General features: G+C 73.2%; 49 protein-coding genes. 20 read left to right on the top strand and 29 right to left on the bottom strand.

The window, feature by feature from the left end:
- The 4 genes from PV350_RS11780 to PV350_RS11765 all read right to left on the bottom strand — a co-directional run.
- A partial coding sequence (locus tag PV350_RS11780) for a TetR/AcrR family transcriptional regulator (RefSeq protein WP_500333616.1) occupies positions 1 to 612 on the bottom strand: 612 nt, incomplete at its 3' end.
- 149 nt (positions 613 to 761) lie between these two features.
- Positions 762 to 1,928 carry a spore photoproduct lyase family protein gene (locus PV350_RS11775; protein ID WP_500333614.1) on the bottom strand — a complete coding sequence of 389 codons (1,167 nt, stop codon included), beginning with the start codon at positions 1,926 to 1,928 and terminating at the stop codon, positions 762 to 764.
- A gap of 112 nt (positions 1,929 to 2,040) precedes the next feature.
- A complete protein-coding gene (locus tag PV350_RS11770) occupies positions 2,041 to 2,835 on the bottom strand; it encodes a DUF3152 domain-containing protein (protein WP_500333612.1) in 795 nt (264 codons plus the stop codon).
- Between the two features lie 202 nt (positions 2,836 to 3,037).
- Complete coding sequence (locus PV350_RS11765; protein ID WP_500333610.1) at positions 3,038 to 3,748, bottom strand: TetR/AcrR family transcriptional regulator; 711 nt, start codon at positions 3,746 to 3,748, stop codon at positions 3,038 to 3,040.
- A 118-nt stretch (positions 3,749 to 3,866) separates the two neighbouring features.
- Between PV350_RS11765 and PV350_RS11760 the strand changes: the two genes are divergently transcribed.
- Positions 3,867 to 5,087 (top strand): saccharopine dehydrogenase family protein, encoded by a 1,221-nt coding sequence (locus tag PV350_RS11760; protein WP_500333609.1) that lies wholly within the window; start codon positions 3,867 to 3,869, stop codon positions 5,085 to 5,087.
- On the opposite strand, the gene tgmB is transcribed toward PV350_RS11760, so the two are convergent.
- The 5 genes from tgmB to PV350_RS11735 all read right to left on the bottom strand — a co-directional run bounded on the left by tgmB (position 5,054) and on the right by PV350_RS11735 (position 9,721).
- Positions 5,054 to 6,010: an ATP-grasp ribosomal peptide maturase gene (tgmB, locus tag PV350_RS11755; RefSeq protein WP_500333607.1), complete on the bottom strand. Its 957-nt coding sequence runs from the start codon at positions 6,008 to 6,010 to the stop codon at positions 5,054 to 5,056. The two genes, PV350_RS11760 and tgmB, sit on opposite strands and share 34 nt — an antisense overlap.
- A 14-nt stretch (positions 6,011 to 6,024) precedes the next feature.
- Positions 6,025 to 6,216, bottom strand: coding sequence for a putative ATP-grasp-modified RiPP (gene tgmA, locus PV350_RS11750; RefSeq protein WP_018562451.1), 192 nt, complete (start codon positions 6,214 to 6,216; stop codon positions 6,025 to 6,027).
- A 243-nt stretch (positions 6,217 to 6,459) separates the two neighbouring features.
- On the bottom strand, positions 6,460 to 7,947 hold the full coding sequence (locus tag PV350_RS11745) for a cryptochrome/photolyase family protein (protein ID WP_500333605.1): 1,488 nt from the start codon (positions 7,945 to 7,947) through the stop codon (positions 6,460 to 6,462).
- A 317-nt stretch (positions 7,948 to 8,264) separates the two neighbouring features.
- The gene (locus PV350_RS11740; RefSeq protein ID WP_499515599.1) at positions 8,265 to 8,819 is read right to left on the bottom strand and encodes a GNAT family N-acetyltransferase; all 555 of its coding nucleotides are present in this window, start codon (positions 8,817 to 8,819) and stop codon (positions 8,265 to 8,267) included.
- Entirely contained in the window at positions 8,816 to 9,721 is a 906-nt protein-coding gene (locus tag PV350_RS11735) for an amidohydrolase family protein (protein ID WP_500333602.1), read from the bottom strand. Before PV350_RS11735 ends, PV350_RS11740 begins: the two co-directional genes overlap by 4 nt.
- A gap of 140 nt (positions 9,722 to 9,861) precedes the next feature.
- Here PV350_RS11735 and PV350_RS11730 point away from each other — a divergent pair, with 140 nt between their 5' ends.
- From PV350_RS11730 to PV350_RS11715, 4 genes are all read left to right on the top strand, one after another.
- Positions 9,862 to 11,061, top strand: coding sequence for a CaiB/BaiF CoA transferase family protein (locus tag PV350_RS11730; RefSeq protein WP_499515601.1), 1,200 nt, complete (start codon positions 9,862 to 9,864; stop codon positions 11,059 to 11,061).
- Between the two features lie 30 nt (positions 11,062 to 11,091).
- Entirely contained in the window at positions 11,092 to 12,234 is a 1,143-nt protein-coding gene (locus tag PV350_RS11725; RefSeq protein WP_500333600.1) for an acyl-CoA dehydrogenase family protein, read from the top strand.
- A gap of 83 nt (positions 12,235 to 12,317) precedes the next feature.
- Positions 12,318 to 13,532, top strand: a complete 1,215-nt coding sequence (locus PV350_RS11720; RefSeq protein WP_499515603.1) for an acetyl-CoA C-acetyltransferase — start codon at positions 12,318 to 12,320, stop codon at positions 13,530 to 13,532.
- A gap of 37 nt (positions 13,533 to 13,569) precedes the next feature.
- The gene (locus tag PV350_RS11715; protein ID WP_500333598.1) at positions 13,570 to 15,753 is read left to right on the top strand and encodes a 3-hydroxyacyl-CoA dehydrogenase NAD-binding domain-containing protein; all 2,184 of its coding nucleotides are present in this window, start codon (positions 13,570 to 13,572) and stop codon (positions 15,751 to 15,753) included.
- An 80-nt stretch (positions 15,754 to 15,833) separates the two neighbouring features.
- On the opposite strand, the gene PV350_RS11710 is transcribed toward PV350_RS11715, so the two are convergent.
- The 3 genes from PV350_RS11710 to PV350_RS11700 form a co-directional block, all read right to left on the bottom strand.
- Entirely contained in the window at positions 15,834 to 16,610 is a 777-nt protein-coding gene (locus PV350_RS11710; RefSeq protein WP_499515605.1) for a MerR family transcriptional regulator, read from the bottom strand.
- A 311-nt stretch (positions 16,611 to 16,921) separates the two neighbouring features.
- The gene (locus tag PV350_RS11705; RefSeq protein ID WP_499515606.1) at positions 16,922 to 18,511 is read right to left on the bottom strand and encodes a PP2C family protein-serine/threonine phosphatase; all 1,590 of its coding nucleotides are present in this window, start codon (positions 18,509 to 18,511) and stop codon (positions 16,922 to 16,924) included.
- Positions 18,512 to 18,741: 230 nt separating this feature from the next.
- On the bottom strand, positions 18,742 to 19,899 hold the full coding sequence (locus tag PV350_RS11700) for a PP2C family protein-serine/threonine phosphatase (RefSeq protein WP_499515607.1): 1,158 nt from the start codon (positions 19,897 to 19,899) through the stop codon (positions 18,742 to 18,744).
- 136 nt (positions 19,900 to 20,035) lie between these two features.
- On the opposite strand from PV350_RS11700, the gene PV350_RS11695 reads away from it, so the two are divergent.
- The 3 genes from PV350_RS11695 (at position 20,036) to PV350_RS11685 (ending at position 22,524) form a co-directional block, all read left to right on the top strand.
- A complete protein-coding gene (locus tag PV350_RS11695; RefSeq protein ID WP_499515608.1) occupies positions 20,036 to 20,530 on the top strand; it encodes a MarR family winged helix-turn-helix transcriptional regulator in 495 nt (164 codons plus the stop codon).
- A gap of 208 nt (positions 20,531 to 20,738) precedes the next feature.
- The gene (locus PV350_RS11690; protein ID WP_499515609.1) at positions 20,739 to 21,956 is read left to right on the top strand and encodes a PP2C family protein-serine/threonine phosphatase; all 1,218 of its coding nucleotides are present in this window, start codon (positions 20,739 to 20,741) and stop codon (positions 21,954 to 21,956) included.
- A 130-nt stretch (positions 21,957 to 22,086) separates the two neighbouring features.
- A complete protein-coding gene (locus PV350_RS11685) occupies positions 22,087 to 22,524 on the top strand; it encodes a response regulator (protein ID WP_499517013.1) in 438 nt (145 codons plus the stop codon).
- Between the two features lie 31 nt (positions 22,525 to 22,555).
- Here PV350_RS11685 and PV350_RS11680 read toward each other — a convergent pair whose 3' ends face one another.
- Entirely contained in the window at positions 22,556 to 23,383 is an 828-nt protein-coding gene (locus tag PV350_RS11680; RefSeq protein ID WP_499515610.1) for a DUF1206 domain-containing protein, read from the bottom strand.
- 169 nt (positions 23,384 to 23,552) lie between these two features.
- Between PV350_RS11680 and PV350_RS11675 the strand changes: the two genes are divergently transcribed.
- Together PV350_RS11675 and PV350_RS11670 are read left to right on the top strand one after the other, a co-directional pair.
- The gene (locus tag PV350_RS11675; protein WP_499517014.1) at positions 23,553 to 23,816 is read left to right on the top strand and encodes a GlsB/YeaQ/YmgE family stress response membrane protein; all 264 of its coding nucleotides are present in this window, start codon (positions 23,553 to 23,555) and stop codon (positions 23,814 to 23,816) included.
- Positions 23,817 to 23,979: 163 nt separating this feature from the next.
- Positions 23,980 to 24,483 carry a DUF6328 family protein gene (locus PV350_RS11670; protein WP_499515611.1) on the top strand — a complete coding sequence of 168 codons (504 nt, stop codon included), beginning with the start codon at positions 23,980 to 23,982 and terminating at the stop codon, positions 24,481 to 24,483.
- 94 nt (positions 24,484 to 24,577) lie between these two features.
- On the opposite strand, the gene PV350_RS11665 is transcribed toward PV350_RS11670, so the two are convergent.
- From PV350_RS11665 to PV350_RS11655, 3 genes are all read right to left on the bottom strand, one after another.
- Positions 24,578 to 25,237 carry a hypothetical protein gene (locus tag PV350_RS11665; protein ID WP_500333594.1) on the bottom strand — a complete coding sequence of 220 codons (660 nt, stop codon included), beginning with the start codon at positions 25,235 to 25,237 and terminating at the stop codon, positions 24,578 to 24,580.
- Positions 25,234 to 25,878 (bottom strand): hypothetical protein, encoded by a 645-nt coding sequence (locus tag PV350_RS11660; protein ID WP_500333592.1) that lies wholly within the window; start codon positions 25,876 to 25,878, stop codon positions 25,234 to 25,236. The genes PV350_RS11665 and PV350_RS11660 overlap by 4 nt, the downstream gene beginning before the upstream one ends.
- 132 nt (positions 25,879 to 26,010) lie before the next feature.
- Positions 26,011 to 26,379, bottom strand: coding sequence for an ATP-binding protein (locus PV350_RS11655; RefSeq protein ID WP_499515614.1), 369 nt, complete (start codon positions 26,377 to 26,379; stop codon positions 26,011 to 26,013).
- Positions 26,380 to 26,601: 222 nt separating this feature from the next.
- Between PV350_RS11655 and PV350_RS11650 the strand changes: the two genes are divergently transcribed.
- A complete protein-coding gene (locus PV350_RS11650) occupies positions 26,602 to 27,468 on the top strand; it encodes a SigB/SigF/SigG family RNA polymerase sigma factor (protein ID WP_499515615.1) in 867 nt (288 codons plus the stop codon).
- Between the two features lie 78 nt (positions 27,469 to 27,546).
- Positions 27,547 to 28,743, top strand: a complete 1,197-nt coding sequence (locus tag PV350_RS11645; RefSeq protein WP_499515616.1) for a low temperature requirement protein A — start codon at positions 27,547 to 27,549, stop codon at positions 28,741 to 28,743.
- A 57-nt stretch (positions 28,744 to 28,800) separates the two neighbouring features.
- Here PV350_RS11645 and PV350_RS11640 read toward each other — a convergent pair whose 3' ends face one another.
- Complete coding sequence (locus PV350_RS11640; protein WP_500333589.1) at positions 28,801 to 30,978, bottom strand: pectate lyase-like domain-containing protein; 2,178 nt, start codon at positions 30,976 to 30,978, stop codon at positions 28,801 to 28,803.
- Positions 30,979 to 31,403: 425 nt separating this feature from the next.
- Here PV350_RS11640 and PV350_RS11635 point away from each other — a divergent pair, with 425 nt between their 5' ends.
- Positions 31,404 to 31,856 (top strand): hypothetical protein, encoded by a 453-nt coding sequence (locus tag PV350_RS11635; protein ID WP_499515618.1) that lies wholly within the window; start codon positions 31,404 to 31,406, stop codon positions 31,854 to 31,856.
- Here PV350_RS11635 and PV350_RS11630 read toward each other — a convergent pair.
- Positions 31,804 to 33,303, bottom strand: a complete 1,500-nt coding sequence (locus PV350_RS11630; RefSeq protein ID WP_500333587.1) for a hypothetical protein — start codon at positions 33,301 to 33,303, stop codon at positions 31,804 to 31,806. The genes PV350_RS11635 and PV350_RS11630 overlap by 53 nt on opposite strands.
- Positions 33,304 to 33,385: 82 nt before the next feature.
- Between PV350_RS11630 and PV350_RS11625 the strand changes: the two genes are divergently transcribed.
- Positions 33,386 to 33,715: a YkvA family protein gene (locus tag PV350_RS11625; RefSeq protein WP_499515620.1), complete on the top strand. Its 330-nt coding sequence runs from the start codon at positions 33,386 to 33,388 to the stop codon at positions 33,713 to 33,715.
- Between the two features lie 25 nt (positions 33,716 to 33,740).
- Here PV350_RS11625 and PV350_RS11620 read toward each other — a convergent pair whose 3' ends face one another.
- The 3 genes from PV350_RS11620 to PV350_RS11610 all read right to left on the bottom strand — a co-directional run bounded on the left by PV350_RS11620 (position 33,741) and on the right by PV350_RS11610 (position 37,355).
- Positions 33,741 to 35,198, bottom strand: a complete 1,458-nt coding sequence (locus PV350_RS11620) for an ATP-binding protein (protein ID WP_499515621.1) — start codon at positions 35,196 to 35,198, stop codon at positions 33,741 to 33,743.
- Positions 35,195 to 36,853: an NAD(P)/FAD-dependent oxidoreductase gene (locus PV350_RS11615; RefSeq protein WP_499515622.1), complete on the bottom strand. Its 1,659-nt coding sequence runs from the start codon at positions 36,851 to 36,853 to the stop codon at positions 35,195 to 35,197. Before PV350_RS11615 ends, PV350_RS11620 begins: the two co-directional genes overlap by 4 nt.
- 145 nt (positions 36,854 to 36,998) lie before the next feature.
- Entirely contained in the window at positions 36,999 to 37,355 is a 357-nt protein-coding gene (locus PV350_RS11610) for a DUF427 domain-containing protein (RefSeq protein ID WP_499515623.1), read from the bottom strand.
- A 123-nt stretch (positions 37,356 to 37,478) separates the two neighbouring features.
- Here PV350_RS11610 and PV350_RS11605 point away from each other — a divergent pair, with 123 nt between their 5' ends.
- A complete protein-coding gene (locus tag PV350_RS11605; protein WP_500333584.1) occupies positions 37,479 to 37,808 on the top strand; it encodes a hypothetical protein in 330 nt (109 codons plus the stop codon).
- Positions 37,809 to 37,969: 161 nt separating this feature from the next.
- Here the strand turns inward: PV350_RS11605 and PV350_RS11600 are convergent, their stop codons facing one another.
- The 4 genes from PV350_RS11600 to PV350_RS11585 all read right to left on the bottom strand — a co-directional run bounded on the left by PV350_RS11600 (position 37,970) and on the right by PV350_RS11585 (position 40,886).
- The gene (locus tag PV350_RS11600; RefSeq protein WP_500333582.1) at positions 37,970 to 38,815 is read right to left on the bottom strand and encodes an endo alpha-1,4 polygalactosaminidase; all 846 of its coding nucleotides are present in this window, start codon (positions 38,813 to 38,815) and stop codon (positions 37,970 to 37,972) included.
- Positions 38,816 to 38,903: 88 nt separating this feature from the next.
- Positions 38,904 to 39,170, bottom strand: a complete 267-nt coding sequence (locus PV350_RS11595) for a hypothetical protein (protein ID WP_499515626.1) — start codon at positions 39,168 to 39,170, stop codon at positions 38,904 to 38,906.
- Positions 39,171 to 39,345: 175 nt separating this feature from the next.
- On the bottom strand, positions 39,346 to 39,498 hold the full coding sequence (locus tag PV350_RS11590; protein ID WP_499515627.1) for an MFS transporter small subunit: 153 nt from the start codon (positions 39,496 to 39,498) through the stop codon (positions 39,346 to 39,348).
- Positions 39,495 to 40,886, bottom strand: coding sequence for an L-lactate MFS transporter (locus PV350_RS11585; RefSeq protein WP_500333580.1), 1,392 nt, complete (start codon positions 40,884 to 40,886; stop codon positions 39,495 to 39,497). The genes PV350_RS11590 and PV350_RS11585 overlap by 4 nt, the downstream gene beginning before the upstream one ends.
- A gap of 331 nt (positions 40,887 to 41,217) precedes the next feature.
- Here PV350_RS11585 and PV350_RS11580 point away from each other — a divergent pair, with 331 nt between their 5' ends.
- From PV350_RS11580 to PV350_RS11570, 3 genes are all read left to right on the top strand, one after another.
- Positions 41,218 to 42,744: a GMC family oxidoreductase gene (locus PV350_RS11580; RefSeq protein ID WP_499515629.1), complete on the top strand. Its 1,527-nt coding sequence runs from the start codon at positions 41,218 to 41,220 to the stop codon at positions 42,742 to 42,744.
- 89 nt (positions 42,745 to 42,833) lie between these two features.
- Complete coding sequence (locus PV350_RS11575) at positions 42,834 to 44,624, top strand: SpoIIE family protein phosphatase (protein WP_499515630.1); 1,791 nt, start codon at positions 42,834 to 42,836, stop codon at positions 44,622 to 44,624.
- 6 nt (positions 44,625 to 44,630) lie between these two features.
- A complete protein-coding gene (locus PV350_RS11570; protein WP_500333577.1) occupies positions 44,631 to 45,476 on the top strand; it encodes a GNAT family N-acetyltransferase in 846 nt (281 codons plus the stop codon).
- Between the two features lie 101 nt (positions 45,477 to 45,577).
- On the opposite strand, the gene PV350_RS11565 is transcribed toward PV350_RS11570, so the two are convergent.
- Positions 45,578 to 46,447 (bottom strand): chitosanase, encoded by an 870-nt coding sequence (locus PV350_RS11565; RefSeq protein ID WP_499515631.1) that lies wholly within the window; start codon positions 46,445 to 46,447, stop codon positions 45,578 to 45,580.
- Positions 46,448 to 46,689: 242 nt separating this feature from the next.
- On the opposite strand from PV350_RS11565, the gene PV350_RS11560 reads away from it, so the two are divergent.
- The gene (locus tag PV350_RS11560; protein WP_499515632.1) at positions 46,690 to 48,840 is read left to right on the top strand and encodes a SpoIIE family protein phosphatase; all 2,151 of its coding nucleotides are present in this window, start codon (positions 46,690 to 46,692) and stop codon (positions 48,838 to 48,840) included.
- A 115-nt stretch (positions 48,841 to 48,955) separates the two neighbouring features.
- On the opposite strand, the gene ykgO is transcribed toward PV350_RS11560, so the two are convergent.
- On the bottom strand, positions 48,956 to 49,078 hold the full coding sequence (gene ykgO, locus PV350_RS11555; protein ID WP_499515633.1) for a type B 50S ribosomal protein L36: 123 nt from the start codon (positions 49,076 to 49,078) through the stop codon (positions 48,956 to 48,958).
- Between the two features lie 118 nt (positions 49,079 to 49,196).
- Here ykgO and PV350_RS11550 point away from each other — a divergent pair, with 118 nt between their 5' ends.
- Complete coding sequence (locus PV350_RS11550) at positions 49,197 to 49,715, top strand: DUF1003 domain-containing protein (RefSeq protein ID WP_500326429.1); 519 nt, start codon at positions 49,197 to 49,199, stop codon at positions 49,713 to 49,715.
- Here PV350_RS11550 and PV350_RS11545 read toward each other — a convergent pair.
- Positions 49,710 to 50,006 (bottom strand): hypothetical protein, encoded by a 297-nt coding sequence (locus PV350_RS11545; RefSeq protein WP_500333575.1) that lies wholly within the window; start codon positions 50,004 to 50,006, stop codon positions 49,710 to 49,712. The genes PV350_RS11550 and PV350_RS11545 overlap by 6 nt on opposite strands.
- 23 nt (positions 50,007 to 50,029) lie before the next feature.
- Positions 50,030 to 50,290: hypothetical protein (locus PV350_RS11540; protein ID WP_500333573.1), on the bottom strand; the 261-nt coding region annotated here is incomplete at its 5' end.

Raw genomic sequence — 50,290 nt, 5'->3', positions numbered from 1 at the left:
CGCGGGGACAGGTCGGGGGCGGACGCCGAGCGCGGGCAGGATCACCGCGTCGAGGAAGGCCAGCAGGTACTTCTGGGTGGGCGGGAGGCCCTCGAGCACGTGCCGGGTGGCGAAGGCGCCCAGCAGCATCGGCACGAGGTAGGGGATCGCCGGGTTGTCCGCGCTGATCTCCCCGCGGTCGACGGCGCGCCGCAGCAGGGTGTCCAGGCCCGAGCGCTCCGGCTGGACCATGACCTCGCGCAGGGCGTGCAGCAGGTCGGGGTGGGCGTGCAGGGCCATGGCCAGACCGCGCATGAGCGCGCAGTCGCGCTCCAGCCGCCGGTCGTCCTCGAGGGTCAGCAGGGCGCGCAGGTCGCCGCGGAGGCTCCCGGTGTCGACGTCACCGGCGCTGACGGGCTTCTCGTGCCGCAGTGCCATGGCGACCAGCTCGGCCTTGCCGCCCCACTGGCGGTACAGGGTGGCCTTGCTGCAGTGGCAGCGGGCGGCGACGGCGTCCATGGTCAGGGCCTCGTAGCCGACCTCGCGGAGCAGGTCGAGGGTGCTCGCGTAGACCGCGGCCTCGCGTTCCGGGGTGAGGCGGCTGCCGCGTCGGGCGGTGACCGGTGCGGGCATGGGCCCTCTCCCTCCTAAACGAAACGGTTTCGTACTCGTCTGAGCATAGGCTCGGAGTTCATCGAAACGAAACTGTTTCGTACGTGGCCTGTGTCACGCCGCGGACGGGAACTCCCGCAGTAACTCCCGCGGAACTCCCGGAGGAAGCCTCAGAAGGCGTAGCGGATGCGGAGCCACGGCGCGTGCTCCGCGGCGAGCGCCAGCAGCCGGCGTACGGACGCGGCCTTCTCCGCGGCGCGGTAGCGCACGTTCAGGTCCCCGTTCTGCGAGCGCTTCGGCTCCTGCAGCGCGGGGCGCCACAGCAGCTCCTCGGCACGGGGGTGCCAGCCCAGGTTGACCTCGTGCAGCCCGGCGTTGTGGGTGAGCATGATCACCTCGGCCGCGGCCTGGGCCTTCACCGCCGCCGGAAGGACGTCGTCCAGGTGCCGGAACAGCTCCGCCCACGCGCTCTGCCAGCCGGGGCGTACGACGACCGGCGACAGGTTGAGGTGCACTTCGTACCCGGCCTCCAGGAAGTCGCCCGCGGCGGCGATCCGTTCGGCCACCGGGCTGGTGCGGACGTCCAGCAGCCGGGAGTCCTCGGGCGGCATCAGCGAGAAGCGGATCCTCGTGCGCCCCCGGGGGTCGAGCCGCAGCAGGTCGGGGTTGACGAACTTGGTCGCGAAGGAGGCCTTCGCCGTGGGCCACCGCCGGAAGGCCGATACGAGGTCGGCGGTGTTGTCGCTGATCAGGGCGTCCACCGAGCAGTCGCCGTTCTCGCCGATGTCGTACACCCACGCCCGTGGGTCGCACTGGTTCGGCGCGGGCTTGCGGCCCTGCTCGGCGACGTGCCGCGCGATGCGGCCGATGACGCGGTCGATGTTGGTGAAGGTGGTGACCGGGTTGGCGTAGCCCTTGCGGCGCGGGACGTAGCAGTAGGCGCAGGCCATGGCGCAGCCGTTGGAGGCGCCGGGCGCGATCCAGTCGGCCGAGCGGCCGTTGGGGCGGACGGTGAGCGTCTTCTTCACCCCGAGGACCAGGGTCCGCGTCTTCACCCGCACCCAGCGCGCGGCGTTGCCCTCGTTGCCGTGCAGGCCCGGGATCCGCCAGTGCGACGGCACCTCGACGACGACGGCGTCCGGGAAGCGGGCGAGGATCTCCCGCCCCCGCGGGGACGCGGCCGCCTCCGGCTCCGCGTAGACGGTGTGGACGTCCAGCAGACGGGCGGCGGCGGGGGAGTCGCGGAAGGACGTGCCGCCCGCCGTCGTGTGCCGCGGGGGCAGGACGTCCTCGAGGACGTCGTCGAGCGGGAAGAGCCCCTCCGGTTCCGGTGCCACCGTGCCGACCCTACCTGGACGGGCGGGGCCGCCCGGGTAGCCGGCGTGCGGCGTCGCGGTCACCTCCGGGCCGGTGCCGCGTGGCCCGGCCCGGGCGCGGCGCGGTCGCCCGTCACGGGACGGCGGGGCCGGTGATCATCCGGCCGTGCCGGTCGTACGGCCAGGCGTTGGCGACGCAGCCGTGCAGGCCTTTGATCTGCTGCATCATCGCCGGGGCGGGCCGCCCGGGACCGGGGCAGCCGCGGTGGCCGCGGCCGAGACGGTGGCCGACCTCGTGGTTGACGATCAGGGCGCGGTACTCGGCCGGACGGCCCTTGTAGTACGGGCTCAGCAGCACCCAGCGCTTGAGGTTGACCACGACGTCCTTGCCGCCGCTGCAGTTGACCTCGCCGCCGGTGTCCAGGCCGTACTTCGCGCACAGGGCGTCCGTGGTGTCCGGGGTGGCCAGCCGCACGAGGAAGTCGTACGGCGGCGCGGCGACGCGCCGGAAGGCGGCGCCGGCCGTCGTCCAGCCGCGCTTGTCGGCGAGTATGCGGTCGACCTGCGCGGCCACCGAGGCGGCGGAGAACCCGGTGCCGTCCTCGACCTCCACGCCGTACCGCAGTGGGGTGCCGTGCCCGATGGTTCGCCGGCTGCCGGGGGCCTTGGTGAACCTGCCGTCGCCGTGCTCCGGCACCCGGGTCCGGGTCGGCGTTGCCGTCGGCGTCCGTGGGGGCGCCGAGGGCGGCAGGGCGGAGGCGGCCGGGCCGTGCCGGCCGGCCGCGGGGACCGCCCGCTCGCGGGCGTTCTGCACGGCCGGCACCGCGCACAGCGCGCCGGCGCAGACCCCGAGGACCGCGAGGCGCGGCACCGTCACACGCCACCGGGGCTTCGTCGCGGGGGCTCGGTCCGTCCGGCGGTGCTTCATACGTCGTACTCCATACGGCCGCGTGCGAACCGGCGGTGAACGCCGGAGCTCACGCTCCTGTCACGGTTGTGCGGTCATGCCGGGTCGGCGGCGCGACGCCGGGGGAAGGGCTCGACGGGTGCTCCGGCGAACCCGGACCCGCAGGTCACGGGCGGGTCCGGTCTTCAAGTATGCGCAGGGGAGGTGAACGGGAGGTGAGCCCTCAGGCTTCCCGCGACGCCGCCAGCCGGGCCGCGGCGCTGTCCAGGAGCATGTCGAGGGCGGTGGGGTAGGCGCTGCGGTTCATGCGGTCGACCAGCAGGCCGGCGGTGGCCGCGATGTGCGGGTGGGTCCGCGCCGGGAGGCGGGCGTACGTCTCCTGCCACACGTCCCGGTCGGCGGACCGGGCGGCCTCGGGGAGGGCCAGGGTCGCCGCGTCCAGCGCGGCGAAGGCCAGGGCCTGGTCGATGAAGGCCTGGTAGATCGCGACCGCGGCGGGGTCGGGGAACCCGGCGGTGCGCAGGATGCCCAGGACGGTCTCGTCGGCCGCGGTCTCGTGGGCGCGGCCGGAGACCCGGCTGGCGGTGAGCACCGCCGCCTGCGGATGGGCGAGGTACGCCGTGTGGATGCGCAGCCCCAGGTCGTGCAGGTCGGCGCGCCAGGTGCCGGTGGACCGCCAGCCCTCCACCGCCCGGCCCATCAGGTCGTCCGCGATGGCCAGGGTGAGGTCGTCCATGCCGCGGAAGTAGCGGTACAGCGTGCTCGGGTCGGCGCCGAGCGCGGTGCCCAGCCGGCGCACGGTCAGCCCGGCGGAGCCGTGCTCGCGCAGCATCCGCAGCGCGGTGTCGACGATCAGCCGGTGCGAGAGGACGGCCCCGCTCCTGGTGGGGCGGCGGCGCCGGCGTGCCGCCTCCTGGACGACCTTCTTGGGCACGCGCCCCTCCTTCCCGCTCGGGGAGACCTTATGCCAACACCATTGACCATACATCGCGCGACGGCGTTTCATCCCTGGGCAGAGGCGCCTCCGCCTCGGAAACGGAGACTGGTCAGCCATGCGTGTACTGCTTGTGGGAGCCGGCGGGGTGGGCACCGCCATCACCCGGATCGCCGCCCGCCGCTCGTTCTTCGAGGCCATGGTCGTCGCCGACCGGGACCTGTCCCGCGCCGAGGCCGCCGTCGCGGCCGTGGACGACGGGACGGGCCGGTTCTCCGCCGCCCGCGTCGACGCCTCCGACGAGGCCGCGGTCACCGCGCTGCTCGCCGAGCGGCGCTGCGACGTCCTGCTCAACGCCACCGACCCGCGCTTCGTGATGCCCCTGTTCGGTGCCGCCCTCGCCGCCGGCGCCGACTACCTCGACATGGCGATGTCGCTGTCCCGCCCGCACCCGGAGCGCCCCCATCAGGAGTGCGGGGTCAAGCTCGGCGACGAGCAGTTCGAGCGGGCCGCCGAGTGGGAGAAGGCCGGACGGCTGGCCCTGGTCGGGATGGGCGTGGAGCCGGGCCTGTCGGACGTCTTCGCCCGCTACGCCGCCGACGAGCTGTTCGACGCGATCGAGGAGATCGGGGTGCGCGACGGCGCGAACCTCACCGTCGACGGCTACGACTTCGCTCCGTCGTTCAGCATCTGGACCACCATCGAGGAGTGCCTCAACCCGCCGGTGGTCTACGAGGCCGGACGCGGCTGGTTCACGACCCCGCCCTTCAGCGAGCCCGAGGTCTTCGACTTCCCCGCGGGCATCGGCCCCGTCAGCTGCGTGAACGTCGAGCACGAGGAGGTGCTGCTGATGCCGCGCTGGGTCGACGCGGGGCGTGTCACCTTCAAGTACGGCCTGGGGGAGGAGTTCATCGGCACCCTCAGGACCCTCCACCAACTCGGCCTGGACCGCACCGAACCCGTCGCGGTGGGCAGCGACCTGGGAGCGGCCCGGGTCAGCCCGCGGGACGTGGTCGCCGCCTGCCTGCCGGACCCGGCGACGCTGGGCGAGCGCATGCACGGCAAGACCTGCGCCGGGACGTGGGTCAAGGGGACGAAGGACGGCCGGGCGCGCGAGGTGTACCTGTACCACGTCGTCGACAACCAGTGGTCGATGCGCGAGTACGGCTCGCAGGCCGTCGTCTGGCAGACGGCCGTCAACCCCGTCGTGGCCCTGGAACTGATGGCCGCGGGCACCTGGGCGGGCAGCGGGGTCCTCGGCCCGGAGGCCTTCGCACCCCGTCCCTTCCTCGACCTGCTGACCTCCTACGGCGCCCCGTGGGGCGTGCGGGAGTCCTGACAGCCGGCCAGCCAGTCGGCGATGGCCGCGGTGATGGGCTGCCCCGTCGCCAGCTCGACGAAGCCGAACTGCCCGCCCTGGTTGCACTCCAGGAACCACCAGGTCCCGTCGGTGTCCTCGGCGAAGTCGAAGGCGCCGTAGGCGAGTCCGGCCGCGGCCATGTACTCCCGCACCGAGCGCACGATGCGCGCCGGCGGCTCGACGGGCTCCCAGTCGGCGTCCTCGGGGCTGCCGAACCGGCCGTCGACCTGGTCGGGGCCGGACTTCTTGCGGGCCGCGAACAGCCCCGTCCCCACGCAGGTCAGCCGGATGTCGGCGGCCTTGGGTATGTACTGCTGCAGCAGCGTCGGCCCGGCGGTCACCGCGGAGAAGTCGGCGTCCGGGGCGACCAGCGTGGTCGGCAGCGCCATCGGCGGATCGCCCGGGTGCGTGCCGGAGACCGACTTGACGACCAGCTGCGGATGCTGCTCGGCGAACTCCCGTGCCGCCTGCGGGAAGGTGGTGATGAGCGTGGCGGGGACCGCGAACCCGCAGTGGTGCGCGGTGAACAACTGCCACGGCTTGTAACGGGCCTGCGCCGCGGCGCCCGGGTGGTTCATCCACCGGGCCCGCACGCAGCGCAGCGCCCCGTACAGTGCTGCGCCGGCCTCGGCGGTCAGCCACGCGGACTGCTCCGCCGCGCCCGCGCCGGGTGTGCCGGGTCTTCGGATCCAGATCGAGCGCACGCTGTCCATGCTCACCATGCGCTCCTGGACCGACAGGTACCCGCGTACGTCACCGCGTACGTACTCGGCGGACATGGACACCTCGCCGGGCAGGTCCGCAGGGTCCAGGCGGACCACCGGCGTCCCGCGGTCGTGCAGCGCGGCCACCACCAGGTCGGCTGTCACGTCCTCGGGGGAGGTGAGGATCAGGACGGTCATCGGGTTCGGGGTGCTCAGTCGTCGAAGTGCGTCTTGGAGCCTGCGGTGGAGACGGTGGCGGCCGTGGCGAGCAGCAGCGCGCGGTCGGTGATGACGGGGCGTCCGTCGGGGAGCACGTTCAGCTGCAGGGCGGAATCGTAGGTGTACGGCGCTACGAATGTTTCGGGTGTGGCCGGCCGGGCATGAATCAGCGCGAACGGTCGCATGGCTTCTCCTCACTACTCCTGCGCGTCGGGCAGCAACCAGCTCCAGTGCCCAACTGCGGCCCTACGTATGAGACTCACGTGGGCCCCCGAACCGTTCCCTGTTACTGGTGTGACGCAGGTAACTATACGTGCCTGAAGTGCATTGAGTTCGCTACGCAGAGTGACGAAGCGACTCTCTTTCGTAGGTATCGCCGAGGGGCACCGGTGTTCGCGTACCCGCTGCACGGCCGAGGTTGCGCACCGTCACGGAGCTCGTCGTCCGCGCTGCTCCTCCAGGGCCAGCACCTCGGGCAGGTTCCCCAGCCGTTCCAGCCCCCGAACCGCCCTCGCCGTACGGTGGTTGGCGGCGAGCAGGTCCCGGTGCCGGTGCACGAAGGACCAGTAGCCGGTCGTGTACGGGCAGGCGCGCTCGCCCGTCCGTTCGGCGGGCCGGTAGGCACAGCCGTCGCACAGGTCGCTCATGCGGTGGATGTAGGCGCCGGCCGAGGTGTACGGCTTGGTGGTCATCAGCCCGCCGTCCGCGTACTGGGACATCCCGACCACGTTCGGCGCCATCACCCAGTCGTGGCCGTCGACGAAGCAGCGGTGGAACCAGTCGGTCAACTCCGCCGGGTTCCAGCCGTGTTGGAGGGCGTGACTGCCCAGCACCATCAGCCGGGGAATGTGGTGGGTCCACCCGGTGTCGCGGACCTGGGCCAGCACCGTCGACAGGCAGCGCGCCCGCACCGCTTCCGCGTCCAGTTCCAGGAACCAGCGCGGCAGCCGCGTGTGGTGACGCAGTTCGTTGCGGTGCCGGTAGCCGGCGCCGAAGTGCCAGTACAACTGCTGTACGTACTCGCGCCATCCGGCGACCTGCCGGATGAAGCCCTCCACGCTGTTCAGCGGCGCCTCACCGGACCGCAGGGCGCGCTCCGCCCGCTCGACGCACTCGGCGGGGTGCAACAGCCCCAGGTTCAGGGGGGCGGAGAGCAGGCTGTGGCTCATCACCGGGTCCCCGGCGAGCATGGCGTCCTCGTACCGCCCGAACTCCGGCAGCCGGTGCGCGACGAAGGCGCGCAGCGCCGACAGGGCCTCGCGCCGGGTCGCGGGGAACATGCGGGGTCCGTCGCGTCCCACGAAGCGGACCCGGCCCTCGCGCTCCCAGCGGTCCAGGTCGCGCCGGACCTCCTCGTCGATCTCGTCCTCGTACGGCCGCCAGGGCGGCGGCACCCCGAGGTCGTCCCGGTCGCGCGGCGGCGGCTCGCGGTTGTCGTGGTCCAGGTTCCAGCGGCCGCCGGCCGGTTCGCCGCCGTCCATCAGCAGGTCGTGGGAGCGGCGCACCCAGCGGTAGAAGTCCTCCAGCAGCAGGCGTCCGCCGGAGCGGCCCTCCAGCCACCCGGTGAAGTCCTCACGCGGCACGAGGAACGCGCGGTCCGGCAGCACCTCGACCCGGTCCAGCGACTCCACCAGCCGCAGCGCGGCCCGGGAACTCGGCCGGCACACGGACACGCCTGCGTCGCCGACCGCCTCGCGCAGCCCCTCGCGGTAGGTTTCGGCCCGCACGTAGCGCACGCGGTCGCCGAGTTCCGCCGCCCGGTGGCGCATCGCGGACAGCAGCAGATGGGCCTTGGCCCGGTGCGAGCGGCGCCGGGCGAACGCCGAGCGCGCCTCGATCATCACCACGGGGACGCCGGGGTCGAGGAAGTGCGGCCCCAGCTGGTCGCCGAAGAGCCAGTGCGGACGTGGCGCCATGCGGGGTACCTCCGGTGGCGTGCGGCGGGACGTAGCGGGATGTTCCGGGCGGGGACATCCTTCATCACGCCGGCGGCCGACGGCTGCAATGGCGTCCGTGGCCGCCCGCCGGTGTCGTCGTTTCGGACTGCGGTGGGCGGGGAGCCCCTTCGCCCGCTCCCGATGGGCCTGCCCGAGGCACCTGGGGCGCCCTCGCGTGCGGTACGGCCGTGACCGCCACCCTGCTGCCTCGGCCGTCCCGGCGCCGCGCCCCCTTCCGTCGGAGCGCCGCACGGGCCGCCGCACGGGCCCGGCGGCCGCAGCGCCCGCCGAGCGGGTCAGCCCCGTGTCGCGTCGGATCGCGGGGTGACGTCGCGCTGCCAGCGGATCTCGTCGTCCACGACCAGGGACGTGGCGGCCAGGCCCGCCGCGGCGGCGACCGCTCCGGACGCCCGGTGCCCGGGGTGGACGTGGGCGACGACGCGGTCCACGGGGAGCGCGGCGAGCCAGGCGACGAGGGCGACGGTCGCCTCGGTGGCGATGCCGCGGCCCTGCCAGGGGGTGCCGACCACCCAGGCGACCTCCGCGACCGTGCCGTCCGGCGTGTCCCACGCCACCGTCGCCTGCACGGTGCCCGCGAGGCGGTCGTCCGCGCGGAGCCGGACCACCCAGTTCCACCAGGACACGCCCGGGTCCCCGGAGCCGGCGACCAGGCGGGCGTAGCGGGCGCGCAGGCCCGGTGCGTCGTACGGAGTACCACCGGTGAACTCGTGGAGCCGGGGGTCGCCGAGCACGGCGGCCATCTCCTCGGCGTGCTCGACCAGCAGCGGTTCGAGGACCAGCCGCGCCGTGGTGAGCGCCTCGGGGCCGCCGGGCCGCAGGGGCGGCGTCACCTGGCGAGCCCGAACAGCCGGACGGCGTTGCCGTGCAGGACGCCCCGCGTCCACGCGTCGCCCAGCTCCAGCCGCGTCAGCGCCTCCAGGGCGTGCGGGTACGCGTACGGGATGTTGGGGAAGTCGCTGCCGAACAGGACGCGCTCCCCGAGGTCGGCGAGCCGCTTGCGCTCCGGGAGCGGGAAGGGCGCCGTGGCCTCGCTGAAGTCCGTGAAGGCCATCGTCGTGTCCAGGTGCACGCCCTCGTATCGCCCGGCGAGGTCCAGGAACGCCCCGTACTCGGGCATCCCCATGTGGGCGACGACCAGCCGCAGCCGGGGGTGCCGGGCCAGCAGCCGCGCGATCGGGCCGGGACCGGTGTGGCGGCCGGGGACGGGCCCCGACCCGCAGTGGGTGACGACGGGGACGCCGCTGTTTGCGAGCAGCCCCCAGACGGGGTCGAGCAGCGGGTCGTTGGGGTCGAAGGCCCCGACCTGGACGTGGCACTTGAAGACCCGGGCGCCCGCCTCCAGCGCCTGCCGGACGTAGCCCGGCGCCTGCGGCTCCGGGAAGAAGGTCGCCGTGTGCAGGCAGTCGGGCGTCCGGGCGGCGAAGCCGGCGGCCCAGGAGTTCAGCCAGGCGGCCATCGCGGGCTTGTGCGGGTAGAGCATCGAGGTGAAGGCGCGCACCCCGAACGCCCGGAGCGTGGCCACCCGTGCGTCCTCGTCGGTGCGGTACGCGATGGGCCACGGCCGGCCCGTGAGCGGGGCGGCGGAGTCGAAGTACGCCCAGACCTTGGCCAGCACGCGGTCCGGCATGAAGTGCGTGTGCACGTCCACGATCCCCGGCAGGCCAAGGCCCTGCCAGAGCTCCCTCACCCGTACGGCGTCGTCCGGCGGCGCCACGTCCGTCACCTTCGCCACTGTGCCTCCTCCATGGCGGTGATCCTCACACGAACCGCGGCCTGCCGGGGCTGCGGCCCTTGTCAACGGCATCGCGCATCCATAGCATCGCCAGTGTTACAGCAATACTGTCATGCTCGTTGCGAAGCCGGAGGCCCCCGATGACCGAGGCGGGAACGCGACCCGGGGAAGCGGCCTCCGCCGGCGGGCCGCTCGCCGGTGTGCGCGTGGTGGAGCTGGCCGGCATCGGGCCGGCCCCGTTCGCCGCCATGCTGCTCGGCGACCTCGGCGCCGACGTCGTCCGCGTCGACCGGCCCGGCGGCCCACGGCTCGGCATCGACCCGGCGCACGACGTCACCAACCGCAACAAACGCTCCGTGGTCGCCGACCTCAAGACCGAGGAGGGCGCCAGGCTGGTCCTGGACCTCGTCGCGCGCGCCGACATCCTGCTGGAGGGCAACCGCCCCGGCGTCGCCGAACGTCTCGGCGTCGGTCCCGCCGACTGTCACGCCCGCAACCCCCGCCTCGTCTACGGCCGGATGACCGGCTGGGGCCAGGACGGGCCGCTCGCCCCGCGCGCCGGGCACGACATCGGCTACATCGCCGTCGCCGGGGCCCTCGGGATGATCGGCTCCGGCGACGGACCGCCCGCCATCCCGGCCAACCTGCTCGGCGACTACGCGGGCGGCTCCCTCTACCTCGTCACCGGCGTCCTCGCGGCCCTGCACCACGCCCGCGCCACCGGCACCGGACAGGTCGTCGACGCGGCCATCGTCGACGGCGTCGCCCACCTCGGCGCGATGATCCGCGGCATGGTCGCCGCCGGCGGCTGGCAGGACCGGCGCGGCGCCAACCTGCTGGACGGCGGCTGCCCCTACTACGCCGTCTACGAGACCGCCGACGGCGGCTGGATGGCCGTCGGCGCCCTGGAACCCGCCTTCTACGCGGAGTTCGCCCGGCTGCTCGACCTCCCCCAGGACGCGCCGGACCGGGGCGACCTCGGACGCTGGGACGAGCTTCGCGCCGTGATCGCGGCCCGCTTCAAGTCCCGTACCCGTCAGGAGTGGACGGAGGTCTTCGAGGGCAGCGACGCCTGCACGGCGCCGGTGCTGTCGCTGGCGGAGGCCGCGGCCCACCCCCACCTGGCCGCCCGCGGCACCTTCGCCGGCACCGGCGGCATCACCCAGCCCGCTCCCGCCCCGCGCTTCTCCGCCACCCCCGGCGCGCTGCGCCGTCCGCCCGCGATGCCCGGCGCGCACACCGCCGAGGTCGCCCGCGACTGGGACCTGCCGGCGCCCGCCCCCGGGGCCTCGCCGCCCACCACCACCCTCGTCGAGCAGGCCGGGGACCGGCTCCCGTAGCCGGGCCACCGGCGGAAGGCAGGCACAAGCATGCAGCGCGACCTCTTCACGGCCGAGCACGAGGCGTTCCGGGAGACCGTGCGGACCTTCCTCGCCAAGGAGGTGCTGCCGCACCACGAGCGCTGGGAGAAGGCCGGCATCGTCGACCGCGGGGCCTGGCTCGCCGCCGGCCGCCAGGGCCTGCTCGGCCCGGCCGTCCCCGAGGAGTACGGCGGCGGGGGCAGCGACGACTTCCGCTACGCGGTCGTGCTGGCCGAGGAGTTCGCCCGCGCCGGCGCGCACGGGCTAGCCCTCGGCCTGCACAACGACATCATCGGCCCGTACCTGACCGGACTGGCCACCGAGGAGCAGAAGCGGCGCTGGCTGCCCGGCTTCTGCAGCGGCGAGACCATCACGGCCATCGCCATGACCGAGCCCGGTGCGGGTTCCGACCTGCAGGGCATCCGCACCACGGCCACAGACGCGGGCGACGCCTACGTCCTCAACGGCTCCAAGACCTTCATCTCCAACGGGATCCTCGCCGACCTCGTCGTGGTCGTCGCGCGCACCACCCCCGAGGGCGGTGCGCGCGGGCTGAGCCTCCTCGTCGTGGAGCGGGGCATGCCCGGCTTCGAACGCGGCCGCAACCTCGACAAGATCGGCCAGAAGGCCCAGGACACCGCCGAGCTCTTCTTCCACGACGTACGGGTGCCCAAGGAGAACCTGCTCGGCACCGAGAACCAGGCCTTCTTCCACCTGATGGCCAACCTCGCCCAGGAGCGGCTCACCATCGCCGTCGCCGCGGCGGCCGCCGCCGAGCACCTGCTCGACCTCACCACCACCTACGTCAAGGAGCGCGAGGCCTTCGGCCGGCCGCTCGCCCGGCTCCAGCACATACGGTTCGAGATCGCCGAGATGGCCACCGAGTGCGCGGTCACGCGCACCTTCGTCGACCGCTGCGTCGGCGAGCACGCGGCGGGCCGCCTCGACGCGGTGCACGCGTCGATGGCCAAATGGTGGGCGACGGAACTGCAGAAGCGGGTCACCGACCGCTGTCTGCAACTGCACGGCGGCTACGGCTACATGAGCGAGTTCCCGATCGCCAAGGCCTTCACCGACGGACGCATCCAGACCATCTACGGCGGCACCACGGAGATCATGAAGGAGATCATCGGCCGTTCGCTGCTCGGCTGATCCGGCCCCATCCCCGCCCGTCACCCCCCACCGGCATCGCCATCGACATCCCCACCGGCACCCTCATCGAAAGGCATCCGACGTTGAGCACCGACGCCTACGTCTACGAGGCCATCCGCACCCCGCGCGGGCGCGGAAAGGCCAACGGCTCCCTGCACGGCACCAAGCCCATCGACCTGGTCACCGGGCTCATCGACGAACTGCGCCGCCGCCTGCCGGGCCTCGACCCGGCCGCGATCGACGACATCGTGCTCGGCGTCGTGACACCGATCGGCGACCAGGGCTCCGACATCGCCAAGACCGCCGCCATCGCCGCCGGGCTGCCCGAGACCGTGGCGGGCGTCCAGGAGAACCGCTTCTGCGCCTCCGGTCTGGAGGCCGTCAACATGGCCGCCGCCAAGGTGCGTTCCGGCTGGGAGGACCTGGTGCTCGCGGGCGGCGTCGAGTCGATGTCCCGCGTCCCCATGGGCTCCGACGGCGGGGCCTGGGCCATGGACCCGATGACCAGCTACACCACGGGCTTCGTGCCCCAGGGCGTCGGCGCCGACCTCATCGCCACCATCGAGGGCTTCACCCGTCACGACGTCGACTCCTACGCCGCCGAGTCGCAGGCGCGCGCCGTCGAGGCGTGGAAGGAAGGGCGCTTCGACCGCTCCGTCGTCCCCGTCGTCGACCGCAACGGCCTGGTCGTCCTCGACCGCGACGAGCACATCCGGCCCGGCACCACCGCGGAGAGCCTGGCCGGGCTGAAGCCCTCCTTCGCCACGATCGGCGAGGCGGGCGGCTTCGACGCCGTCGCGCTGCAGAAGTACCACTGGATCGAGAAGATCGACCACGTCCACCACGCGGGCAACTCCTCCGGCATCGTGGACGGGGCCGCTCTGGTCGCCGTCGGCAACCGCGAGACGGGCGAGCGCTTCGGCCTGACCCCGCGCGCCCGCATCGTCTCCGCCGCGGTCTCGGGCTCCGACCCGACCATCATGCTCACCGGCCCCGCCCCCGCCTGCCGCAAGGCGCTCGCCAAGGCCGGGCTGACCGTCGACGACATCGACCTCGTCGAGATCAACGAGGCCTTCGCCGCCGTCGTCCTGCGCTTCATGCGCGAGATGGGCCTGAGCCACGACAAGGTCAACGTCAACGGCGGCGCCATCGCGCTCGGCCACCCGCTCGGCGCCACCGGCGCCATGATCCTGGGCACCCTGATCGACGAACTGGAGCGCCGCGACCAGCGGTACGGACTCGCCACGCTGTGCGTCGGCGGCGGGATGGGCATCGCCACCGTCGTCGAGCGTCTCTGACCTCCTGTCCCGCATCCCGCAACGGAGCCGACCGAACATGACCGCTCTTCCGACGAACACCACCATCCGCTGGGAACAGGACGGGACCGGGGTCGTCACCCTCGTCCTCGACGACCCGAACCAGTCCGCCAACACCATGAACCAGGCCTTCAGGGAGTCCCTGCGGGCCGTCGCCGACCGCCTGGAGGCGGAACGCGACTCGGTCCGCGGCGTCATCGTCACCTCCGCCAAGAAGACCTTCTTCGCGGGCGGCGACCTCAAGGACATGATCAAGGCGGGTCCCGAGGACGCCCCGCAGATCTTCGAGGCCGGCATGGGCATCAAGCGCGACCTGCGCCGCATCGAGACCCTCGGCAAGCCCGTGGTCGCCGCCGTCAACGGCGCTGCCCTCGGCGGCGGTTACGAGATCGCGCTGGCCTGCCACCACCGCGTCGCGCTCGACGCCCGCGGATCGAAGATCGGCCTGCCCGAGGCGACCCTCGGCCTGCTCCCGGGCGGCGGCGGGGTGGTCCGCACGGTGCGGCTGCTGGGCATCACCGACGCGCTGCTGAAGGTGCTGCTGCAGGGCAACCAGTACGACCCGCGGCGCGCGCTGGAGAACGGGCTGGTCCACGAGGTCGCCACGGACCACGACGACATGCTCGCCAAGGCGCACGCCTTCATCGACGCCCACCCCGAGTCCGCGCAGCCGTGGGACGTCAAGGGCTACCGCATCCCCGGCGGCACCCCCAGCACCCCCGCGTTCGCGGCCAACCTGCCCGCCTTCCCGGCCAACCTGAGGAAGCAGCTCGCCGGCGCCCCCTATCCGGCGCAGCGCAACATCCTCGCCGCCGCCGTCGAGGGCGCCCAGGTCGACATCGACACCGCCTTCACGATCGAGGCCCGCCACTTCACCGAGCTGGTGACCGGCCAGGTCGCGAAGAACATGATCCAGGCGTTCTTCTTCGACATGCAGGCCGTCAACTCCGGTGCCAGCCGCCCCAAGGACGTCCCGGCCCGGCAGGTCACCAAGGTGGCCGTGCTCGGCGCCGGCATGATGGGCGCGGGCATCGCCTACTCCTGCGCCAAGGCGGGCATCGAGGTCGTCCTGAAGGACGTCACCGCCGAGGCCGCCGAGCGCGGCAAGGCGTACTCCGCGGGGCTCCTGGACAAGGCCCTGGCCAGGGGCCGCACCACCCAGGAGAAGCGGGACGAGCTGCTCGCCCGCATCCACCCCACCGCCGACCCGCAGGACCTGGCGGGCTGCGACGCCGTCATCGAGGCGGTCTTCGAGGACCCGGCCCTGAAGCACAAGGTCTTCCAGGAGATCGAGGGCGTGGTCGCCCCCGACGCCCTGCTGTGCTCCAACACCTCCACCCTGCCCATCACGCTGCTCGCCGAGGGCGTGCAGCGCCGTGAGGACTTCATCGGCCTGCACTTCTTCTCGCCGGTCGACAAGATGCCGCTGGTCGAGATCATCAAGGGCGCCCGCTCCGGAGACGAGGCCGTCGCCCGCGCCTTCGACCTGGTGCGGCAGATCCGCAAGACCCCGATCGTCGTCAACGACTCGCGCGGCTTCTTCACCTCGCGCGTCATCGGGCACTTCATCAACGAGGGCGTCGCCATGGTCGGCGAGGGCGTCGACCCCGCGACCGTGGAGCAGGCCGCCGCCCAGGCGGGCTACCCGGCCAAGGTGCTCTCCCTGATGGACGAGCTGACGCTCACCCTGCCCCGCAAGATCCGCGAGGAGTCGCGGCGCGCGGTGGAGGAGGCCGGCGGCACCTGGCAGCAGCACCCGGCCGACGCCGTCATCGACCGCATGGTCGAGGAGTTCGGCCGCCCCGGGCGCAGCGGGGGCGCCGGCTTCTACGACTACGCGGACGGCAGGCGGGCGGGCCTGTGGCCCGGACTGCGCGAGCACTTCACCAAGCCGGAGGCGGCGGCCGTCCCCTTCGAGGACCTCAAGGAGCGCATGCTCTTCGCCGAGGCGCTGGACACCGTCCGCTGCCTGGAGGAGGGCGTCCTCACCTCCGTCGCCGACGCCAACATCGGCTCCATCCTGGGCATCGGCTTCCCCGCCTGGACCGGTGGCGTCCTGCAGTACGTCAACGGCTACCCCGGCGGCCCGGCCGGCTTCCTCGCCCGCGCCGAGGAGTTGAGGGCCGCCTACGGCGAGCGTTTCGCGGCGCCGGAGCTGCTGGTGCGCAAGGTCGCGCGGGGCGAGACCTTCACCGACGGCTGACCCGTACCGCGGGCCGGGACGCACCGGCCGGTACGACGGTGCCGCGGCCCCCCGTTCCCGGGGACCGCGGCACCGTCGTCTCAGTCCTCGCCGCGCCCCCGGTCGCCGAGCCCGGCGGCCGTGGCCCGCAGTTCCTCGGCGAGCGACCGCTGGAAGGCGGTGACCAGGGCCTGGACGACCATCGGCTGCAGGTCGTCGGTGAGCCTGCGCATCCGGGCCCGCTCCTCCGGCGCCGGGCGTCCGGCCACGTACGGCTGCCACACCTCCTGCTGGAAGAGCCGGTGCAGCTCGTGGGCGACCGCGCGGGCGTGCTTCAGCACGATCTCCCGGGTGGCGAGCAGCGTCTCCAGCGGGATCGGCACGTCCAGCAGGCGCACGCCCAGGTGCAGCAGGGCCGGGTTCACCAGCAGCACACCGGGGTCCCCGGTGGGGTGCAGGACGCCCATGGCCGCGAGCCGGTCCAGGTCATGACCGCTCAGCGGCCGCCCCGCCCGCTGCTCCAGCCTGTCGCGGGCCAGCTCCTCCGCGGCGTCCGGCATCCACGTCGCCACCAGCGCCCGGTGCAGCGCGAGGTCCTCGGGGGTGATGTCGGCGGGCAGCTGGTCCAGGTAGCGGCCGATCGCGGCCAGCGTCAGCCCCTGCCGCTGCAGCTCCTCGATCAGCGCCAGACGGGCGAGGTGGTCCGGCCCGTACAGACCGACGCGGCGGGTGCCCAGTTCCGGCGGCGGCAGCAGGCCCTTGGCGCTGTAGAAGCGGATCGTGCGGACCGTCGTACCGGACCGTGCCGCGAGCTCGTCCACCGTCAGACGCGGCTCCTCGGCCGCCGGCGCGGTCTGCCGGGCGGGGGACTGCGTCATGCGCCGGATCTCGCTCTCTGCCTCGCCGCGCTGGTCATGACACCAGTATGACCGGTCACGGTGCGCGGCCGGGGCCGCGCCGGAGTCCGCGGCGGGCCCGGACCGGTCCCCGTCGTCGCGTGGGGCCCGCGGCGGATCACGCGGGCCGGACCGCGCCCTCGCGGCACGCGTGCCCGGGAGGGCCGCCGAACTCACGGCGCGCGCCGCGCCCGTCGAGGAATCCGGCCGACGCCGAACGCCCGGGACGACGGCCACCGTCAGCAGCGACCGGCGGGTGCAGCATCCGGCCGGCGGTGCTGGTCCCGTGGGACTCAGGACCCCGCGGGGCGGCGGGAGCCGGGGTCCGCGTCGCCATGGGTGTCGCGCGGGGCGGCCATGCCGACCAGCGCGATGTCGTCGTGGGGGCGGTCGGCGAGCCATTCGGTGGTGCGCATCTCCACGTGCTCGACCAGGGCCTCCACGGGCATGCCGACACACCCGGCCATGGTCGTCTTCAGGCGTTCCGAGCCGAAGAACTCACGGCCCGTCACCCCGCCGCGGGCCTCGGTGACGCCGTCCGAGTAGAGCAGGCAGCTCTCCCCGGGCTGCAGCACCGTGGTGAAGGTCGTGGCCCGTACGTCGGGCACCGCGCCGATCAGCGTGCCCGTCGTGTCGGCCTCCTCCACCTCGCCGGAGGCCCGCAGGATGAGCGGGGCCGGGTGGCCGCCCGCGGTGAGCCGCAGCCGCACCTGGCCGTGTCCGAGCGGGGTGACACCCGCCAGCACCATGGTCGCGAACCGCGCGTGCGCGGTGTTGAGGAGCGCGTGGTTGAGCAGCGTCAGCAGCCGCACGTGGTCGGTCTCGACCAGGCGCAGGGCACTGAGGGTGTTGCGGATCTTGCCGGTGAGGACGGCGGCCTCCAGGCCCTTGCCGCACACGTCCCCCAGGACCACCGTGCTCTCGCCGTCGGAGTCCAGCGCCGGGTAGGCGTCGTAGAAGTCCCCGCCGATGCGCAGCGCCTCGCGGGCCGGCCGGTAGGAGCCCGCGACCTCGGTGCCCCTGATGGGCTTCAGCCGCGGCGGCAGCAGGTCCTCCTGGAGCAGGGCGGCGCTGCGCGCCTGTTCGGTGTAGAGGACGGACGCGCAGATCGCGGCGCCGGCCCGGGCGGCGAAGACCCGGGCGAAGGTCTCCTCCTCGACCGTGAACGGCCCGCCGAGGCGCCGCATCAGGATGAGCGCACCCGCCGGCACCCCGTTGCCCGGCAGCGGGGTCACCAGCAGTGACACCGGGGCGCCGAAGTCCTCGGGGACCACCCAGTCCGGGGTCTGCGCGGGGTCGATCCAGCGGGACGGCACCGGGGGGAACCCGGCCAGCGCCTCCGCCAGCCCCGGCACCTCGGCGGGATCGGCGGACGGCGCGCACTCCTCCACACCGGGGCGGCCCGTGACGGCCCGGGTCAGCCGCAGCCGCCGCCGGTCGGGCGGGGTGACGACCACCGCGGCGTCGGCCAGCCGTGAGGCGGCCAGTTCGGCCGTGGCGGCCACGCACTCGCGCGGGTTGAGCGAGGAGAGCAGCCGGGCGGACGCCTCGGCCAGGAACGCCGCCCTCTCCTGGGCCAGCCGCAGTTCGCGGTCGGCGCTGCGGGCGTCCGTCACGTCGGTGAGGTACCAGGCGTGGTGCCCGCCCGGGAGGTCGGCGCGGCGTGCCGTGACCTGCCGGCTCCCCACGCCGCCGTGGGCGGTGGACGCCCCGGAGGCGTCCGCCGTCGTCAGCCACGCGGGCGCGGTACCGGCGAGCGGGCGGCCGGGCACGGCGCGCGGGGCCCAGGAGGTGACCACGGCGTTCACGGCACGGATCACCCCGGCGCGGTCGCACACCACGACGGCGGTCTCGGTCAGGGACTCGATCAGCGCGCGCAGCACCCGTTGCCCGATCCGAGCGGAGGTGCCTGACCCCTGCTCTCGAGCCACTGGTGAGCGCGGAGGCGGGAGAGACGTCACGATGCGGTAGGAGCTTGGCCGGGGCCGTCTGGGACCGTCGGGCTCGCTCCGGTCACCCTCTCGTACCTGGACGAAGGTTGGCTGGGCAAACAGTTGCCCTTCGGCAAGAGTCTTCCCCATCGTCCGTCACCGGGCAAGCTCCGCCCAGCGGTTCACCGCCAGTCCAGGCACACGATCAGCGCGTCGTCCTCGGCCTCCGGCAGGACGCGGTGACCCGGCAGTTCGCCCAGGATCGCCCGTGGGACGTCCGCGGCCGGAAGCAGCCGGGTGGCCAGGGCCGCGCGGGCCAGGGCCCGTTCGCCGTACGTCTCGCCGCCCGGGGAGGCGGTCGCGTACACGCCGTCGCTCACCACCAGGAGCCGGTCGCCGGAGCGCACCTCGAACGGCTGCGGCACGTACGGGGTGTCCTCGAACATGCCCAGGGGGAACTGCGCCTCGAAGCCGATCGTCTCCACCGCCGAGCCGCGCAGCCGGTACACGCGTGGCGATCCGGCCTCGACGACCTCGGCCGCGCCGGTCGCGAGGTCGAAGCGCATCAGCAGGACCGACACGTACCGTTCCCCCCGGTGCCGGGCGTAGACGGCCTGGTCCGCGAGCGCCGCCTGGTCGGCGAGGGGGACGCCGGCGCGCCGGGCGTTGCGCAGCGCGTTCACGGTGAGGCTGGTCAGCAGGGCGGCCTCGATGCCCTCTCCCATGCCGTTGGTGACGGTCAGCGTGAGGTCCCGCGCGGAGGCCGACCAGTCGAAGTTGTCGCCGTGGATGTCGTACGCGGGCTCCAGCTGGGCGCCCAGGGCGTACTCGGGTCGGGCGCACGCCCGTCCGGGCAGCAGCTCCCACTGCACCTCCGCGGCGAGGGTCAGCCGCTCCCGGCGGCGGGCGCGCAGGTAGCGGTCGGTGTCCCGGTCGGCGACGAGGAGGTGGTGGCCGAGGACCTCCGCGATCTCCGCGAGGTCCCGGACCTCCTCCGGCGCGGGTTCGCCGGGGAGGCCGACGCTCAGCACGCCGATCCGGTCACCGCGCACGCTCACCGGCAGGTGGAGGCGCACCCCGTCGTCGCCCGCCGGCTCGGCGAACGGTTCCTGGGCGCCGAAGCACCGGCCTTCGGGCGTTCCCGCGACGGGTACGGCGGCCTCCGCGGGTTCGGGCGCGGAGACCGGCTGGAGCACCGCCAGGCCGTAGTCGGCGAGCAGGATCTCCACGGAGCGGGCGGCGCAGTGCGTGCGGAGGACCTCCGCCAGGGCGGCGGGCAGGGCGTGCGGCGGCGCCGCGCGCAGGGCGCGTTCGGCGGCGAGCGGGGCGTGTCGGTTCACCGGGGTGCGACGGTCCTTCTGGGTCCGGGGGCGGGTCGGTTAGCGTGGTGGCGCGCCGTTCGGTGCGCCCTGTCCTGTCTTCGTCTACCCGCTCGCCCGCGGTACCCCGTGGGCGGCGCGCCGTGAGGAGGTGCCCTTGCCCGCAACCGCCGGAACGCAGCGGGACGCCGCCGTGGCCGCGGCGTCGTCCGTGGTCGAGGCACTGGAGGTGCTGTGGGGCCGCGGCCGGGAGGCGGGCGACCCACCCGTACCGCCCTCGCAACTGCGCGTGTTGTTCGCGCTGGAGGGCAACGAGGGGATCAACCTGAGGACGCTGTGCGACGTCCTTGGCGCCGCGCCGCCCGCGGTGAGCCGGCTCTGCGACCGGCTGCAGGCGGTGGGGTACCTCACCCGGGACACCAGCCCCACCTCGCGCCGGGAGGTGTGCCTGTGGCTGACGCCGCGCGGGGCCGCCTTCCTCGCCCAGCTGCGGGAACGCCGGGAGCAGGAACTGGCGACGGTCGTGGCGGCGATGCCCGAACGTGCCCGGCGCGCGCTGCTGGAGGGGCTGACCGCGTTCCGCTCCGCCGCCGAGGCGACGGGCCTCGGTGCCGTACGGCCGCTCCCCGGCGACCGCAGCCACACGGCGTAGCCGTCCGGCCCGCGCTCCCCGCCGTGCGTCGGGCGCCGGGGACGTTGGCCGGCGGGGTGCTCTCCGTGCAATTGTTGCGTTCGACTACTGTTGCCAAACGGCAATGATCGAAGATGATCGGCACTGTCCCAAAGGGCATCCGGCCAGGGTGCCGGTCGCGTACGATCCCATCGCCCCACCTGGGGCACCACAGGGGTGGGGAGACGATGTGGAAGGCAACACGCTGACGCCCCCCGAGGGCGTCATCCCCAGACAGGGCGACGGCCGGCGCAGCCGGCTGTCCGTCCTCCTCGTCGAGGACGACGCGGGGGACGCGCTGCTCGTCGAGGAACTGGTCGCCGACAGCGGGGTGCCCGTCGAACTGCGCTGGGTGCGTACGCTGGCCGAGGCCGGCACCGAACTCGCCGCCCGCCCCGCCGACTGCGTCCTGCTCGACCTGCACCTGCCCGACGGCCAGGGTCTCGACGCCCTCGGCCGGGCACTGTCGCTCACCGACCGCGCCGCCGTCGTCGTGCTGACCGGTCTCGCCGAGGAACGGACCGGCCTCGCCGCGCTCTCCGCCGGGGCGCAGGACTACCTGGTCAAGGGCCGCGTCGAGGGCGAACTCCTCGGCCGCGCGCTGCGCTACGCCGTCGAACGCAAGCAGGCCGAACGCGCGGCGCTCGCCCTGCGGGCCAGCCAGATGCGGGCCCAGGAGAACGCCCGCCTGGAACGCGGGCTGCTCCCGCTGCCCATGCTGCGCACCAAGGACGTCACCGTCACGCCCCGTTACCGCCCCGGCCGGGCCGACTCCCTACTCGGCGGGGACTTCTACGACGTCGTGGAGACCACCGAGGGCGTCGTCCACACCCTCATCGGGGACGTCTCCGGGCACGGGCCCGACGAGGCCGCGCTCGGCGTCGGACTGCGCATCGCCTGGCGCACCCTGGTCCTGACCGGGGTCGAGGGCGCCCGGCAACTCGCCCTGCTGGAACAGGTGCTGGTGGCCGAACGCGCCGCCCCCGAGATCTTCGCCACCGCCACCATCCTCACCCTCGCCCCCGACCGCCGTACCGCCCGGGTGTGGCGGGCCGGCCACCACGGACTGCTCAACCTGACCCCGGAGGGCACCGTCGAGTACACCGAGCCGCCCCGCGGGCCCGCGCTGGGCGTGGTGCCCGGCGTGGGGGAGTGGCCCGAGGGCCGCCTGGAACTGCGCCCCGGCCAGTCGCTGATGCTCTTCACGGACGGGCTCTTCGAGGGCCGTACCGACCAGGGCCGGCTCGGTGAGGAGGGCCTGCTCGCACTGGCCAGACAGCACGCCACCCTGCCCGCCTCGGAGTTCGTCGACACCCTGATCGCGCGCGCCGAGGCCCTGGCCGCCGACCACGGCGGCCTGGACGACGACCTGGCCGTGGTCCACCTCACCTGGGACCCCTCGCCGTGACCGCCGCCCGCGCGCGGCCGACCGGGCCGGATCCGGCCCGACCCCGGCACCCGGAGGGCACCCGCATCCGCTTCACCCTGCCGGCAGCAGCCGAGCGGGAACCCGCACCGCAGGAAGGATCCGAGTGAACCTGCAGGAACCGGAACCGATCATCGTGCTGCTCGTCGAGGACGACCCCGGCGACGAACTGATGACCCGCGAGGCGTTCCAGGAGAACAAGGTCCGCAACGTCCTGCACGTCGTACGGGACGGCGAGGAGGCCCTGGACTTCCTGAACCGGCGCGGCGCCCACGCCGGCGCGCCGCGTCCCGGCCTGATCCTCCTCGACCTCAACCTGCCCCGCTTCGACGGCCGTCAGGTGCTCGCCGAGATCAAGGCCGACGCCGACCTGTGCACCATCCCGGTCGTCGTCCTCACCACCTCCGAGGCCGAGGAGGACATCCTGCGCAGCTACGCGCTGCACGCCAACGCGTACGTGACCAAGCCGGTGGACTTCGACCGGTTCATCGAGGTGGTCCGCCAGATCGACGACTTCTTCGTGACGGTGGTCAAGCTCCCGGGCCGCTGAACCACGCCCGGCGCCTGCGGCCCGCCGCCGCTCAGACCCTCCGCCAGCGGGCCATCGCCCAGGAGAACACCCCGAACAGCCCCAGGCCCACCGCGACCACGGCCAGCAGCCACGGGCCGGCGGGGGTGTCCCGGAACGTGCGCAGCGTGTCGTCCAGCCCCTTCGCCCGGTCCGGGTCGAAGCGCACCGCCGCGACGACGACGAAGCAGCCCGCAGCGGCGAACACCACGCCCCGGCTGGCCCCTCCGGCCACCCCGAGGAAGTCGACCACCCTGCGGACCTGCGGCGACATCGCCCCCGTCCGCAGGTGCTTGCGGAACTTCCGCAGCAGGGCGCGCACCGCGATCCACCCGCCTGCCCCGGCCAGGACCAGACCCGCCGCCCCCACCAGCCAGCGGCCCATGGGCCAGTCCAGGGCGTGCGCGGTGACGTCCTTGGAGGTCTCGTCGCTCGACCCGCCCGCGGCGGAGCCGTCCACCGCGAAGGTCACCACGGAGTACGTCACGAAGGCGTAGAAGACCGCGCGGGCCGCGGACATCAGCCGCTTGCCGGTCTTGTCCCCGTCCGGTCCCGCCGCGCCGAACGCGGCCTCCGACAAGCGCCACAGCGTCATCCCGGCGAACCCCACCGCCAGGGCCCAGACCAGGAACCCGCCAAAGGGCTGCGCCGCCAGCCGGGCGACCGCGCCGCCCCGGTCGGCCTGTTCCGAGGACCCGTCGAAGGCGACCTGCAGGGCCAGCACGCCCAGCAGCGCGTAGACGACCCCGCGCGCCACGAGGCCCGCCCGCGCCCCGGCGCGGATCGCCTTCCTCCCCTGTGTCCCGGGCCGTGCCGCGCCCGTACCCACCGTCGTGCCCACACCGGCCTCCCTGCCCCAAGTGCTCCGGTCCACCGGGTGCCCCGTCGCGGGCGGAACACACCCGGCGACACCGGGGTGCGCCGCTGCGTGGAGCGCCCGGCCCGGGGTATCCGCGTGGTGCGAACACACTTCCGGCCAGGGGCCGGACGAGGTTGGGGTTGAGGTGGAGATGGAGATCTCGAGCATCATCAGTGCCATCGTGATCGGTCTGGTCGTCGGTGTGCTGGGGCGTCTGGTGGCGCCGGGGCGGCAGCCGATCGGAGTGCTGTGGACGATCGTCGTCGGCATCGTGGCGGCCTTCATCGGCAGTGCGATCGCCCAGGGGTTCGGCGTCGCCGACACCGACGGCGTCGACTGGATCGAGTGGCTGATACAGATCGGCCTCGCGGCTGTCGGAGTGAGCCTGCTGTCGCGGAGCAAGGCGCGGCGGTGAGCACCGTGGTCCGGCCGCCCCCGTCCGGGGGCGGCCGGACCACGTGCGGGACGGCGACCGGCCCGGTCGCCGTCCTCGTCGTGCCCCGGGCACGGCGCGCGCGGCGGGGGTTCCTGATGGTAAGTCACCTATGACGTGCACGACCGAGGAGTGGGAGGGTGCCATGTCCAGGGACGACGCGGACGGCCGGACCGGCCCGGGAGACGGGCGCGACGAGACCGAGGACGAGCGCGCGGACCGGAAGTGGGGCGAGCTCATCCAGGAGGTGCGGGTCGCCCAGACGGGCGTGCAGATCCTCTTCGGCTTCCTGCTGACGGTCGTCTTCACGCCGCACTACCAGCGGCTCGGCTCCACCGACCACACGATCTACATCGTCACGGTCGTGCTCGGTGCCTGCGCGACCGGGGCGCTGATCGGCCCGGTCTCCTTCCACCGGATCGTCTCCGGCCGCCGCATCAAGCCGCAGGCCGTGCGCTGGGCCTCGCGGCTCACCTTCGTCGGACTCGTGCTGCTGCTGGCGACGATGACCTCGGCGCTGCTCCTGGTGCTGCGGGCCGCCACGCACGACGCCTATGTGCCGTGGCTCGTCGCCGGCGTCCTGGTCTGGTACCTGGTCTGCTGGTACGGACTGCCGTTCTGGGCCCGGTACCGGCACACGGACGACTGAGCCGCGACGCGGGACATGCGAACGCCGTGGCCAGGAAACCCGGGGGTCTCCTGGCCACGGCGTTCGCGTCGTGCGGTCCTGCGTCGTGCGGTCCTCAGACGTGCAGGACGCGGTCGACGAGGTCGCGGTAACCCCGCAGGGCCACGCGCAGCCGCTCGGTGTCGCCGTCGTCCTGCGCGCCGGCCCGCCAGCCCGAGCGCAGTTCGTCGCGCCGGCTGCGCAGTTCCTCGACCAGTCGTTCGGTCGCCTCGCCGAGGACCTCGTCGGCCTCCTCGACGGCGTGGCGCGGCTCGTCGACGAAGCCGCCGACCGCGTGGTGCAGGCGCTGCTGCAGCTTGTCCACCGCGCCGTCCACCCGCGGCGGCGCGCCGGGGGCGGGCACCCGCCCGTCCTGCGCCGGCCGCCGGGCCGCCGCGGGCCGCTCCGCCTCGCCGGACTTCTCCGCTGACGCGGGCTTGCCGACCGTCGCGGGGTTCTCGGCCGCCGAGGGCTTGCCTGCTTCCTCGGGCCGCGACCATCCGGCGGGCCGGTGCGCGCCAGGCGCCTCGCCCTTCTTCCCCGTGGTCTGCGGTGCCTGCGGTGACTGGGGGGACCGCTGTTCGCGGGTGCCACCGGCCGTGGGGGACGTCCGCTCGTCGGGGGTCCGCTCGGCGGAGGCCCCGGCCGGGCCGTTGCGTACCTCGCGGCCGGTGCCGTCGGTCTCGCCGGTTCCGTTGGTTCCGTCGGTGTCGCGGTGCTCGTGCGTGGGATTCATCGGCTGCTCCAGGTCGGCATGTGGAAGCGGTGGGAGCCGCGTCGGCCGGAGCCCGTGTCACCTGCGCCGTCCTCGCGCGAGGTGGTGCGGGGCTCCTTGTCCACCGCGATGAGGTCGTCGAACAGCGCCCGGGCGTGGAGCAACCGAGCGCGCAGTTCCTCGGTGTCCGCCGAGGTGCGGTCACCGCCGTTCCGGGGTTGCGAGACCCCGCGCAGGTCGCGGTAGGCCTGGAGGTGCCGCGGGCGGTGGACCGACAGGGCGTCGATCTGCTCGCCCGAGGTGTGCTCCGGGAAGCCGCGGTCGTGCGCCAGCCGGTCCAGCAGCTCCGACGCCTCCTGCACCGCCTGCGCGGGGGAGTCGACGAACCGCTCCTGCAGGGCGGCCCACTCGGCGCGGTACTCCTCGGCCTGACGTGCGCCCAGCGGCTCCGGGGTCAGGCCGCCGTGCCGGTCGACACGCTCCTGCAACTCCCGGTGCGCCGCGTCCGTGTCGCCGTCGTGCCGGGCGACCGTGCGTTCGTACTCCGGTCCGAAGCGGCGCCTGAGCTGTCCCGTGCCGCCGCCGCGCCGCGACATGACGGCCGCGGCGAGGACGATCAGGACAACGAGGACGACCGCCCCGATGATGATGCCCGTGGTCATGGTGTGCCTCCTGGGGGCCGTCGTCGGGCCCCGGCATTCGAACTGACCTTGCTGCGGGTCCTTGGTGTGCTCACGGTGCGTGTTTCCGCAATCCGTTCGTCCACACGTACGACGTCGGGAGGTGACGACGCGTCAGCGCGGCAGGTGCACGTGGATGACCTTGCCGCCCGCGCGCAGGAGCGTCACCCGGAAGTCCCGGGCCAGCCGGCGCACCAGGCGCAGGCCGTAGCCGCCGGGCAGGAAGCGGTCGGAGGGCTGCGGCGTGGCCGGCAGCCGGTCGTTGTGGTCCTGGACGGACACGCGGATCGCGTCCGGCACCGCCACCACGTCGAGGGCCGCCAGCCCGCCGCCGTACCGGAAGGCGTTGGTGACCAGTTCGGAGACGACCAGCAGGCAGTCCTCGACCCGCTCCGGATCCACGCCTCTGAGCCGGGCGCGGGCGAAGTCACGCGCCTCGCCGATGGTGGTGGGCAGCGGCCGGTCCGCAGTGGCGGGCCGCACGATCCCCCCGCCTTCCGCGTCTAGGTCAATGCTGTACACGCACGATCACCCCGTAGGCATCATCGGTCCCTCTGTGGTCTGCCCCTACTGGCCGGTCCTACGCTGCCTTTGGCGCGATTCACGTTCTTCCGGGATCGGGGGGAATGCTTCGCGGAGGAGGGGGTACCCGAGGGGCAACGTACGGGAACATGACGTAGAGGTGCAGAGGTGCGAGGAGGAGCCGTGATCGCCCACGTGAGCGGGACGAGCACCGGGGTCGAGAGCCCCGAGGTCGACGTACTGCCGCAGATCACCGACCCGAGCAGCGTGGCCCCCACGAGCGCGCGCCGGCTGTCCAAGCTCTTCCTCGAGCGCCTGACGGTGCTCGAGGAGGGCACCCATGAACACCAGTACGCCCGTAACACCCTGATCGAGATGAACATGTCGCTCGTGCGGTTCGCGGCCAGGCGCTTCCGCGACCGCAGCGACGAGATGGAGGACATCGTCCAGGTCGGCACGATCGGGCTGATCAAGGCCATCGACCGGTTCGACATCTCGCGCGAGGTCGAGTTCACGACCTTCGCGGTGCCGTACATCGTCGGTGAGATCAAGCGGTTCTTCCGCGACACCACCTGGGCCGTGCACGTGCCGCGCCGCCTCCAGGAGCGCCGGGTCGAGCTGGCCCGCGCCCGGGACGAGCTGTCCTCCCGGCTGGGCCGCGCCCCCAAGGTGAGCGAGCTCGCGGCGCTCATGGACATCCCGGAGGCCGAGGTCGTCGAGGCTCAGGTGGCCTCCAACGGCTACACCGCCTCCTCCCTCGACGCCGCCATGAACGGCGACGACGGCGACGACGGCGAGACCGTGCTCGCCGACTTCATCGGCGCGGTCGACCCCGCGATGGAACTCGTCGAGGACCTCGGCTCCCTCGCACCGCTCGTCGTGGAGCTCGGTGAACGCGACCGGCAGCTGCTCCATCTGCGCTACGTGGAGGAACTGACGCAGGCCCAGATCGGCGAGATCATGGGCTGCACGCAGATGCACGTCTCCCGGCTGCTCTCGCGCACCCTGGCCCGGCTGCGGGCCGGACTGCTCCAGGACGGCTGCGCCTGACCTCACCCCGTCCCCCGCCACGTGCCCGCGCCCGGTCCCTTCGGGCGCGGGCACGTGCGCACCGCCTACGATGCGCGGATGACCGATCACGATCGCGTGGCGCCGGACCGCCGCTTCCGCCCGCTGGTCCGGATGACGGCCCGCGACCCGCACGAGCCGCACCGGGTCGCCACCCCGCTGGAACTGCTCTTCGACCTCTGTTTCGTGGTGGCGGTCGCCCAGGCCGGCGCCCGGCTGGTGCACGCGGTCGCCGAAGGCCATGCCGGGCGCGGTCTCCTCGGCTACTGCCTGGTCTTCTTCGCGATCTGGCTGGCCTGGATGAACTTCACCTGGTTCGCCTCGGCCTTCGACACCGACGACGTGCCCTACCGCATCGCCACCTTCGTCCAGATCACCGGCGTCCTGGTCCTGGCGGCCGGCGTTCCCCGGGCCTTCGACGCCAACGACTTCTCGATCGCCGTGGCCGGCTACATCATCATGCGCGTCGCACTCGCCTTCCAGTGGCTGCGCGCGGCACGCAACGCGACCGGACCGGCACGGACCACGGCGCTGAGCTATGCCGCCGGTCTGGTCGTCGTCCAGGTGGGATGGGTCCTCCTGCTGCTCCAGCCCGTCGGCGGGCTGTGGAACTGGGGCTTCCTGATCCTGGCCGTCGCGGAACTGGCGGTGCCCGCCTGGGCCGAGCGGGCGCAGCGCACCACCTGGCACCCGCACCACATCTCCGAGCGCTACGGCCTGTTCACCATCATCGTGCTCGGTGAGTCGGTGGCCGCCGCGACGGTGGCCGTGCAGTCCGCCGTCGACGAGTCCACCGCGCTCGGCGAGCTGCTGCCCGTCGCCGTCGGGGGACTGCTCATCGTCTTCTGCGCCTACTGGATCTACTTCGCCATCCCCATCCACCAGCACCTCACCAGCAGCACGCGGGCGTTCCTGTGGGGTTACGGGCACTACCTCGTCTTCGGCTCGGCCGCCGCCATCGGCGCGGGGCTGGAGGTGGTGGTGGAGCAGGCCGTGCACAAGGCGCACATCTCGCAGACGGCCGCCGCGGCCGCCGTCACGCTGCCGACCGCGCTGTTCCTGCTGACGGTCTGGCTGATCCACTCCCGCAGCGCCAAGCGCGGGTTCGCCGAGCACGCGGTGCTGCCCGTCTGTGCCCTGGTGGTGCTCGCGAGCACCTTCTGCGGGAGCGTCGCGGTGCCGGTGGCGGGGCTCGCCATGGCGGCGGCGGTCGCCGTGGGCGAGGTGCTGCACTCCCGGCGCTGGCCTGCCGCCTGAGGACGGCGGACGGGGTGCCCCGCCGGAGGACGGGGCACCCCTGGCTCGGCCCTGTCGTCAGGGGAAGGAGACCACCGTGGACGGCGTGGTCGAGGTGCCGGAGGTCGCGGCACCGGTGCCGTTGATGACGTGGTCGTACTGGCCCATGCCGCCCAGGGAGACCACCAGGACGTCGTGCATCTTGATCCCGGACTTCACCGGGACCTCGAAGCCGTGGTCCATGCGGATCGTCGGATCGGTGGTGAAGTTGCAGTAGCTGCCCAGGCCCCAGGCCTCGTGGGTGTTCACCGAGTCGTCCACCTTGTAGGCGGCCCAGCCCTTCGTCGCGCCGTTCTGGATGGCGGCCTGGTTGGGGGCGTCGTAGGCGATCTCGTTCTGGAAGAAGACCGTCCTGCCCCGCTCGCCGCTCCACTGGACGTCGTACTTCTTGAAGTGCTCGACGAACAGGCCGGTGGCCAGGACGTCGTCGCCGTTCACGCGCAGGCCGTAGTCGGCCGGGTTGGTGTCCCAGCCCACTCCGGCACCGTGGTCGGCGCGCCAGATCCAGGTGTGGTCGATGACGGTGTCGTCGCTGTTGACCTCCATGCTGGTGGTCGCCTTGCCCGGTCCGGCGCCGCCGATGCGGATGAAGACGTCCTGCACGGTCGTCGGGTTGGCGGCGTGGTCGGCGGCCGCGCCCTGTGGGCCGACCTGGAGCAGCACCTGGGAGTTCACCGCACCGGCGTCGATCAGGAAGCCGGCCAGCTTCACGCCGTCGACGTCGGCGACCTTCATGGCGGTCACGCCGTTGTCGGGGATGACCGTCGCGAGGCCGAGGCCCAGCACGACCGTGTTGGCGCGGGTGACGTTGATGGTCTGGTCGACGTGGTAGATGCCCGGGGTGAACAGCAGGTTGAGGCCCTGGGCGAGCGCGGCGTTGATGGTGGCGGCCGTCGCGCCCGGCTTGACCACGTAGAACTGGCTCAGCGGGAGCGAGGAGCCCTGCGGCGCGCCGTTGCCCCAGCTGGTGCCGCGGGCGTTGGTGCGCTTGGCCGGCACGAAGACCTTGTAGTCGTTGCCGTCGAGGTAGAGGAAGGGCTTCTCACGGGAGACGGGAGTGGTGTCGAGCGTGGTGTACGGCGGGTTGGGGAAGCTCTGCGCGGGAGCGCCCTGGACGCCGGAGAAGACCATGTTCCACACGCCGTTGGTCCAGCCGCCTACCGAGCTGTCGCGGGTGTACCACTGCTGCTGCGAGTACGGGCCCACGGTGCCGTCGATCTTGCTGTCGGCGATGTAGCCGCCGCTGGCCCAGCCGTAGCCGTTGGGCGCGAGGTTGAGGCCGCCCTTGACGTGCATGCGGCGGAAGGGCGCGGCCTGGGCGACGGCCCAGCGGTCGGTTCCGGAGACCGGGTTGAGGGCGAGGTTCTCCGCGGAGCGCCAGAAGTTCTGGGTGGCGTTGCCGTTGAACCAGCCGGCGTCCACGGTCACGTCGCCGTTGAAGGTGGTGTCGTCGGGGGAGAGGCCGAGCCCGGCGATCGAGGTGTAGAAGCCGATGTTGGCGTTGATGTTGTTGTAGGTGCCGGGCTTGAACAGCAGCGCGTAGCGTCCGGTGCCGAACTGCGCGGACTCCTGCTGCTGGAAGACCTGGTCCAGTTTGGCCTGGATGCCCGCGGTCGTGGGGTCGAATACCAGGACGTTCGGGCCGAGGTCGCCGCCGCCGGGGATCACCGGGCCGGTCCCGCCGTCGGTGGTGTGCACGGCGAGCTCCCACAGCGAGTAGCCGTATGCGGTGGCGCGGGTGGTGCCGTACACGCGCAGGTAGCGGCCGGTGCCGCTGACGGCGCGGGTCTCGGTGCCGCCGGCGCCGGTGGTCGTGGAGGCGACCGTGGTCCAGTCGGTGCCGTTGGCGGAGAGCTGGATCTGGTAGGCCTTGGCGTAGGCGGCCTCCCAGGTGAGGACGACCTCGCAGACGCTCTGGGACCCGCCGAGGTCCACCTGGATCCACTGGGGGTCGCTGAAGGCGCTGGACCAGCGGGTTCCGGCGTTGCCGTCGACGGCGTTGGCGGCGGTGAAGGAGCCGTTCTCGGTGGAGGAGGCGGTGGCGGTCCTGCCCTGTGCGGCGTTGGCCGTGCCGCAGGCGGCGGCGTGGGCCGTGGTGAGCGGTCCGGCCGGGACGGTGATCAGGGCGAGCAGCACCGCCAGGAGGGCGATCAGCCCCAGGGGTCTGCGGTGGGCGGCATTGACTTCGGGTCTCATAGGAACTCCTGTGTCAGCCTCACGACTTAATTTAGGGCGTGAGTTAAGACGTGACAGAAGTCGCGGTCAAGACTCCCCGCAGAAAGTGTTTCTGACGGGTTAACAGCTCGGCTGCCGTTGCGGACCCTTACGCCGCCGTGACCTGCAGGGAGTCTCATCCGTTCGGAACTTGAACGCGAGCAGCCTCATCCGGGCCACCCGAAGCTCCCCGCATCAATCTTGACGTGAAGTCTTGACGCCATCCATGCCGCTCGGTTGACTGCCGCCGCAGCAGCCGGAACCGGCTCGGGTACCGGTTCCGGCCGCTGCCACCGCCATGCCCCCGTTCCTCACGCGCCCCCGCTTTCCGTCATCCGGGTTCGCGTCCGGCAGAAGGGCCGGTTCCACGGGTCCCACAAATGATCTTCACGGGTTAGACTCCGCGGGTGTCCGAACTCCGCACACTGGTCCTCGGGTTCCGGCAGGCGATCCTCGACTGCCCCGACCCGGGCCTGGTCTCCCTGGAGCGTTTCCCGCACGGCTCGTGCGGGGACGCCTCGATCCTCCTAGGCCAGTACCTGTACGAGAACGGCCAGGGCGTGTGGACCTACGTCAGCGCCTGGGAGAACCGCGCCTCCCACGCGTGGATCGAGAAGAACGGCCTGCGCATCGACATCACCGCCGACCAGTTCGACGGGGTCGACGCCCCGGTGATCATCGCCTCGGGAGGTGGCTGGCACGACCGCTTCACGGTCGACCCGACCGCCTCCCACGGCGCCCTCATCGACGTCCGCGAGGACTTCGCCCGCCACGAGATGCGCGAGGCCTACCGCAGGCTGACCGGCTTCATCCGGCGGCACCGTCCGGGAGGGGAAGACGCGCCACCAGCCTGCGCATGACGGTTGGCTCCAGCGCCGGGTTGGCTGCCGCGCGGTGCGCCAGTTCCCCGTCGTCGAGCAACTCCGCCAGCCGGGCCCGCGGGAGGTTCGGATGGCGCGCCCCGGCCTCCCGCACACCGGGGTCGGGGTCGCGGGTCAGCCGGTCCACCGTCTCCGCCGCGGCCTCCGGATCCCGGGCGGTCAGGGCGCGGACGGCCGGGTCCTCGTGCCGGGCGTACCGCGCGAGCCCGGCGGCCGGGAACCGCGGCCGGGTGAGGAGGAGTTCGCGCTCGTTCCCGGTGTACTCCAGGAAGGCGCTCAGCAGCAGCTCGGCGGGCGCCTCCGGATGGTTCTGCGCGAGCAGTACGCGCACGCCGAGGTCGTCGTCCGCGGCCAGCCGCGCCACCAGGTCGGACGGCAGGCTGTGATCGCCGGCGGCGCGCCGCCGCAGCAACGGGTGGCCGGACAGGGCGTCCCGCCGCGCCGCGGCGGGATCCCGGGGCCACAGGCGTTGCAGTACCGGTCCGAAGGTGCCGCCCACCGGCACCTCGTAGTCGATCGCCGCGCGTTCCGCCTCGCTCAGCGCGGGATGCACGGAGAGCGCGAGGCGTACCCGCGGATCGGTGTCCGCGGCGAGCGCCCGGCGCTCCGTGGACCCGAGGTCGGAACGGTACGCGATCTGCTCCCGCACTTCGGGGTCGGCGTCGGCGGCCAGCAGGACCACCACATCGGCGGGGAGGGTGGGGTTGCCCGCGATCATCCACCGGTCCCCCTCGCCCACGGGGGCGTTGAGCACGCCCTCCACGACGCCTCGGCTCAGGGCGCAGTGCATCAGCGCATGAGTCCGCCCATGGCACGGCCGGTCGGGCAGTTCCCGCTCCACCCATGCCGGGTCCTGGTGCCGCAGATGGCGCCGCACCATGTCCCGTACCTCCTCGTCCGGGTCCGCCAGGAGGACGTCGCGGATCTCGTCCGGCACGCCGCGCCAGGCGACGCCCATGCGTCGCACCTTCGGCTCCGGGTGGGCGTGCATCGACTCCGTCAGCCCGGCGGAGGCCTGGCGGTAGAGGGTGCCCAGCAACTCCCCCTCGTACGTCAGGATCATGTGGACGACGGCCCGGTCCGGGAGCGGCCTGGGGCACACGCCCCACGGCATCCGGGGGGTCTCGGCCAGATGCGCCCGCACGAACCATTCGGTGTCGTCCAGCAGCCGTGCCCGCTGGGCCGGGTCGGCGTGCGGATTGCGGGCGAAGAAGCTGCGTGTGTACCTGTCGGGGTGGCGTACGACGGCGTCGACCACGGCGTCCGGCAGCGTCCGGTCCCGGCACAGGACCATCCGTGCCGCGGGCGGACCGTCGGCGAGCAGCCGCAGCAGGACGTCCTCGGGGGCCGCGGGATTGAGCGCCAGGCCGGCGAGCCGGCGCTCGGGCAGGCCGGCGGCCTCCCAGATTCCCTCGGGTGTGATCATGCGCTGTGTGCTTCCTTTCCGTCGGGCTCCGGTACCGTTTCCGCACACGGCGGACGGGTACACGGCAGCGAGGGAGGCAGACATGGACCTGGGTGACTGGTCGACCACGGCGCTGGTGATCGTCGCGGCGGCGGTCGTGGTGATGCTCGTGGTGGCCGTGGTGCTCGTGGTGAAGATGGCGCGGATCCGCGCCCTGCTGCGCAGCGCCGACGTGCCGCGCTCGGGCAAGCTGGCCTTCTGGGCCGCGGTGGTCTACCTGGTGTGCCCGGTGGACCTGCTGCCGGATCCGATCCTCATCGACGACATCGGTGTGCTGCTGCTGGCCCTGCGCTCGCTCAAGAGCGCGGCCGACGGACAGCTGCCCGTCGGCCGCGACCGCGCCCGGACGCTCCCCAAGAGCCCGGTGGCCTGAGCCGTCCCGCAGTCCGGGGGAGGGCTCAGCCCGTCCGCTCCGCGTCCCCCGGCTGCCTCTCTGGCTGGGCGACCGGCAGGCACACGGTGAAGCGCGTGTCGCCGGGGCTCGACTCGACCCGGATGTCGCCGTGGTGCTTGTTGACCACGATGCGGTACGAGATGTCCAGGCCCAGCCCGGTGCCCTCGCCCACCGGCTTGGTGGTGAAGAACGGCTCGAAGATCCGCGGCCGGATCTCCGGGGAGATGCCGGGACCGGTGTCGCCCACCTCCACCACCAGGCGGTCCGGGCCGTCCCACGAGCTGCGCAGCGTCAGGGTGCCCGAACCGGCCATGGCGTCCAGGGCGTTGACGATGAGGTTGGTCCACACCTGGTTGAGCTCGGCTCCGTACGCCTGGATCTGCGGCAGGCTGCGGTCGTACTCCTTCACGACCCGCACCCCGCCGGGGATCTTCGCGTGGAGCATCGTGAGCGTCGCGTCGAGCAGCGCGTGGACGTCCACCGTCTGCTGCGGGGCCCGGTCGAGCTGCGAGTACTGCTTCGCGGCCCCGACCAGTCCGGAGATCCGGGTGACGGCGTCGTCGATCTCGCCCATGAGCAGTTCGGTGTCGAGGGTGTACGTGAGCCAGCGGATCGCCGCCTCCAGCCGGTCCTCGCCGACCGCGTCGACCACGGAGTCCAGCCACTCGGCGTCCACACCGCCCGCGACCAGCGTCGAGGACAGCTCCCAGGAGCCGTTGACGCCGTGGTCCTCGAGCCAGTCCGTCAGCTCGTCCTCGGCGTCGGCCGCCTCCAGCGCCGACCGCTCGGGCGCCGACGCCATGCGCTTGATCGCGGCGTCCTGCAGCTCGACCAGCTGGTGCAGCTGCCGGGTGTCGAGCCGGCCGTCCGCGATCATCGCGAGCTTGTGCCGCATGCCGGCCACCCGGTCGCGCAGCGCCGAGGTGGCGCGCACCGCGGCGGCGGCCGGATTGTTCAGCTCATGGGTGAGCCCGGCGGACAGCGAGCCCAGCGCCAGCAGCCGCTCGCGCTCCCCGACGATGGTGTTCTGCTTGCGGTAGCCGAAGAACGCCCCCTCCAGCAGGTGCACCGCCATCGGGAACCACGTGCGCATCGCCCCGGCGAACTCCTCGGCCGGGATCACGAAGAACTCGCAGTCGGTGACCGCCTTCAGCGAGTTGGGGTACGTCTGCTCCACCCGGTCCCCGAGGTACGCCTGCGTCGCCCCGGCGTACACGCCCCGCAGGTCGGTGCGGTTGACCTCCACCACGTCGCCGTGGACCAGGCGGCCCAGCGACACCGTGCCGCTGAGCAGCACGTAGAAGCAGGTCGCCGGATCGCCCTCGGCGTAGACGGGGTTGTTCGCCGGGACCCGCTCCACCCGGCCCTGTTCGGCCAGCCAGTCCAGTTCCTTCTCGCCGAGCGACTCGAACAGGAACAGGGTCCGCAGCTGCTCCGGCCCGAGCCGGTCCGTCGTGGTCACTGCGCCTCCAGATACCGGTGCACCAGGGATACGGCCATCGCGCCCTCGCCGACCGCGGAGGCCACCCGCTTGACCGACTCCGCCCGCACGTCGCCGGCGGCGAAGACACCGGGCACGCTGGCCTCCAGGTGGTACGGGTCACGGGGGAGCGGCCAGCCCGCGGGCCGCTTGCCGCCGCCGATCAGGTCCGGGCCGGTGACCACGAAGCCGCGCCGGTCCCGCTCCACGACACCCTCCAGCCAGTCGGTGCGGGGTTCGGCGCCGATGAAGACGAACAGGAACGAGGCGTCCACGGTGGTCACCGTGCCCGTCTTCGCGTCGCGGAGCATCAGTTGCTCCAGATGGTCGCCGCCCTTGCCGCCGACGACCTCGGTGCAGGGGCTGACCTTGATGTTGTCGATGGCCGCGATCTGGTCGATCAGGTACTGCGACATCGAACGCTGCAGGTCCGCGCCGCGGATCAGCAGATGGACCCGGCACGCGTTGCGGGAGAAGTAGACGGCCGCCTGCCCGGCCGAGTTGGCCCCGCCGACGATGTAGACCTCCTGGCCCGCGCAGTTCATGGCCTCGGTCATCGCCGAGCCGTAGAAGACCCCGGCACCGGTGAACTCCGCCAGCCCCGGCGCTTCGAGCCGCCGGTAGGACACCCCGGTCGCCAGCACCACCGTGTGCGCCGCGATGGACGAGCCGTCGCCGAAGGACAGCACCCTTCCGGTGCCCACCGCCTCCAGGGCGACCACCTCCCGGGTGCTGAGGATCTCCGCCCCGAACTTCGTCGCCTGCCGGCGGGCCCGGTCGGTCAGCTGGGCGCCGGAGACGCCGTCCGGGAAGCCGAGGTAGTTCTCGATGCGGCTGCTCTGCCCCGCCTGGCCGCCGGTCGCCCGGCGCTCCACCAGCACCGTGCGCAGACCCTCGGACGCGCCGTACACCGCCGCACCCAGCCCCGCGGGGCCGCCGCCGACCACCACCAGGTCGTAGAAGTCGGAGGCCGGGACGGTGCTCAGCCCCACGTGCGCGGCGAGTTCGGCCTCCGTGGGCCGCACCAGCGTCGTCCCGTCCGCGGTGACCACCAGCGGTACGTCGGCCGGCGTCAGCCCGGCCGCGGTCAGCAACTGCTCGGCCTCGGGCTCCTCCGCGGGCAGCCAGCGGTAGGGCACCAGGTTGCGGGTGAGGAAGTCACGCACCTTGAACGAGGGCGCCGACCAGCGGTGGCCGACCACGCGGGTCTCGGACGCCGTCGGGTCCGGGGTGGTGATCCACGCGTCGAGCAGGGTGTCGATCACCGGGTAGAGGTTGTCCTCCGGCGGGCTCCACGGCTTCAGCAGGTAGTGGTCGAGGTCCACGATGTTGATGGCGTCGATGGCCGCGCTGGTGTCGGCGTACGCCGTGAGCAGCACACGGCGGGCGAGCGGGAAGAGGTCCATCGCCGCCTCGAGGAACTCCACCCCGTTCATCTTGGGCATGCGGTAGTCGGCGAGCATCACCGCGAGTTGTTCCCCTCGCAGTTTGATCTCCCGCAGCGCGCTCAGGGCCTCGTCCCCGGAGGTGGCTCGCACCACCCGGTAGCGGTCCCCGTACCTGCGGCGGATGTCCCGGGCCACGGCGCGGGACACTGCCGGATCGTCGTCGACGGTCAGGATCGTCGGATTCGCCATGTGACCATCATTGCTCCCCGGCGGCCGTCGTGCGCAGTAAACCGAACAGTCGTGCTTGAACCTGCGGCAGGGGACCCGGCACAGGCCGCGGGCGCGCTCCGGGACGTCGTGACGGACGGTGCGCCCCCGCGCACCGTCCGCCCGGTCAGGCGTCCTCGACGGCGACGGCGGCCACGGTGTCGTAGAAGGAGACGTGGCCCGTGATCTCGGGCACCGACGCGAGCGGCTCCTCGTAGACCCAGGCGACGTCGTTGTGGTCGGCGTACGACCAGTAGGAGGCGACGCCCTTGTAGGGGCAGGTGGTGTTGGTGTCGCTGGCGCGGAAGAGCGCGAGGTCCACGTCCTGCGGCGGGATGTAGTAGCGCACCGGCAGACCGGTCTCGTGGACCAGTACCGGCCGCCGGGTCTCGGCCACGACCTTGCCGTCGATCGTGACGGTCACGTGCTGGGTGCCGGGTACCGCGTCCACGCGGTGACCGCGGCGGCTGTCCGTGGGGGGCATGGTCTTCCCTTCCTCGGGTCCGTCCGGATCCGTTGCAACGGCGGCGGTGCCGCCGCACATTCCCCGGGCGCCCCGGGGTCCCCCGCATGCACGCATCTGCGTGACTCCGGCGGCGGTCCCCCGTTGGCCCTTCAAGATCACAGTGAAGGAGGTCCGCCCGATGAGCACCCGCCGTCACCAGAAGGGCCGCAAGCACCGCACGGTCAATCGCACGCCGAGGCCCGTCGCCCCCGTCCGTACCGCACCGGCGGCCGCACCGGCCGCCTCGCCCGCACGGCGCTCAAGACCCTCCAGGAACTCCGCGCGGCCGGGAGCGACGGGACGACCATCGACGCCCTGAGCGCCAGCGTCGGCTACCAGCCCGCGACCATCGCACGGCACATCGACAGCCTCGCCGCCCACCACCTGGTCCACCAGCGGGACGGCCGCTGGTACGCCGTGGCCGCGTCATGACCCCGGGCGTGGCGGCCGGCGGGTGGCGCGTTCCCCGGAGAGGTCCAGGACGCTGAACCCCAGGCGCCGGTGGAGACCGATCGCCGCCGTCCGCCACGTCCACACCGACAGCGCCGCCCTGCCCTGCCGGACGGGTCCGGCAGCGGGCCCCGGCGCGGCGGTCAGCAGCTACGGAAGACGTGGCCCGGCTCCCCGGCGGGCGAGACGTCGCGGTCGCGGAGCACCACCGCGAGGCGGGCACCCCAGCGGCGGCAGGTCGCCGTGAAGTCGGCGGCGTCGTACGCCACGACGAGGACGCGGCCGTCGTACGCGGAGGCGTACCGGCCGCACTCGTCGTACGCGCCGCACTCCTCGGTGACCGCGAAGTCGAAGCCGATGGCGGCACGCCGGGGGAGGAGCTCGGCGGTGTTCTTCTGGGCGACGGCCAGCCCCGCCGCATGGGCGCGTGCGGTGAGCAGCCGGGCGAACGCGGCGTTGTCGGCCGCCGTGAGCAGGCCGTCGGAGCGCTCGAACGAGTCGAGGTTGTCCGGCTCGACCGCCTGGAAACCGCGCCGCGCGCAGTCGTCGATCCAGGCGCCGACGATCTCCGCCAGCGCCGTCCGCCCGGCGGCGGTGGAGGTGTCCAGCAGCGCCTCGTCCCACTCGCCGTCCATGACCAGCCCGCCGTCCCCGTCGCGCAGCAGCAGGCCCGGATTCCGGGCGCGCCACCGGGACAGCTCGCCGGGCTGGGCCTGGAAGGCGTTGACGTAGCAGACCGAGTAGACGCCCGGGGCGGGCCGCTCCGCGCGGTCGCGGGAGACCACGCGCACGCCCTTCGGCGGCGGGTAGCCGCCGCCGATCTGGTAGTCGAAGGACGCCCCCGCCTCCGGCGGCACCACACGCGGGGCGGCGGAGGGGCGGTCGCCGGTGCCGCACCCGGCGGTCAGCGCCAGGGCCGCCACGACGGCGAGAACAGCGAGGACGACGGGGACGGCACGCCGCGCCGCGCACGGGTCGGGGAGGGGCACACACGCTCCTGGACGGCGAAGGCCGGACGGGGGAGCACCATCCTCCCGTCCGGCCCCGTGGTGCCCTCGGCCGGGTCCGCGCCGCGGCTCACATGAAGCCGCCGCCGGTCCAGTGGGTGCCGGTGAGCCACACGAGCGCGATGAGCGTGTCGATCGCGCCCAGGACGACGGCGATCAGCGGGAGCACCGGCTTGGCGCCGCGGAAGGTGCGGCCCATGGCGAGCCAGCCGCACACGACCGCGGCCGGGCCGAGGATGATGCCGAGAACGAAGAATCCGGCGACCGCGCAGATCAGGCCGACGACGCCCAGGGTGTCGGGGCTCGCGCCGGTACGGGTACCGCTGCTGTGGGGCATGGTTCCTTCCTCCGTGGGTCGGCGCCCGCTCCGCGGCACGGAACGTGCGGTCCTCTACGGGGTCCGGATACCCCCGTCCGGCATGCTCAGCCGTGCCGGCGCGGCCGGCGCGTGACGGGGCCGCCCGGTCCGTGCGGACGGGGCGGCCCGTGGCGGGAGCCGGCGGTGAAGCCGGTCAGCCGGTGAACAACTGCTTGAGCTTCAAGCCGAGTTCGTAGACGCCGTAGGCGAAAGGCGCGCCGACCCACAGCCAGGCGACGACCATGAGCGGGAGCCGGCCGCCCCCGGCGGAGGCGTCGGCGGCGGGCGCGGGGTTCGGGGCGGTCATCGGACGGCTCCTTCCGACTCGGTTCCGGTCGTGGCCTTGGGCTCGGCGGACGGTCCGTGATGGTGGCGCGGATGGACCGGTCGTACCAGCTCGTTGGCGACGAAGCCGATCACCAGCAGCACCATCATGATGACGAAGGACGTGGAGTAGAGGTCGGGCCCCGTCCGTCCCGCCGACTTCTCGTGGTCGGCGATCGCGTTCACGATCAGCGGCCCGAGCACGCCGGCCGTGGACCAGGCGGTCAGCAGCCGTCCGTGGATCGCGCCCACCTGGTACGTCCCGAAGAGGTCCTTGAGGTAGGCGGGCACCGTGGCGAACCCGCCGCCGTAGAAGGACAGGATGACGGCGGCGGCGATGATGAACAGCGGCTTGGAGTCGTCGCCGAGCAGGGCGATGAGCAGGTACAGCAGCGCCCCCGCACCGAGGTAGAGGCGGTAGATGTTCTTCCGCCCGACCAGGTCGGAGGTGGAGGACCAGGTGATCCGGCCGAGCATGTTCCCGAGCGACAGCAGGCCGACGAAACCGGCGGCGGCGGTGGCCGTCACCGGGGTGGAGGTGTTCGCGAAGAAGTCGGTGATCATCGGCGCGGCCTTCTCCAGGATGCCGATGCCCGCCGTCACGTTCATGCAGAGCACCACCCACAGGCACCAGAACTGCGGGGTGCGCAGCGCGTTGCGCGCCGACACCTGGGCGGTGGTGACGAGCGGGCGCGCGGTTTCGGCCGCCGGGGTCCAGCCGGCCGGCCGCCAGTCGTCCGCGGGGACCCGGACCAGCAGTACCCCGAAGGTCATGAAGACCGCGTAGACCAGGCCCATCACCAGGAAGGTCTGCCCGATGCCGGAGGAGTCGGCGCCGAAGGATGACAGCAACTGCGTCGACCAGGGCGACGCGATGAGCGCGCCGCCGCCGAAGCCCATGATGGCGATGCCGGTGGCGAGTCCGGGCCGGTCGGGGAACCACTTGATGAGCGTGGAGACCGGCGAGATGTAGCCGATGCCGAGGCCTATGCCGCCGACGAGGCCGTAACCGAGGACGATCAGCCAGTACTGGCGCGTGGCGGCGCCGAGGGCCGAGATGAGGAAGCCGGAGGAGAAGCAGAGGGCCGAGACGCACATGGCCCACCTGGGCCCGTTGCGCTCGACGAGCGTGCCGCCGAACGCGGCCGACAGGCCGAGCATGACGATCGCCAGCTGGAACGGCAGCGCCGACTGGGTGCCGCTCAGCCCGAGCGAGGACTCCAGCGGGGGCTTGAAGACGCTCCAGGCGTACGCCTGCCCGATGGCGAGGTGGATGGAGAGTGCGGCCGGCGGTACCAGCCAGCGGCTCCAGCCCGGCGGTGCGACGGTGCGGGCACGGGTGAGGACGTCGGGTACGCCCGTTGACGCCATGGCGAGTACCTCCGTGAGGGGACGTGATCCCGTGGACCGTACAACTTTCATCCATCCCTGGGTAGGGCGTCGGGCGATGAACTTGTCCTGGCGGCGGGAGGGTTCGGAGTCCGGGCGGCATCCGGCCGCTCCTCGGCACGCCGACGCCCGCAAGCGCGGCTCACGGACTGGGCGGACATGGGGGATTTCATGGGATTGGCCCATATCGATTCGTAATAGGGGCGATAACCGACGCTCTGTTCGGCTATAGGTGGTTGGCGTTATTGTGTCCGGTGTTAGCCGATTCGGGCTATCACTGGAAACGCCGGACGTGGCCGGTCAGAGGTGACCCATGCATGCGATAACGGACAGCTACGACTACGTGGTCGTCGGCGGCGGCACCGCGGGCAGCGTGCTCGCCGCGCGCCTTTCCGAACGAGGCGGCGCACGCGTGCTCCTGCTGGAGGCGGGGGGCGACCGGCCACCGGCCGCGGCGGCGTCGCCGCCCGCCTGGCCGACGCTGCTGGGGACGCCCGCGAACTGGGGCGACACCACCGTCCGGCAGTCCGCGACGGGCACCACCACCGCCCTCGCGCGCGGCCGCGGCCTGGGTGGGGGGTCCACCATCAACGCCATGACCTTCGTGCGCGGTCACCACTCCGGCTACGACGCGTGGACCGCGGGCGGCGCGAAGGGCTGGGGCTTCGACGACCTGCTCCCGTACTTCAAGCGCAGCGAGAACGCCCCCGGGCGGGACCCCGTGCTCCGCGGCGTCGGCGGCCCCCTGACCGTGGGGCCCGCCAGCCCGCCCCATCCGGTCGTGGCCGCGCTCCTGACGGCGGCGACCCAGACCGGGTACCGGCGGGCGGCCGACATCGCCGGCGGTCTGGAGGAGGGCTTCGGCTGGAGCGACCTCAACATCGTCGGGGGCCGGCGGCAGAGCGCCGCCGACGCCTACCTCACCCCCGCCCGGCACCGCCCCAACCTGACCGTGGTGACCGGTGCGCTGGTCCACCGCCTGCTCCTGCGCGACGGCCGGTGCGTCGGGGTGGAGTACGGGCACGCCGACCGCACCGGCACCGTCGCGGTCGGGTGCGGTGGCGAGGTCGTGCTCACCGCGGGGACCATCGGTACGGCGCAGTTGCTGATGCTCTCCGGCGTCGGCCCGAAGGCGCACCTGCGGGACATGGGCATCGACGTCGCCCTCGACCTGCCGGGCGTCGGGTCGAACCTGCAGGACCACCCCCTGGCCGACGTCGTCCACCGCGCGGCCCGGCCCGTTCCGCCCGGGACCAACAACCACGGCGAGGCCGTCGGCCTGGTCCGCAGCCGGCTCGGCATCCGCGACCCCGACGTGCAGGTGCTCCTGGTCGACGCGCCGGGCCACGCGCCCGCGCCCGACGTGCCGGACGGGCAGGGGTACCGGATCGCGGTCGCCCCGATGCGGCCGTACAGCCGCGGCACCGTACGGCTCGCGAGCGCCGCACCGGACGCCCTGCCCCTGGTGGACCCGGACTACTACGGCGACGAACGCGACCTGAGCACGATGGTCGAAGCGCTCTTCCTGGCACGGGAGATCGGCCGGGCGCGCGCCCTCGACGGATGGCGTGCGCACGAGGTCCTGCCCGGACCCGACGTGAAGGACGACGCCGGCCTGCGGGCCTACGCGCGCAGCACCCTGGCCTCGTACATGCACCCCGTCGGCACGTGCCGGATCGGCATCGACGACCTCGCCGTCGTCGACACGGACCTGCGCGTGCACGGCATCGACGGCCTCCGGATCGCCGACGCCTCCGTGATGCCCACCATCCCCTCCGGCAACATCGCCGCCACGGTCTACGCCATCGCCGAACGCGCGGCGGACCTCCTCAGGCGCTGAGCCCCCCCTCGGCCCGGATCCGGCCACCCTCTCCGGCCGGATCCGGGCGCCTGCACATCCCCGCAGCCCAGACGAAGGACCGACGCGACATGGCATCACCCGCACCGATCGACCTGGCCGGCCTCCTCCAGCGGGTGGTGGGCGTCACCGGGGCGGCGCTGGGGTCCCCCCTCGCCCCCTCGGCGATCGGCCTCGCCCTCTGGAACACCGACCTGCGGTGCACGTGGGTCAACGACTCGCTCGAGGAGTACGACGGCATCCCGCGGGAGCGACGGCTGGGACGCCGTCCGGACGCGGCGCTGCCCGCCGGGGCACGCGCGCTGGAGGCGGTGATGCGCCAGGTGCTGGCGACGGGCGCTCCCGTCACCGGCCGCGAGTACCTCGTGCCGGCGGTGGACGGCGTGCGCGGTGAGGGGGCGTACTCCGTCTCCTGCATCCGCCTGGAGGACGCGGCGGGCCGGCCGATGGGCGTGTGCCTGGTCGTCCTGCGGATCACGGGCGGGCACCGGCCCGGCGACCGCCTGGCGCTGCTCGGCGAGGCCGGTGCCCGCGTCGGCACCACCCTGGACGTCATGCGCACCGCGCAGGAACTGGCCGCGTTCACCGTCTCGTGCCTGGCCGACTACGTCACCGTCGACCTCGCGGACACCCTGCGACTCGGTGAGGAGCCGCTGTCCCGGCTCGGCCCGGACGGCGACTACCTGCCGGTGTTCCGCCGGGCGGGCCTGGCCTCGGTCCACGAGGGCGCGCCGGAGGCGGTCTCCAGGGTGGGCGACGTGGTGTACGTACCGTCGTCCTCGCCCCTCAAGCGCGTGCTGTCCACCGGCCGCTCGCTGCTCGAACCGGTGCTGGACACCGCCTCCTCGTGGCTCAGCCGGGACCCGGCACGGGCCGGGAAGATCGACGAGTTCGGGATGCACTCGCTGATGATCCTGCCGCTCAGGGCCCACGGCGTCGTCCTGGGGGTGGTGTTGTTCCTGCGCACCGAGGACCCGCGGCCGTTCGACGAGGACGACCTGCTGTTCGCCGAGGAACTGGTCGCCAGGGCCGCGCTGAGCCTGGACAACGCACGCCGCTACACGCACGAGCGCGCCACGGCCCTCGCCCTCCAGCGGGGCCTGCTCCCGCGCCGGGTGTGCGGCGGCCCCTCCCTGGACGTGGTCTCCCGCTTCCTCCCCGCGGACCTCGAGGACGGTGTGGGCGGCGACTGGTACGACGTGATCCCGCTGCCGCGCGACCGGGTGGCGCTCGTCGTCGGCGACGTGGTCGGGCACGGCATCGACGCCGCGGCCACGATGGGCCGGCTCCGGACGGCGGTGCGGACGCTCGCCGACCTCGACCTGGCGCCGGAACAGCTCCTCGCCCACCTCGACCAGGCGATCATCCGCCTCGCCGAGGAGGAGGGCGAGGGCCTCCACACCGCCTCCGTGAGCGCCACCTGCCTGTACGCCGTCTACGACCCCGCCTCCCGCCGCTGCACCATGGCCAGGGCCGGGCACCCGCCGCCCGCCGTCCGCCACCCCGGAGGCGGCGTCAGCTTCCTCGACCTGCCCAACGGCACACCGCTCGGCCTCGGGATGCCCCCGTACCAGGCCGCCGAGGTGGAACTGCCCGAGGGCAGCCTCCTGGCCCTCTACACCGACGGCCTCATCGAGGACCGCCGGCACGACGTCGACACCGGGATGGAGCGCGTGCGGCGCGCCCTCGACCGGCCCGGGCTGCGCCTGGACGACCTCTGCTCTGCGGTGCTCGGCACCCTGCCGAGCGCGACGCCCCCCGACGACGTCACCCTCCTCATCGCCCGCACCCGCGCGGTGTCCCCGGCGCCCTCGCGCCCCCGGTGCCCGTCACCGTTCCCCGGCAACCGGTTCCAGAGGTAGGTCTCCATGACCGCGTTCCACGTCTCCTCCGCCGGCGCCGAGGACATCAGCCGGCTCTCCGACTGGGCCGACGACGAGGGATGGAACCCCGGCCGGTCCGACGGGCAGGCCTTCTTCCCCGCCGATCCGGCCGGCTTCCTGTTCGGCAGGCTCGACGGTGAACCCGTCGCCTCGGTCTCCGCGGTGCGCTACGGGGCCGACTTCGGCTTCGTCGGCCTCTACATCGCCCGGCCGCCCTTCCGCGGCCAGGGCTACGGGTTCCGGGTCTGGCGCGCCGGGCTCGACCACCTCGCCGGCCGCAACGTCGGCCTCGACGGGGTCGTCGCGCAGCAGGAGAACTACCGCAGGTCGGGGTTCAGCACGGCCTGGCGCAACATCCGTTACCAGGGCACGCCGTCGGGCGGGGTCATGCCCGGCGGCGTCGCCCTGATCGACGCCAGGAGCGTCGGATTCGGTGAACTGGCCCGCTACGACCGCCGGTTCTTCCCCGCCGCGCGCGACGCCTTCCTCGCCTCCTGGATCACCCTTCCGGACCGCACCGCCCTCGCGGCCGTCGCCGACGGCCGTCTGCAGGGCCTCGGGGTGCTGCGTGCCGCCCGCGGGCCGTCCCGCGTGGGGCCGCTGTACGCCTCGTCCGCGAAGGTCGCCCTCGCGCTCCTCATGGGGCTGGCCCGGACCACACCGGGGGAGCCCCTCGTGATCGACGTCCCCGAGCCCAACGAGCCGGCCGTGCGTCTGGTGGAACACCTCGGTCTGGCACCCGCGTTCGAGGCCGCGCGCATGTACACGGGCCCGGTCCCCGACGTCGACCTGGCCGGCATGTACGGCATCACCAGCCTGGAGCTCGGCTAGGGCTCGGCCCGGGTGGGTCCGGGCCCGGGTCCGGGCCCGGCACCGCTCCGGGCGGCCTCCCCCGGTCGGGGAGGCCGCCCGGAGGGGCGTGCGCGGGGACGTCACTGGTTGATGGTGTAACTGTCCCCGTAGACCTTCCACTTGAGCGGGGGGTTGAGGTCGAGGTTGCCGTTGTTGAGGAAGACGCGCTGCTCCGTGTCGACCCGGGTGGTGTCGCTGTGCGCCTCCTCGGTCTTCATCGCCGCCTTGCGCGCGTCGAGGAAGGCGTGGAGGTACGTCGTCTCGTCGCCGCCCTGTGCGGGGGTCCTGGCCTTGGACAGGGCGGTCTTGCGGATGCCGCCGAAGCTGACCTTGTCCTCGCCGGGGCCGTGCATCACGATCGCGTCGTAGTACGCGAACTGGCCGAGCGCGCGCAGACCGTCCGCCTTGGCCTGCTGGACCGCGGGGCCGAAGTAGACGCGGTCGCGTTCGTCGTTCTGCGCCTGCTGGAACGCCTGGTCGGCGGCGGCGCTGCGCCAGGCGCTCTCGAAGCCGGAGCCGAGGCCGCTGTGCGAGTCGGTCCCGTTGACCCGGCGCAGTGCGGGCAGGTAGCGGGCGAGCGGGTTGCCGGGCTTGCGGTCGGTGTACAGCTCGACGAGTTCGAGCATGTCCCCGGTGCCGGAGCAGAAGCCGATGATGCCCGCGGTGTAGCCGCGGCCGTCGCCGATGTCCTCGATGTACTTGTACTGGGCCTTCCAGTCCAGCGAGGAGTTCTCGGCGCTGGACACCAGCTGCATGGCGATGTCCTTCTTGTGCGGGTCGTCGAGCCCGACGCCGGCCGCGGCCGCGGCGGCGGCCGGCTGCCCCGGCGCGGCCGAGGCCAGGGAGCCGACGCCGACGGCCAGGACGCCCGCGGTCAGGGCGGCGGTCGCGTAGAGGACGGCGCGCCGGCGGGGGAGGGTGCGTGCATGACGGTGTGGGGGGATCTGCACGGGTGACTCCGTGGGTCAGAAGTTAGGAAACCTTCCTAACAGAGCCACATTGAAGCACCGGGCCAGTCGAACGCCAAGAGGTTCGAACAAAAACGCCGCATGTCATCTGTCCTAAGGGTCAGGGGAGTTGGGCGCCTCTGCCGGATGGCCGCACGCCTCCGCCCGGGGCCGCACGTCTCCCGCATGCGCGGTCCGCGGCCCGGAGGCAGTCTGGACGGGAAGAGGCGGAGGAGGTGATACCCGTGCCGGACGGGTTCCCTTCCGCTCCGTCGCACCCCGAGGCCGGGGAGCGGACCGACCAAGGCCTGCTGGCCCCGGCGCTGTTCGCGATGATGGACGGCGTGCGGGCGCACGCGGGCGGGATCTACCTCCTCGCCCCCGGCGAGCCGGTGCTGGAGATGGCCGTCATGGCAGGCCTGCCGCGCGCCTTCGCCGCACCGTGGGAACGGGTGGGGCTGGGCGCCCCGATCCCCGTGGCGGAGGCACTGCGCGAACGCCGGCTGGTCTGGGTCGGCGGCGAGGAGGAGATGGCGCGCCGGTACCCGCGGATCGCGCTCGTCCTGCCGTACCCGTTCACCCTCGCCGCACTGCCCGTCGAGACCGCCGGCGCCGCCTTCGGCTCGGTGTTCGTCACCTGGCCGGGCGCCCATCCGCCCGAGCTGGCCGACTGGGAGCGCGAGCACCTGGTCACCGCCTGCGACCGGCTCGCCCGGCACCTGGAACACGAGGCCGCCGCGGGCCGGCCGGTCCGGCGCGGGCAGGACGTGACGATCGGCGCCCCGGTCGCCGGGGTCTCCTCGGCGGTCGAGGCGGTGCGCATGGTGGGCCGGCTGCCGGACGGACTGTGCTCCCTCGACCTCGACGGGCGGGTCACCTACGCCAACGGGGCGGCGTCCCGCCGGCTGGGCGTACCGGTGCGCAAGCTGCTCGGGCACCCGCTGTGGCGGACGCTGCCCTGGCTCGACGACCCCGTGCACCAGGAACGGCACCGCGCGGCGCTGATCAGCCGGCAGCCCACCTCGTTCACCGCGCTGCGCCCACCGGGCGACTGGCTCACCTTCCAGCTCCATCCCAGCAGCAACGGCGTCAGCGTCCGCATCTCACCGTCCCGCGGCCCGGTGGCACAGTCGCCGGTGGTGCCCGGCGGCGCGTACGGCGTGACGCAGCCCGCGGTCGGACTGGTGGCCATCTCCCACCTCGTGAACCTGTCCGGGGCACTCACGGAGGCCGTCTGCGTGCAGGACGTGATCGACCTGGTCGCCGAGGAGATCATGCCCGCGGTCGGCAGCCGGGTGGTGGCCATGGTCGCCCCGGAGGCCGGGAGGATGCGCGTGCTCGGCCACCGGGGCTACCGGGATCCGTCGATCGTCGACCGGTACGACGGCATCTCGATGTCGGCGCCGGTGCCCGCCGCCCAGGTGCTGGCCAGCGGTGTGCCGGCGTTCCTGGAGTCCGGGGAGGAGATGCGGGAGCGCTTCCCCGACCGGCCGCCGGTCGCCGACGGCATGGCTGCGTGGGCCTACCTCCCGCTCATCGCCTCCGGCCGTCCCGTGGGCACCTGCGTGCTGGGGTATCCCGAACCGCACCGCTTCGGGGCCGACGAGCGGGCCCTGCTGACCAGCCTCGGCGGCCTGATCGCCCAGGCCCTGGAACGGGCGCGGCTCTACGACGCCAAGCACCGGCTGGCCCACGGCCTGCAGTCCGCGCTCCTCCCGCGGACCCTGCCGGTGCTCCCGGGCCTGGAGGCGGCGGCTCGGTACCTCGCGGGCACCGAGGGCATGGACATCGGCGGCGACTTCTACGACCTGCTGTCCGTGGGGGACCGGGCGGCCGCGGTGATCGGTGACGTGCAGGGGCACAACGTCACCGCGGCGGGCCTGATGGGCCAGGTCCGCACGGCGGTCCGGGCGTACTCCGCCGTCGGGCAGTCCCCCGGCCAGGTGATGGAGTGCACCAACCGGCTGCTGCTGGACCTGGACGTGGACCTCCTCGCCAGCTGCATCTACCTGCACCTCGACCCGGACGGGCAGCGGGCGATGGCGGCGGGGGCGGGCCACCCGGCCCCCTTGCTGCGGGAACCGGGTGGCCATGTGCGGGCGCTCGACCTCGCCCAGGGCCCGCTGCTGGGCATCGACGCGGAAGCGGTCTACCGCACCGTCGAGTTCCCGTTCCCGCCGGGCTCGGTGCTCATGCTCTACACCGACGGGCTGGTCGAGTGCCCGGGGACCGACGTCGACGCCGAACTGGCGGACCTCTCGGACCACCTCGCCGTGGCCGGCGAGCTGCCGCTGGACCGCGTCGCCGACGGCGTGCTCGCGCTCACCGCCGAGCGTCGGCGGCGCACCGACGACATCGCGCTGCTGCTGCTGCGTTCCCTGACGCCGCCCCGGTGACCCGGTCGCAGACGCAGACGCAGACGCAGACGCAGACGCAGACGCAGACGCAGACGCAGACGCAGACGAGCGCCGCGCGCCGTCATGGGACGGTGCGCGGCGCCCGGTCCGCGACTCAGCCCTGGCGGGCCTTGAAGCGGGGGTCCCTCTTGTTGATCACGAAGACGCGGCCGCGACGGCGGACGATCTGCGAGCCGGGGGCGTTCTTGAGGGAGCGCAGCGAGGCACGTACCTTCACCGGTCGCCTCCTTTCGGGCGGTTCTTGATCCGCCCATGCCAACGCAGGGAGGGTGCGGTTTCTTCCCGGCCGGTTCCCGGTGCCTGAGCCGTGCAGCGCCGGGGGCAGGATGAGGGCCATGAGTTCCCCCTCCGACGGCCCCGCCGTCCCCTCGCCGCCGCGCCCGCTCGTCCGCTCCCCGCACGAACGGGTCGTCTTCGCCCGCGGGAGGGGTGCCCAGGACCGGGTCGCGGACGCGATCACCGCCTTCGCCGGCTCGATGGCCTTCGTCTACGTCCACATCGTCTGGTTCGCGGTCTGGATCCTGCTCAACCAAGGGCTCGCCGGACCGGGCGCGGTCTTCGACCCGTACCCCTTCGGGCTGCTCACCATGATCGTCAGCCTGGAGGCGATCTTCCTCTCCACCTTCGTCATGGTCAGCCAGAACCGCCAGGCCGCCCGGGACAACATCCGCGCCGACCTCGCCTTCGAGACGAACGTGCGCTCCGAGGTCTGGACCGCGCACATAGGCCGGGCCCTGGGCCTGGACCCCGAGGAGGTCGAGCGGAACGTCCGTCAGCTCATCGCCGAGAGCCGGGCCCGGATGGAGGTCACGGCCCCGCCGGCGACGGCGGCCGCGGAGCCGCCTGCGTCATGACCCCTCGCCGTCCGGGTCGGCACCGCCCAGCGGGCCGGGGCCGGTGAAGTCCGGACCGGAGTACCCGGGCGACTCGAAACCCGGCGACTCGAAACCGGGCTCCGCGACGACCGCGACCTCCGGCTCCGGGACCTCGTACTCCGGGATCGGCGGGGGCGGCGGTACGGCTCCGCCGTCGCCGGGGTCGGTGCCCGGGCCGGGGTCGTCGGCCGAGGTGGAGAACCCCGGACTGCTGAAGCCCGGGCGGTGCAGTGCCGCGCCCCCGGGCACGTCATCTCGGCGGTACGTCATGGTCGTTCCCCTCCCCGGAGGGCTCAGCGCCGCCGCCGGCGGTACCCCGACCAGCGGGCGCCCGCACCCGAGCCGACCCCGCCGAGGTGCGCGGCGAGCAGCGTCAGCCCGACCAGCAGCAGGCTCGTCGGCGTGAACACGGCCTCCGTCGCCGTCCCGGTGGCGTTGATGATGAACGCGACCGCGAAGACGACGGCCGCAACGATGGCCAGCATCGTCCCTCCCAGTGGTCCGGGGGCGCGCCCTCGTGCCGCCCCTTCCCCCACCGTCTGCCCCCGGACCAC

This window comes from Streptomyces sp. PA03-6a (assembly GCF_033792765.1).
Taxonomy (GTDB): domain Bacteria; phylum Actinomycetota; class Actinomycetes; order Streptomycetales; family Streptomycetaceae; genus Actinacidiphila.
The sequence above is the reverse complement of the archived record's forward strand: the minus strand, read 5'-3'. Positions and strand labels throughout refer to the sequence as shown.

Coding starts and splice junctions, on each gene's coding strand:
- PV350_RS11770 (WP_500333612.1), bottom strand. CDS start 2,835: ATGAAGCACCGCCGGACGGACCGAGCCCCCGCGACGAAGCCCCGGTGG.
- PV350_RS11625 (WP_499515620.1), top strand. CDS start 33,386: ATGGACCTGGGTGACTGGTCGACCACGGCGCTGGTGATCGTCGCGGCG.
- PV350_RS11575 (WP_499515630.1), top strand. CDS start 42,834: ATGGCATCACCCGCACCGATCGACCTGGCCGGCCTCCTCCAGCGGGTG.
- PV350_RS11630 (WP_500333587.1), bottom strand. CDS start 33,303: ATGATCACACCCGAGGGAATCTGGGAGGCCGCCGGCCTGCCCGAGCGC.
- tgmB (WP_500333607.1), bottom strand. CDS start 6,010: ATGACCGTCCTGATCCTCACCTCCCCCGAGGACGTGACAGCCGACCTG.
- PV350_RS11550 (WP_500326429.1), top strand. CDS start 49,197: ATGAGTTCCCCCTCCGACGGCCCCGCCGTCCCCTCGCCGCCGCGCCCG.
- PV350_RS11645 (WP_499515616.1), top strand. CDS start 27,547: ATGACCGATCACGATCGCGTGGCGCCGGACCGCCGCTTCCGCCCGCTG.
- PV350_RS11585 (WP_500333580.1), bottom strand. CDS start 40,886: ATGGCGTCAACGGGCGTACCCGACGTCCTCACCCGTGCCCGCACCGTC.
- PV350_RS11745 (WP_500333605.1), bottom strand. CDS start 7,947: ATGGCGCCACGTCCGCACTGGCTCTTCGGCGACCAGCTGGGGCCGCAC.
- PV350_RS11610 (WP_499515623.1), bottom strand. CDS start 37,355: ATGCCCCCCACGGACAGCCGCCGCGGTCACCGCGTGGACGCGGTACCC.
- PV350_RS11660 (WP_500333592.1), bottom strand. CDS start 25,878: ATGACCACGGGCATCATCATCGGGGCGGTCGTCCTCGTTGTCCTGATC.
- PV350_RS11670 (WP_499515611.1), top strand. CDS start 23,980: ATGTCCAGGGACGACGCGGACGGCCGGACCGGCCCGGGAGACGGGCGC.
- PV350_RS11640 (WP_500333589.1), bottom strand. CDS start 30,978: ATGAGACCCGAAGTCAATGCCGCCCACCGCAGACCCCTGGGGCTGATC.
- PV350_RS11730 (WP_499515601.1), top strand. CDS start 9,862: ATGACCGAGGCGGGAACGCGACCCGGGGAAGCGGCCTCCGCCGGCGGG.
- PV350_RS11590 (WP_499515627.1), bottom strand. CDS start 39,498: ATGACCGCCCCGAACCCCGCGCCCGCCGCCGACGCCTCCGCCGGGGGC.
- PV350_RS11615 (WP_499515622.1), bottom strand. CDS start 36,853: ATGGCGAATCCGACGATCCTGACCGTCGACGACGATCCGGCAGTGTCC.
- PV350_RS11570 (WP_500333577.1), top strand. CDS start 44,631: ATGACCGCGTTCCACGTCTCCTCCGCCGGCGCCGAGGACATCAGCCGG.
- PV350_RS11715 (WP_500333598.1), top strand. CDS start 13,570: ATGACCGCTCTTCCGACGAACACCACCATCCGCTGGGAACAGGACGGG.
- PV350_RS11545 (WP_500333575.1), bottom strand. CDS start 50,006: ATGACGTACCGCCGAGATGACGTGCCCGGGGGCGCGGCACTGCACCGC.
- PV350_RS11675 (WP_499517014.1), top strand. CDS start 23,553: ATGGAGATCTCGAGCATCATCAGTGCCATCGTGATCGGTCTGGTCGTC.
- PV350_RS11710 (WP_499515605.1), bottom strand. CDS start 16,610: ATGACGCAGTCCCCCGCCCGGCAGACCGCGCCGGCGGCCGAGGAGCCG.
- PV350_RS11760 (WP_500333609.1), top strand. CDS start 3,867: ATGCGTGTACTGCTTGTGGGAGCCGGCGGGGTGGGCACCGCCATCACC.
- PV350_RS11580 (WP_499515629.1), top strand. CDS start 41,218: ATGCATGCGATAACGGACAGCTACGACTACGTGGTCGTCGGCGGCGGC.
- PV350_RS11665 (WP_500333594.1), bottom strand. CDS start 25,237: ATGAATCCCACGCACGAGCACCGCGACACCGACGGAACCAACGGAACC.
- PV350_RS11595 (WP_499515626.1), bottom strand. CDS start 39,170: ATGCCCCACAGCAGCGGTACCCGTACCGGCGCGAGCCCCGACACCCTG.
- PV350_RS11725 (WP_500333600.1), top strand. CDS start 11,092: ATGCAGCGCGACCTCTTCACGGCCGAGCACGAGGCGTTCCGGGAGACC.
- tgmA (WP_018562451.1), bottom strand. CDS start 6,216: ATGCGACCGTTCGCGCTGATTCATGCCCGGCCGGCCACACCCGAAACA.